This is a genomic window from Zavarzinia compransoris, assembly GCF_003173055.1.
Lineage (GTDB): Bacteria > Pseudomonadota > Alphaproteobacteria > Zavarziniales > Zavarziniaceae > Zavarzinia > Zavarzinia compransoris.
The window spans coordinates 113437-166969 of sequence record NZ_QGLF01000003.1 but is presented as its reverse complement, the minus strand read 5'-3'; the positions used below and the strand labels follow the sequence as shown (position 1 = coordinate 166969).

The window sequence follows — 53533 nt, the reverse complement described above, 5'->3', positions numbered from 1 at the left end:
GGCAGCATCAATACCGATGCCATCGACAATTCGGCCGGCGTCGATTGTTCCGATCACGAGGTCAACATCAAGATCCTGCTGAACGGCGTGATGGCGGACGGCGACCTGACCCGCAAGCAGCGCGACGCCCTGCTGCGCGAGATGACGGACGAGGTCGGCGATCTGGTGCTGCGCGACAATTACCTGCAAACCCAGGCGATCAGCATGATCCGGGCGCGCGGGCGCAGCACGGTCGAGAACCAGATCCGCCTGATGCGCATGCTGGAGGCCGAGGGTCGCCTCGACCGCGGCGTCGAATACCTGCCCGGGGACGACGAGATGCGCGCCCGCGCCCGCGACGGCCAGGGCCTGACCCGGCCGGAAGCCGCCGTCCTCCTTGCCTATGCCAAGATGCGCCTGCAGGAAGACCTGCTCGAAGGCGACGCGCCGGAGGATGCTTTCCTCGGCGCCGAGGTCGCGCGTTATTTCCCCGCCCGGCTCCAGGCCCGCTATGGCGCCGAGATCGAGCGCCACCGTCTGCGGCGCGAGATCATCGCCACCCAATTGGCCAATGCCATCGTCAACTGGACCGGGCCGACCTTCGTCTCCCGCATCGAGGAATCGACCGGCTTCGAGGCGGGCGCCGTCGCCCGTGCCTTCGTCGCGGCGCGGATCGTCTTCCGCCTCGACGATCTCGCCGCCGCCATCGATGCCCTCGACGGCCTGGTCCCCGCGGCGACCCAGACCGCCATGCTGCTGGCGACCGGCGATGCCACCCGGCAGGCGACCATGTGGCTGCTGCACAACGAGGTGCAGCCGCTCGACATCGCCGGGGCGGTCGGGCGTTTCGGGCCCGGCGTCGCCGGCCTTGCCGAAGCCCTGCCCGACCTGCTGCCCCTGCGCAGCAGCGCCCGCTTCACCGCCGCCAAGGACCGGCTGACCGCCGACGGCGTGCCCGAAGCGCTGGCCGGCGCGATCGCCGCCCTGCCCCTTCTGGCCGGCGCCCTCGACATCGTCGCCGCGGCCGGGGCGGGGGATGTGCTCGCCATCGGCGGCGCCTATTTCCGCCTGGGCGATGAGATCGGCCTCGAAGCCCTGCGCGAGGCGGCGGCGGCGATCGAGCCGGGCGACCATTGGGACCGCCTGGCCCTGACCGCGCTCGCCGACGACCTCTATGCCCAGCAGCGCCTGCTGGCGGCAGCCGCCATCAAGGCGGAGGGCGGCGTCGACGGTTGGCTGGCCGCCAATGCCCAGGCCATCCGCCGCACCCACGGCCTGCTCGGCGAATTGGGCCAGGGCGGCGCCAGCCTGGCCAAGCTCACTTTCGCCGGCCGCCACCTGCGCGGCCAATTCTCGGTGTGACCGCATTGGACGACGAACCGCCGCCGCTTGTCCCGCCCCCGGCCCCGCACGGCGGGACGGGGGCCTCCGCCTCCCGCCTCGCCCAGGCGTCCTGGACCACCTTCGACTGGGCGTTCCAGCCCTTCTTCACCCTGGTCACTACTTTCATCTTCGCGCCCTATTTCGTGGCCGCGGTCGCGCCGGATGCGGTCGCGGGCCAGGCGCTCTGGGGCTATACCCAGACCGTGGCGGGGATCGCCATCGCCCTGCTCTCGCCCGTGCTCGGCGCCGTCGCCGATGCGGCAGGGCCGCGCAAGCCCTGGATCCTGGTCCTGGCCGCCTGCACCTTTGCCGGCTGCGCCCTGCTCTGGTTCGCGGTACCTGGGGCGGGCGGCGGCATGCTGCTGCTGACGCTGGCGGCGATCACCCTGGCGACAATCGGGGCCGAATTCGCCATCGTCTTCAACAATGCCATGCTGCCGGGCCTGGTGCCGCCGCACCGGATCGGCGTGCTCTCCGCCATCGGCTGGGGGGTGGGCTATATCGGCGGGCTGATCTCGCTCGGCCTCGTGCTCGGGCTGTTCGTGCTGCCCGAAGTGCCGGCCTTCGGCCTGGACAAGGCGGCCCATGAGGCGGAACGCCTGTCCGGGCCGCTCTCCGCCCTGTGGCTGCTGGTCTTCATCCTGCCCATGTTCCTGTTCGTGCCGGATCAGCCGCGGACCACCCTGTCGCGCCGGGCGGCGGTGCGTCAGGGCCTCGCCCAATTGGGCGCCACCCTGCGCCACCTGCCCGGGCACCGGAATATCCTGCGCTTCCTGCTGGCCCATATGATCTATGGCGATGCCCTGCTCGCCATCTTCGCCTTCGGCGGCATCTATGCCCGCGCCACCTTCGGCTGGGACCTGCTGACCATCGGCATTTTCGGCATCCTGCTGAATGTCCTGGCCATGACCGGTTCCTTCCTCGGCGGCTGGCTGGAAGCGCGGGCCGGTTCCAAGGCGACCATCGCGGTCTCCCTGGTCATGCTGATCCTCGGCACCATCGGCATTCTCTCGATCAGCGGCGAGCGCATCTTCTTCGTCTTCGAGGTGACGCCGCCGGCACCCGGCCGCGCCCTGTTCGACAGTCCGGCGGAATGGGCCTTCCTGGCCTCGACCCTGGTGCTCGGCCTGCCCTTCGGCCCGGCCCAGGCGTCCAGCCGCAGCCTGCTGGCCCGGCTGGCGCCGCCCCGGCTGATGACCGAATTCTTCGGCCTCTACGCCCTCTCGGGTAAGGCGACGGCCTTCCTCGCCCCCTTCCTGATCGGGGTGATCACCGAGGTGACCCGGGACCAGCGCCTGGGCATCGCCGTGGTCCTGCCCTTCCTCGCCCTCGGCCTGTGGCTGCTGGCGGGCGTCCGGGAAGACCGGCCCGAACGCTGAAAGGGCGCCCGCAGGCGCCCTTTCCCATGTTTACCTGTTCTGTCTGTTCTCGATGAGATCGGTGACGACGCCGGGGTCGGCGAGGGTGGAGGTATCGCCGAGGGCGCCGAACTCGTTCTCGGCGATCTTGCGCAGGATGCGGCGCATGATCTTGCCGGAGCGGGTCTTGGGCAGGCCGGGGGCGAACTGGATCAGGTCGGGGCTGGCGATGGGGCCGATCTCGCGCCGGACCCAGGCGACGAGGTCCTTCTTCAGGGCATCGGTCGGGTCTTCGCCGGCATTCAGGGTGACATAGGCATAGATGCCCTGGCCCTTGAGGTCGTGGGGATAGCCGACCACGGCGGCCTCGGCCACCTTGGGGTGGGCGACCAGGGCGCTTTCGACCTCGGCCGTGCCCATGCGGTGGCCGGAGACATTGATCACGTCGTCGACCCGGCCGGTGATCCAGTAATAGCCGTCCTCGTCGCGGCGGCAGCCGTCGCCGGTGAAATACTTGCCCGGGTAGGTGGAGAAATAAGTCTGCACGAAGCGCTCGTGGTCGCCGTAGACGCTGCGCATCTGGCCGGGCCAGCTGTCGGCGATGACGAGATTGCCCTCGGTCGCCCCTTCCAGCACCTTGCCCTCGGCATCGACCACCTGGGGCGCGATGCCGAAGAAGGGCAGGGTGGCGGAACCGGGCTTGAGGGCGATGGCGCCGGGCAGCGGCGTGATCAGGATGCCGCCGGTCTCGGTCTGCCACCAGGTGTCGACGATCGGGCAGCGCTCGTCGCCGACGACCTTGTGATACCAGGCCCAGGCTTCCGGGTTGATGGGTTCGCCGACGGAGCCGAGCAGGCGGAGCGAGGCGCGGGAGGTGGTCTTGACCAGGGCCTCGCCCTCGCGCATCAGGCTGCGGATGGCGGTGGGGGCGGTGTAGAAGATGGTGACGCCGTATTTGTCGATCACCTGCCAGAAGCGCGAGGCGTCCGGATAGGTGGGCACGCCCTCGAACATCAGGGTGGTGGCGCCGTTGGCGAGCGGGCCATAGACGATATAGGAATGGCCGGTGACCCAGCCGACGTCGGCGGTGCACCAGTAGATGTCGTCGTCGCGGACGTCGAAGACATATTCATGGGTCATGGCGGCATAGACGAGATAGCCGCCGGTGGTATGCAGCACGCCCTTGGGCTTGCCGGTGGAACCCGAGGTATAGAGGATGAAGAGGGGATCCTCGGCATTCTGGGGCGCGGGCTCGTTGACGGGATCGGCCTTGGCGATCAGGTCGTGATACCAATGGTCGCGGCCGTCCTGGAAGCCGATCCTGCCGCCGGTGCGGCGGACGACGACGACGGTCTCGACCCCCGGGGCCTGGTCCAGGGCCTTGTCGGTATTGGCCTTGAGGGGGACGGTCTTGCCGGCGCGGAGGCCCTCGTCGGCGGTGATGACGATCTTCGAGCCGCAGTCGACGATGCGTCCGGCGAGGCTGTCGGGGGAGAAGCCGCCGAAGACGATGGAATGGATGGCGCCGATCCGGGCGCAGGCCAGCATGGCGACGGCGGCTTCCGGGATCATGGGCAGGTAGATGGTGACGCGGTCGCCCTTCTGGACGCCGAGGTCGAGCAGGGCATTGGCGAAGCGCGAGACCTCGGCATGAAGCTGGCGATAGGTGATGGCGCGGCTGTCAGCGGGATTGTCGCCTTCCCAGAGGATGGCGACCTTGTCGCCGCGGGGGCCGAGATGGCGGTCGAGGCAGTTGGCGGCGACGTTGAGGGTGCCGTCGTGGAACCAGCGGATGTGCACGTCGCCCGAAGCCGCGCCGGGGCCGCCGAAGGAGACGTCCTTCACGGCGCCCGGCGAATAGGGCGTGATCCAGTCGAGGCGCCTGCCGGCCTCGGCCCAGAAGCCCGCGGGGTCTTCGAGCGAGCGGCGATAGGCCGCTTCGTAACCCGAGGCGTCAATCCTGGCCCCCGCCGCGAAACCCGCCGGCACCGGGTAGATGTCCTGGCTCATGCTCGTTCCTCCCGCATTTCGCCTGATCGATTGGGGCGGATTATGGGAGGCCGGGTTTGGCGGCGCAAGCTGACCGAAAGTTGTACGCCGAAAGTCAAAGGGCAGGCATCCTGGGGTGCCCACTGGCGGGTGTCGGCAATACGGCCAATTCGGCTAAGGCCGGGCGGCCTCAATGTAGTTGTAGATTTCGGTGCGGTCCTGCTCTGCTTCTGGCGTCCAGAACAGTTCCGTCATTCGGTTGTTTCAAGCCGGCGACGTGTCGCTGCCCGCTTGGCCGCGAACCTGGCTTCCACGTCGGCGGCCGGAATCAGGTTGCCGGCATTGGCCGAATCCAGGCCGATCTGCACCTGACGGCGGAACCATGCGTCGTGCTCGGCCGCGTCCCGTTGCTGCTGGACGACCTCGCGCATGAAGTCCCGGAGCAACTGCGCGCCGCTGCGGTCGCGGGCCTTGGCGGCGCTGGCAAATTCGGCTTTCAAGGTTTCGTCGACCCGGAACGTGAAAGTGGCTTCACGCATGCCCGTTCCCTATCAGGTGATGTGTTACAAACGAAGTGCAGTATGGCACGCCCTGCAACCGGCCGCCGGACAGACTTGGCCCGGCGCGAGATGGCCATTCCCCGAAAAACGAAAGGGGCGGCCCGATGGGCCGCCCCTCCGATGTCCGGACTGATCGAGGATCAGAACGACAGGCGGGTACCGATCAGGCCGACCGTGGCATCCGCGTCCAGCGCGTTGTTGGTCGAGTCCCACTCGTGGTACTGCAGGCCGAAGTCGACGTTGATGCCGGGGGCGAGGTTGTAGCCGCCGCCGATGACGCCCGAGAACAGCTCGTCTTCACGGGCGCCCTGCTCGGCCTTGCCGTAGCCGGCCTGGATACCGAAGGACCACGGGCCGGTGGCGTACTGGATGCCGCCGATGAACTGGTTCAGCTCGCGGCCTTCCGCGCCCTGGCCGCCGATGGCGTAGCCGGGACGGCCGTAGTTGTCGGTGTACTGATAGTTCAGGCCGACGGCGAAGCCCTTGTAGGTGATGCCACCGCCGACGGCGACGCTCTGACGGTCGGCCGGCTGGCCGAGGGCGCCGGTGCTCGGCTGTTCGGCTTCGTCCTGATAGTAGGTGACCGCGGCTTCGACGCCGAGGTCACCGAACTTGTTCTTGTAGTTGATCGCGAGTTCGAGCGCATTGCCGGCGGCGCCGTCATTGTCCAGCTCGAAGCCGCCCGAGACGGCCAGATCCGCCGGATCTTCGCTCAGGTCCGGAGCGTAGGAGATACCGAACTGCAGGCCCGAGAAGCGCGGGCTGATGTAGATCAGCTTGGACGCGTCGCCCGAGAAGTGGTTCGGCGAGTCGAAGTTGCGCAGCCAGGGCGACGCGATCAGGTTGCCGTGGGGCGAGTAATCCTGATCTTCGATCTTGATCGCGCCGTCCTTCGAGGGGGTCGGCGCCTTGTAGGACAGGGTGTTGCCGACGCCGTCTTCATTGCCGGCCACGATACGGCCGAACGAGCCTTCGAGCCACAGGAAGGATTCGTCGATCGTGTCGCCGCCGCCGGCCTGGCTGGCGCCTTCGAGTTCGATGCGGAAGCCGTACTTCAGGCCGTTGGCGGCTTCGGCTTCGGCGATGAACCAGACTTCGCTGTTCCAGCTGTCGACCGACACCGAGCGCAGGCCATTGCGGGCGTTGTTGCCGCCGACGTCACCGAACAGGACGAAACCTTCGAAATAACCGCCGACCTTCATCTTCAGGCCGTCGTCGGCAGCCTGGGCGCCGGTGGAAAGCAGGATGGCAGCCAGCGCGGTGGTGCCAAGCAGGATCTTGTTGGTCATAGGTCTAAACCCCTCAAGCAGGCGATCTGTTCGTGCCCTGGGTGATTGGATAGACTGACCGCCTGTTTCACATCAACCGATAAGAAGTGACAACAAAGTGACGTCGGGTTGCTGTGATTTTTGCGCCACAGTTTATTGGATGAATCGGCTCAATTTTACATTTTTATTTCGCTACTGCGAAATTCACATGTTTGCGAGTGCCGGGGACGGATCGAGCAAAATCTTTTCGCATCGCAGCATACGTCGACGGATCGGGCGAATCAGAGATAGCCGAATCTTTTCATCACCGCGCCGTGGTCGTGCTCGATGCGGGCGACCTGTTCGGGCGTCAGCACCCCGGGCCATTGGCCGGACTTGCCGATCCTGAAGAAGCGGGCGGAATGCTGGCTTCGCTCGGCGAAGCCGTGCTGGGCCTCCTGGTTCTGCGAAACCTTGAAGGAGGAAAAGCGGATGGCCCGTTCCAGCCGTTCCCGCGGCGGCTTCAACCCGAGGAAGCCGGCAATGGCGCCGAAGGTCTTCAGCGGCTTCTGTTCCATGTCCTCGTAGCGGACGACGAGCAGGCCCCGGCCGGTCTGGCCGGTCCAGCTTTCGACGTTCGAGGACCAATCGCCGACCCGGACTTCGACCTGGTTCTGCTGGCCGCCGATCGTCGCATCCCGATCGGCCATGCGCGTAATCATGTCGTCGATACCGAGGCCATAGTGATCCGCGGCCGAGATGACCACGTCCCGCGGGTCCCGGACCACATAGATGGCCCCGGCGGTGACTTCCATGTTGATCAGGGGCACCCCCTGGTAGGTGCCGACCATCGAATGGGTCTTCACGAAGACGGAATCCGCCGAGGCGCCGGTCATCAGGACCTGGGTCTTCGGGCGCAGCTGCAGAATCTCGGCCAGGGAAAACCCGGCGGTGGAGCGGCCCGCGGCCTTGTCGAACCAGATGCGGTGGTGATCGCCGAGGGTGAAGCGGTGCAGGGAATCCGGCGGCAGCGGTGCCGGCGGATTGATCAGGAGATGGTGAAGGAACGTGCGCAGCCACGTATTGCCCGACTTCGGATAGGACGCCAACCAGATCAAAGCCGCCAATTCGCTGCCTCCCTCTCCTCAACGCCCGCAGAAGCATAGGCCGGAAAATGAAAAAGGGGGCGTTTCCGCCCCCTTTTCCCGAATGATCCAGGATCAGAACGACAGGGTCGTGCCGAACAGGAAGACATCGGCGTTGGTGTTCGAGAACGCGCCGCCGCCGCCGCCCTGGTTGTCCCAGTGCATGTAGCCGAGCGAGAGGTCGAGACCGGCCGCCACCTTGTAGCCGCCACCGACCGAGATGCCCCAGATGGTGTCGGCGAAGCTGTCCTGGTCCCACCAGATCGACTGCACGCCGACCGTGAACGGGCCCTGGGCATACTGCACGCCGGCGTCATAGGCGGACACGTCGTCGCTGTCGGCGAAGTTGAAGTTGGTGATGTTCAGGTACGAACCGCCGAGGGTGACGGTGCCGGCACCGGCGCCGAAGCCGATGTTGGCGCCGAGGCCCCAGGAGGTCTGGTCGTCCATGCCGACGGTCGGGCTCTCGACTTCGAGCCAGGCATAGGTGCCCGACAGGCCGAGGGTGACGCCCGAGAATTCCTTGCTGTAGTTCAGGCCGGCGGTGAACTGCTGGCCGGCGCCGTTGACGTTGTTGTCCGGCTCGAAGCCGCCGGAAACGGCGCCGTCGGCCGGATCCTGGGTGCCGTCCGGCGAGTAGGACAGACCGAGCTGGAAGCCGCCGATGCGCGGGGTGAAGTAGTTGATCTTGCCGGCGTCACCATCGGAATTGTAGGTGAACGCATTGATGAAGTAGTCACCCGAGTTGACGGTCAGAACGCCCGTGGCGTCCGGCGACGGGGCGACATAGCCCATCTGAGCCGCGACCGGGTCCTGGGTGCCGAGTTCGATGCGGCCGAAACCGCCCGAGAGGTACAGATAGGCTTCGTCGATCTGGTCGGCGACCGAGGCGCCTTCCAGCTGAATCTGGAAACCGTAGGTCAGGCCGTTCGCAGCGGTGGCTTCGGCGGTGAAGCTGATTTCGCTGTTCCAGGAATCGAACGAAATGCCGCGGCTGTTGTTGTTGCCGTCATCGCCGGCCAGGACGACGCCCGAGAAGAAACCGCCCAGGGTCAGCTTCAGACCGTCATCGGCGGCATGGGCGGCATTGGTCAGCAGCACGGCGGTGGCAAGAGCCGTGGTGCCCAGAAGAATCTTTTTCATCATCCCCTCATTCGGTACGAGGCAGCCGGGAAGGACACCCGGACGACCAGGCGAAACGGCCCGCCTGATCTCTACGCCTTCGATAGAATTTCCGATACCTGCCCCGGTCAAGCAAAACGGACCGTCGGGTTCCATGTTACAGGACATTGACGGACTTCTGTTGCAGTTGCGTAACACTTGCCGGCGGCGAAAAACCGCGCCGCCGCGGGCCCATGGCGGGCGCTGTGCCATTGCTTTGCCACGTTCCTTCACTTAATGAAGGGCGACGGCCCCCCAACGCGCGGGCGATAGACGTGAGGGATATTGATGTTCGGACTGCGTTCTGGTGCCAGGCTCGCCTCGGCCCTGGCCGTTCTGGCCCTGGCCGCCTGCGGTTCCGCTGAAACCGCGCAGCAATATCCGCAGCAGCGTACGAACGGTGGCTACGATCCCGCGCCGGACCCGAGCGAACAGCCGGAAGGCGGCCTGTTCGGGCCGGACGGCATCGTTCTCTTCGGCGGGAAAGACCGCAACGCGGAAGATGCCGGCTCCAGCGGCATCGGCGTCAACGCCCTGCTGTGGCGCGCCTCGCTCGACACCCTGTCGTTCATGCCCCTGGCCTCGGCCGATCCCTTCGGCGGCGTCATCATCACCGACTGGTATTCCTCGCCCGACCGCCCGTCCGAGCGCATGAAGGCGACCGTCTACATCCTCGATCGCCGGCTGCGCGCCGACGGCCTGAAGGTCGCCCTGTTCCGCCAGCAGATCGGCCCGGAACGCCAGTGGATCGACGTGCCGGTCTCGGCCGAGACGGTGGGCCAGCTCGAGAATGCGATTCTCACCCGCGCCCGCCAGCTCCGCGTGCAGAGCCTCGGGCAGTAAGGCTCCCGAGGCCCGCTCGGGGGCGGACGGCTTGCCAGGGCAGGCTTCGGAACCTTATATCTTGTGCAGCAGCCGCAAGGGACGGGACATGGATACGGTCGACAATCTGGTGCTGGAGCACCTGCGTCACATCCGGCGCACGGTCGACGTCATCCGTGACGATGTCCAAGAACAGGCGCATCGCATGACGCGCCTCGAATCCATGATCGGCGGCCTCCGCCGGGATCAAGCCCTCGATGCCGAAAATGCGGCGCATATCGCCGCCCGTCTCGACACCGTAATCGAGCGCGTCAACCGGATCGAGGGGCGCCTGAATCTTCGCGAAGAGTGACCGCGGCTTGCCGGGCCACCCGGCCAAGCCTGAAGAAAGCCAGTAGTTCTCCCATGTCGAACGAGCGTTACAACCCGCGCGCCGCCGAAGCGAAATGGCAGGCCGCCTGGGACGCGGCGGATGCCTTCAAGGCCGGGGAAGACCGGTCCCGCCCGAAATACTACGTCCTCGAGATGTTCCCCTATCCGTCGGGGCGCATCCATATGGGCCATGTGCGCAATTACGCCATGGGCGACGTCGTCGCGCGCTACAAGCGGGCGCGGGGCTTCAACGTGCTGCACCCCATGGGCTGGGACGCTTTCGGCATGCCGGCGGAAAACGCCGCGATGGAGCGCAAGGTCCATCCCGCCGACTGGACCTACAAGAATATCGCCGCCATGCGCGCCCAGTTGAAGTCCATGGGCCTGTCGCTGGACTGGAGCCGCGAGATCGCCACCTGCCACCCGGAATATTACCGCCACGAACAGAAGCTGTTCCTGGACTTCCTCGAGGCCGGCCTCGTCTACCGCAAGGAATCCTTCGTCAACTGGGACCCGGTGGACAATACGGTGCTGGCCAACGAGCAGGTGATCGACGGCCGCGGCTGGCGTTCCGGCGCCCTGGTCGAGCGGCGCAAGCTGTCGCAGTGGTTCCTGAAGATCACCCATTTCGCCGACGACCTGCTGGCCGGCCTCGACACGCTGGAGCGCTGGCCGAGCAAGGTCCGGCTGATGCAGGACAATTGGATCGGCCGCTCTGAGGGCGCGCGCCTGTCGTTCCGCTTCAAGGGCGGCGCGCCGGCCGAGACGGTCGAAGTCTATACCACGCGGCCGGACACGCTGTTCGGCGCCGCCTTCGTCGCCATCGCCGCCGACCATCCGGTGGCGGCGGCGCTGGCCAAGGCCGATCCGGTGCTCGCCGCCTTCTGCGACGAATGCCGCCGGGGCGGGACCTCGGAAGAAGAGATCGAGAAGGCGGAAAAGCTCGGCTTCGATACCGGCCTCGAAGTGCAGCACCCGTTCAAGCCGGACGAGACCCTGCCGGTCTATGTCGCCAATTTCGTGCTGATGGATTACGGCACCGGCGCCGTCTTCGGCTGCCCGGCCCACGACCAGCGCGACCTCGACTTCGCCCGCAAATACGGGCTGGAAGTCACCCCGGTGGTCCTGCCCGCGGGCGAGGACCCGGCCGCCTTCCAGGTCGGGACCGAAGCCTATACCGGCGACGGCAGGCTCTATAACTCCGAATTCCTGAACGGTCTCGACACCGCCGCCGGCAAGGCCGCGGCGATCGCCAGGATCAAGGACCTGGGCGCGGGCGAGGGCACGGTCACCTATCGCCTGCGCGACTGGGGCGTCTCGCGCCAGCGCTATTGGGGCGCGCCTATCCCGGTCATCCATTGCGAAGCCTGCGGCATCGTGCCGGTGCCCGCCGCCGACCTGCCGGTCACCCTGCCGGAAGATGTCACCTTCGATGCGCCGGGCAATCCCCTGGACCGCCATCCGACCTGGAAGCATGTCGCCTGCCCGGCCTGCGGCCGGCCCGCCCGGCGCGAGACCGACACGTTCGACACCTTCATCGATTCGTCCTGGTATTTCGCCCGCTTCTGCTCGCCCCGCAGCGACCAGCCCTTCGACCGCGAGGCGGTCGACTACTGGCTGCCGGTCGACCAGTATATCGGCGGCATCGAGCATGCGATCCTGCACCTGCTCTATTCCCGCTTCTATACCCGCGCCATGCAGGCGACCGGCCATATCGGCGTCGCCGAACCCTTTGCCGGCCTGTTCACGCAAGGCATGGTCAACCACGCCACCTATAAAGCGGCGGGCGGCGACTGGCTGAACCCGGCGGAGGTCGAGAACGGCCCCGACGGCACGCTGGTGCGCATCGAGACCGGCGAGGCGGTGACCGTCGGCCGGGTCGAGAAAATGTCCAAGTCCAAGAAGAACGTGGTGGACCCGGACGACATCATCGAACGCTACGGCGCCGACACGGCGCGCTGGTTCATGCTGTCCGACAGCCCGCCCGAGCGCGACCTGGAATGGACCGAGGGCGGCATCGAAGGGGCGTGGCGCTTCACCCAGCGCCTGTGGCGCATGGTCGCCGAGGGCCTGCCGCGCCTGGGGCCCGCGGGCGATGCCGCGTTCGGCGCGGAAGACGCGGCGCTGCGCCGGGCGACCCACAAGGCGATCGCCGGCGTCACCGCCGATATCGACGCCTTCCATTTCAACAAGGCGGTGGCGCGCCTCTACGAATATGCCAATGCGGTGCAGGACGCGGCCCTGGGCAAGACCGGGGCCAGCCCGGCGGCGACGCGCGAGGCGCTGGAAACCATCGTCCAGCTGGTCGCGCCGATGATGCCGCATCTGGCCGAGGAACTCTGGTCCCTGCTGGGCCGGACCACCCTGCTGGTCGCCACCCCCTGGCCCGCCGCCGACGAAAAGCTCCAGGCCGACGACGAGCTGACCATCGCCGTCCAGGTCCAGGGCAAGCTGCGCGGCACCCTGATCGTGCCCGCCGGCATCGACGGCAAGGCGCTGGAAGAACAGGCCCTGGCCCTTGATACGGTGCAGAAAGCGATTGACGGGCGCCCGGTGCGCAAGGTCATCGTTGTGCCCGGTCGTATCGTCAACATCGTGGTCTGATCCGATGGCAGGCTTGCCCCCGCTTCCTCGTGCCGCCCGGCGCCGTTCCGGCCTTGCCGCCGTCCTGGCCGCGGGCTTGCTGACGGCGGCCTGCGGCTTCCAGCCCATGTATGGGGCGCGCTCGACGTCGGCCGAGGCGGAGGCCCTGCTCGGCAGCGTCGCCGTCGCCCCGATCAGCAGCGACCGCAACGGCCAGATTCTCCGCAACGACCTGATCGACAAGATCTCGGCCGGGCGCACGGCGCAGAACCCGCGCTATCGCCTGGATGTCGAACTGGAAACCCTGGAACTGGGCGGCCTGATCCAGACCGACGCCTCGATCACCCGCTATACGGTGACCATGCGCGGCAAGATCCGGCTGGTCGATGTCGCCAGCGGCACCGTGGTGATGAACGAAATGGCCCGGGCCACCACCTCCTACAGCGTGCCCCTGTCGGAATATGCCTCGATCACGGCGCAGCAGGATGCCCATCGCCGCGCCTCGGGCCAATTGGCCGATGAAATCCGCTCGCGCATCGCCAGCTTCCTCGAAACCCGCCATCGCGGCTAAGGCGGGGCCGTGAAACTCACGGGCGCCGGCATCGACCGTTTCCTGCAACGGCCCGATGCCGCGGTGCGCCTCGCCCTGGTCTTCGGGCCCGACGGCGGCCTGGTGCGGGAACGGGCGGTGCGGATCGCCCGCACCGTGGTGCCGGACCTGAACGATCCCTTCCGCGTGACCGAACTGACCGGCGCCCAGATCGACGACGACCCGGCCCGCCTGGCCGACGAGGCGGCGGCGCTCTCGATGATCGGCGGGCGCCGGGTGATCCGCCTGCGCGACCTTGCCGACAAACACGCCAAGCTGATCGCCGGCTTTCTGGAAGAGCCGCCGGGCGATGCCCTGGTGGTGGCCGAGGCCGGCGACCTGCCGAACAAGCGAAGCGCGCTCCGCGCCCTGGTCGAGGAGGCGGGCAATGCCGCCGCCATCGCCTGCTATGCCGACGATGCGGCCAGCCTCGACGATCTGGTCGATCAGGTCCTGAAGGCGGCGGGCCTTGCCATCGAACCGGCGGCCCAGCACTGGCTGATCGAGCGGCTGGGCGCCGACCGGGCCCTGTCGCGCGGGGAATTGGACAAGCTCGTGCTCTATATGGGGCCGGGGGCGAAGCAGGTCGGGCTGGAGGATGTCCGCGCCGCGGTCGGCGATTCGTCCGAGATCGGCATCGACGACGTGGTCGAAGCCTGTCTCGGCGGCGACATGGCGCGCCTGGAGCGCAGCCTGGAGCGCTGCCGCCAGGCGGGCGAGAATGCCATCACCATTCTTCGCGCCGTCAGCCGCCAGACCCTGCAACTGCAGGCCGCCCGCGCCCTGATGGACGGCGGCCTGCCCCTGGACCGGGCGCTGCTGTCCATGCGCCCGCCCATCCGCTTTCCCCGCGACCGTGCCTTCAAGCAGCAATTGCCGCGCTGGTCGGCCCAGCGCCTGGCCGATGCCGTCGATCTGCTGGTCGAGGCCGAGCTCGACTGCAAGACCACGGGCAATCCCGCCGACGTGCTGATGGCCCGCGCCCTGATGCGCATCGCCGGCGTCGCCCGGGCGGCGCGGCGCTGACAAGGAAAGGGCCAGTGCCGAAGCACTGGCCCAAGGGGGGCGATGCAGGCCGGCTGCCGCCGGTCTTGAAGGCCGGTCTCAGCGCGGCGCCATGCGGATGGCGCCGTCGAGGCGGACGTCCTCGCCGTTGAAATAGCCGCAGGTGATCATGGTCAGGGCAAGCTGGGCGTATTCTTCCGGCTGGCCCAGGCGCTTGGGGAAGGGTACCGAGGCGGCGAGCGCCGCCTTCACATTCTCCGGCGCGCCCTGAAGCAGCGGGGTGTTGAAGATGCCGGGCAGGATGGTGTTCACGCGGATGCCCTCGCCCATCAGGTCGCGGGCGATCGGCAGGGTCATGCCGACGACGCCGCCCTTGGACGCCGAATAGGCCGCCTGCCCCATCTGGCCATCCTCGGCTGCGACCGAGGCGGTGTTGACGATCGCGCCGCGTTCGCCGTGTTCCAGCGCCTCGAGGGTCAGCATGCCCGCCGCCGACTTGGCGATGCAGCGGAAGGTGCCGACCAAGTTGATCTGGATGATCTTGTCGAAACTGTCGAGCGGGAAGTGCTTCACCTCGCCCGTCGCCTTGTCGCGGCTGGCGGTCTTCACCGCATTGCCGGTGCCGGCGCAGTTGACCAGGATGCGCTCCTGGCCGTGGGCGGCGCGGGCCTTGGCGAAGCCGGCGTCGACATCCGCATCCGAGGTCACGTTCACCTTGCAGAAGGTGCCGCCGATCTCGGCCGCGACCTGCTCGCCCTTCGCTTCGTTCATGTCGAAGATGGCGACCTTCACGCCCTGGGCGGCCAGCGCCCGCGCCGTCGCCTCGCCAAGACCGGAGGCGCCGCCGGTAACCACGGCCGCGACGGAAGAATCGAGCTTCATCTGGTTCTCTCCTTGATTGCGGTCTTACAGCCGCTCGATGATGGTGACATTGGCAAGGCCGCCGCCTTCGCACATGGTTTGCAGGCCGTAGCGCTTGCCCCGCGCCTGCAAGGCGTGGACCAGCGTCGTCATCAGCTTGGTGCCCGAGGCGCCCAGGGGATGGCCGAGGGCGATGGCGCCGCCGTTGACGTTCAGGCGCGCCGGATCGGCGCCCAGCGCCTTGACCCAGGCCAGCGGGATGGGCGCGAAAGCCTCGTTCACCTCGAAGAGGTCGATGTCGCCGATCGCCATGCCGGCGCGCTTCAGGGCCTTTTCGGTCGCCGGGATCGGCGCTTCCAGCATGATCACCGGATCGTGGCCGAGCACGGTCATGTGATGGACCCGGGCCAGCGGCGCCACGCCCAGCGCCTTCAGGCCCCGTTCGCTGACCACCATGACGCCCGACGCGCCGTCGCAGATCTGGCTGGAGGTGGCGGCGGTGATGCGGCCGCCCTCGCTGATCAGCTTCACGGCCCGGATGCCGTCCAGGCTGGCATCGAAGCGGATGCCCTCGTCGACCTTGTGGATATCCGTGGTGCCGTCGGGCAGGGTCACCGCGATCGGGACGATTTCGGCCTCGAAGGCGCCGGCCCTGGTCGCCTCGGCGGCCTTCCGGTGGCTGTCGAAGCCGAAGCGGTCGAGGTCTTCCTTCGACAGGTCGTATTTCTGCGCGATCCGCTCGGCGCCGGTGAACTGGCTGAACTCGACGCCGGGATAGCGCCGCTCCATGCCCGGGCTCTTGTACTGGCCGAAGCCGTTCTTCGCCGGCAGCACGGCGGCAAGCCCCATGGGCACCCGGCTCATGCTTTCGACGCCGGCGGCGATCACCATATCCATCGTGCCCGACATCACCGCCTGGGCGGCGAATTGCAGCGCCTGCTGGGACGAGCCGCACTGCCGGTCGACCGAGGTCGCGGGCACGCTTTCCGGCAGTTTCGAGGCCAGGACCGCATTCCGCGCGATGTTGAAGGATTGTTCGCCCGCCTGGCCGACGCAGCCGAGGATGACATCGTCGATCAGGGCCGGATCGGCCCCCGTGCGCTCGATCAGGGCATCGAGCACGGTGCCGGCGAGATCCGCCGGATGCCAGCCCGAGACCCGGCCGCCCTTGCGGCCGCCGGCGGTTCGCGCCGCCGCGACGATATAGGCTTCCGCCATGTTTCTCTCCCCGCCCGGACCGGGCCTCAGTTGTCTCGACCCTTATGCCGGGTCTTGTTCCGGTGCCCCAACCGGGTCAAAAACCAATCGGGGCGAAGAATTGGCGGACGAACCCTTGGAGGAGCAAGGGCCCGCCCGCCTGTCGTCCGGCGGCAGTCTTCCGCGCATCCGTCGCCGGCCGATTCCTGAAATTCCGCTTTGTTGCCAACCGCTTGGACCGCCGCCCGCTCCCCCGGGGCGTTATCGGTCCTGATTTAAATGCACGTTTAACAAAAGCAGCTGCGGGCCGCAAGCCCGGAATCATGGTCCGGTTCATGATCGGCGTCAAAACCGGTCCTGCGCGGGTGGCCAGTCGCGGGAAAACAGCAGGAGGCCGAGCAGGCTGGCGAAGGTCTGGTAGATGAAGTGGAACATGGTGTCCTCCGGTCTCTGGATGGCGCCATGGTGGGCGGGGCGGGCGTCGCGGACAAACGCCGTCCCGTTGCGTGCAGGATCACAAAAAGTTAGCCTTGGCCATGGCTCGGACCCTGCCACCCCTCAATGCGATGCGCGCCTTCGAGGCCGCCGCCCGCCACGAATCCTTCGCCCGTGCGGCGGCGGAACTGCATGTCGCGCCGGCCGCGGTCAGCCGCCACGTCCGGGATTTCGAGATCTGGCTGGGCCATGCCCTGTTCGAGCGCCATCCCCGGGGCCTGCGCCTGACCGCCGCGGGCCGGCGCCTGGGCGCCGCCCTCACCCCCCTGCTCGACGGGCTGGCGGCGGCGGTCGAGGCGGAGCGGCCCCGCGCCGGCCGGGTGACGGTGACGGTGGAGCCGGTCTTCGCCCATCGCTGGCTGCTGCGCCGCCTGGGCGATTTCCGCGCCCTGCATCCCGAGATCGACCTGGTGCTGGAGCCGACCGACCGCCTGGTCGATTTCACCGAAGGCACGGTCGATCTCGGCATCCGCTATGGTCGCGGGCCCTGGCCGGGGGTCGAGGCCGAACTGCTGGTCGCGGTCGAGATCTATCCGGTGGCGAGCCCGGCCCTGGCCGCGCGCCTGCCGCCGGAACCCACGATGGCGGACCTGCGGGCCTTCACCCTGCTGCATGAGGACGGCGAATTGTGGGCGCGCTGGCAGCGCGCGACCGAGGGCGACGGCGCGCCGCCCCCCGCCGGCCTGATGCTGCACGACACCCATCTGGCGATCGAGGCGGCGGCGCTCGGCCAGGGCATCGCGCTCGGCGATTCGATTCTCGATCTCGACGACCGGCGCAGCGGCCGGCTGGTGCGCCTGACCCGGCGCGCGGTCGGCGATCATGCCTATTGGCTGGTCAGCGCGGCTCGGCGGCGCCTGCCCGCGCCCGCCCGGCTGTTCCGCGATTGGCTGCGCGGCGTGATCGACGCGGCGGTGGCCGAGTCGGGCGGCCTGCCGATTCGTTGATCTGAATTCTTTGATCTGAAGAAGAGGGGCGCGGCGCGGCGGGCCCGCTTGACGTGGGCCCGCCCCAGTGCCGCGGCGGTGACCGGGACTCAACCGCCAGTTTCCCGGTTGGTCGGAGTGAGAGGATTCGAACCTCCGGCCCCTAGCTCCCGAAGCTAGTGCTCTACCAGGCTGAGCTACACTCCGACCGGGAGGCCGGCCTTGTAGCACCGCGCCCCGCAGGGTTCAAGCCCGACGTTGAAAAATCTCAATAGGCCCGCTCGATGCAGAAATCGATGATGCCTTCGAGGGCGCGGCGATAGTCGTTGTCGGGGAAGCGGGCGAGTGCCTTCCGCGCCTTCTCGCCATAGAGCCGGGCCCGTTCGACGGTTTCCGCCAGGGTGCCGTATTTGGCCAGAAGGGCCAGGGCGGCGGCGAGGTCGCCCTCGTGCTGGTCGCGCTGCTCCAGGCAGCGGCGCCAGAACGCCTGTTCCGCCGAATCGCCCCGGGCATAGGCCAGGATGACCGGCAGGGTGATCTTGCCCTCGCGGAAATCGTCGCCCACGGTCTTGCCCAGGGTCGCCTCGTCGGCCTGATAGTCGAGCACGTCGTCGATCAGCTGGAAGACGATGCCGAGATCGCGGCCATAGCCGTGCAGCACCGCCTCGTCCGCCGCGTCGCGGCCGGCGACCACGGCGCCGACCCGGGTGGCGGCGGCGAAGAGGGCGGCGGTCTTGGCCGCGATCACCCGGAGATAATTGTCCTCGGTGGTGCCCAGGTTGTTGGCGGTGGTCAATTGCATGACCTCGCCCTCGGCGATGATGGCCGAGGCTTCCGACAGGATCGACAGCACGGCCAGCGACCCGTCCTGGGTCATCAGCTGGAACGAGCGGCTGAACAGGAAGTCGCCGACCAGCACGCTCGCCTGGTTGCCCCAGACGATATTGGCGGTGGCCCGGCCCCGGCGCAGCGCCGATTCGTCGACCACGTCGTCATGCAGCAGGGTGGCGGTATGGATGAATTCGACGCAGGCGGCGAGGCGGATATGGCGTTCGCCCTCATAGCCGCACAATCGGGCGGCGGCGATCAGCAGCACCGGGCGCAGGCGCTTGCCGCCGGAGGCGATGATATGGCCGGCCAGTTCCGGGATCAGGGGGACATCGGAAACCATGCGGGTGCGGATTTCCGTATCGACCTTGGCGAAATCGGCCCCGACCAGCGCCAGAAGGGTGTCGAGCGCATTGGCGGCGGGAACGGCGCCGCCCTGGCCGTCCTTGTTCCGCCCGCCATCGAGTGATACGACCGCTGCCAAACCGCTGCTCCCGCCCGATAAAATGCAGGCGCAGCATAGGTGCCCGGTCCAAGCACGGTCAACCGGGCTCATCGCCGCAAGACGGGCAGGGCCGCCTGCGGCTGTCGGGAAAGGTGGGGGACAGGGTGCAGGAACTGATCCGGACCAATGATCTCGTGCTGATCTCCTATGTCGAAAGCCTGCTGCGCGCGGCCGGCTTCGCCGCCGTCGTGCTCGACGGGCACAGCAGCGCGGTGGACGGGTCGCTGGGCCTCCTGCCGCGCCGGATCATGGTCGACAGCGAGGATGCGCCCGCCGCCCGCCGCCTGCTGGCCGAGGCCGGTCTCGGCCACGAATTGCGCCCGGCCCCACGAGTGGGACCCCGATGAGCGTAACGACGACCGACGATTTCCTCGGCGGCCGCATCCGCCTGCTGCAACCGGCCGACGGCTATCGTGCCGGGCTGGACGCCGTCTTCCTGGCCGCCTTTGTCGATGCGCCCACGGGCGGCCGGGTGCTGGACCTCGGCTGCGGCACCGGGGCGGCCGCGCTGTGCCTGGCCGCGCGGCGGCCGGACCTGCATCTGACCGGCCTCGACGCCGATCCCCGCGCCCTCGGGCTTGCCCGGCAGAGTGTCGCCCTGAACGGCCTCGACGGCCGGGTGGCGCTGGTCGGGGCGCGGGTGGAGGACGGCTTGCCGCGCCAGGCCTTCGACGCGGTGATGACCAATCCGCCCTATCTGGTCCCGGGCCAGGGCACCCGCCCGGCCGACAGCCGCGCCGCCGCCCATATGGAAGGCGGCGCCGATCTCGGCCTCTGGCTGGACGAGGCGATCAAGGCGCTGCGCCCCAAGGGCCGGCTGCATATCGTGCACCGGGCCGACCGCCTGCCGGAGATCCTGCGCCTGATCGAGCCGCGCCTCGGCGCCATCGTCATCCATCCGCTATGGCCCCGGGCCGGGGAAGCGGCGCGCCGGGTGCTGGTCGCCGCCAGCCTGGACCGGCGCAGCCCGGCCGTGCTGCATCCGGGCACGGTGCTGCACGAGGCGGACGGCGGCTTCACCCCCGCCGCCCAGGCGGTGCTGCGCGACGGCGCCGGCCTCAGTTGAGGCGCTTGTAGAACAGCAGCGTATCGGTCAGCCCGCCCCGCGGCTTCAGGGCGAAATCCGGGATGCGGCCGCAGGGGATATAGCCGCATTTTTCATAAAGGCCGGCCGCACCCCCCGCCGCCGCCGTGTCGAGGGTGAGAAGCCAGCGCCCGCGGCGCCGCGCCTCCCCCTCCGCCGCCGCGATCAGGGCGGTGGCCAGGCCCTGGCCCCGGGCCGCGGGCGCCGTCATCATCTTGGCCAGTTCGGCGCGATGCGGCTGGTTCGGCCAGGGGCAGAGGTCGAGGGTCAGGGTCGCCCGCAGGCGGCCGTCGATCCGGGCGCCGAGAATCACCCGGGCAGGGCGGGCGAAGCTCTGTTCCCAGAAGGCCCGGGCATCCCCGGGCGCCAGCGGGTGCATGAAGCCGACCGAGCCGCCAGCCGCGACCGTCGCCGCCAGCAGCCCGGCCAGGGCCTCCAGCGTCTCCGGGTCGGCGGTCAGGGGCACGATCTCCATGACTTCGAGCCTAGCGGCCGCGCACCAGGGCGGCAATGTCGCGCCGGGCGATGCCGAGATCGCGCAACTGGTGATCGTCCAGCCCGCGCAGATGGCGGATCGCCCCCCGGGTCTCGAAATAGCGCCGGAGCGCACCGATCGCCCGCAGGACCAGCGCGGGATGGGCAGGGCGGGATGCAAGGCCGAGGCTCGACGACGACATGACTCCTCCTCCGGACGGAAAACCCGTCCGCCGGTTGAAACGGCGAAGATTAAAAAGACTGCCCGGCAGCGCCGGCACGGTCAGAGGACCATGGCCGGTGAAATTTAACAATTTTATTGTTTTCATTGAAATCATAGTCAAAATTTATGGATGCGGGATCTCAGCCTCGACCAGTTGCGCAGCTTCCTGACCATCGTCGATCTCGGCGGTTTTTCCGCCGCCGCGCGCCATCTGAACCTCAGCCAGCCGGCGGTGAGCGTGCAGATCCGCGAGCTTGAAAGCCGCCTCGGCCTTCGCCTGCTGGAACGCCTGGGCAAGCGCGCCTTTCCGACCGCGGCCGGGCTCGAACTGGCCGATCATGCCCGTGCCCTGCTGGCGGCGGGGGAGGCGGCGCTGGCGGCCATGCGCCGGCACCGGGACGGTTTCCTCGGCAAGGTGCGCATCGGCACCGGGCGCGCCACCCTCACCTATCTGCTGCCGCCGGTGCTGCGTGCCCTGCGCGACCAGCACCCGAATATCGACGTCTCGGTGCTGACCGGCACCACCTTGCAGATGATCGAGGATATCGCCGCCAACCGCATCGACATCGGCGTGGTCACCCTGCCCGCCCGCCATCCGGGGATCGAGGTGACGCCGATCGACGAACGGGAACTGGTGGCGATCGTGCCTGTCGAGGCCGGGGAGCCGCCGCCGCCGCACCTCGGCCCCGGGGACCTGGCGGGGCGGCCCCTGGTGCTGGAAGACCTGCATTCCAACCTGACCACCCTGGCGCTGGACTGGCTGGCGGCCGGTGGGGTGCGGCCCGACCCGGTGCTGACCTACGACAGCCTGGAGGCGGTGAAGGCGATCGTCGGTACCGGCCTTGGCTATTCCATCCTCCAGGCCGAGGCGGCGGTGGGCGGGGTCGCCGCCGACCGGCTGCATGTCCGCCCGCTGGTCCCGCGCCTGACCCGGCGGCTGGCGCTGGCACAGCGCCGGGACAAGCCGGCGGACCGCGCTTTCGCCATCGTTCGCGAGGCCCTGCTCGGTTTGGCCGCGGTTAAGCCTTGAGCGCGGGCCCCGGGCGCCCCATCTTTGCTGCCATCATGTCCGTGCTCGATCCCCTTCGCCGCTTCCTGCCGCCCGCCCTCGGCGGCCGGCGCCCGCCCATCGTCACCGTGCTGCGCCTCGACGGGGTGATCGGCGCCATGGGGGGCCTGCGCGCCGGCCTCACCATCGCCGGCACCGCCGCCCTGATCGAGAAGGCTTTCGCGGCAAAGCCCCTGAGCGCGGTCGCCCTGGTGATCAATTCGCCCGGCGGGGCGGCGGCCCAATCGGCCCTGATCCACGACCGCATCCGCGCCCTGGCGGATGAAAAGAAAGTCCCGGTCTTCGCCTTCTGCGAGGATGTGGCGGCCAGCGGCGGCTATATGCTGGCGCTGGCGGCGGACCGGATCTATGCCCACCCCATGTCCATCGTCGGTTCCATCGGCGTGATTTCCGGCGGTTTCGGCTTCGACAAGGCGATCGGCAAGCTCGGGATCGAACGCCGGGTCTATACCGCCGGGGTGAACAAGCACCGGCTCGACCCCTTCCTGCCCGAAAGCGCCGAGGACGTCACCCGCCTGAAGCAATTGCAGGCGACCATCCACGCCGATTTCAAGGCCATGGTCGCGGCCCGGCGCGGCGCCCGGCTGGCGGCGGGCGAGGACGAGCTTTTCAACGGCGACGTCTGGACCGGGCGGCAGGCGGTCGAACTGGGCCTGATCGACGGCGTCGGCGACATCCGCTCGAAGCTGCGCGCGGAATTCGGGCCCAAGGTCCGGCTGGTGCCCATCGCCCAGCGCCGCCGCCTGTTCCCCTTCGGCCCCCGGCTGGCCGGGCGGCACGGCCTGGCCGGCGCAGCCCTGGCCGGGCTCGAGGAACGCGGGCTCTGGTCCCGCTTCGGCCTGTAGGGGGCGCGCGATGCTCGGGCTTCTGGTCAAGGCCTTCGCCATCCTGCTGGCGCTCGGGCTGCTCTACGTCACGGTGAAGCGTGCCGTGCTCGGCAGCCGCAAGCCCGGCGACCGGGTAGAGCCGGCCTCGCCGCCCCCACCCCCGAAGATCGAGGCGGACGATCTCGTCCGCTGCCCGGCCTGCGGCACCTATAATCCGGCGGACGCCCCCTGTGCCACACCCGACTGCCGGGGTTAGCGGGTCAGCACCGTCACCAGTTCGACGTGGGACGACCAGGCGAACTGGTCGACCGGCTGGACCGGGCCCAGGGTAAAGCCGGCCTCCGCCAGGATGCGGGCGTCGCGGGCGAAACTGGCCGGGTTGCAGGATACCGCCACGATGCGCCGCACCTCGGAGGCCGCCAGGGTCCGGCACTGGGCTTCCGCCCCGTCGCGCGGCGGGTCGATGACGACGACATCGTCGGCAGTGAATTCCACCGCCTCGACCGGCCGGCGATAGAGATCGCGGCGCGCCGCCGTCACCGGCTTCAGGCCCCGCGCCTGGCGCAGCGCCCGTTCCAGCGCCGCGACCGCCGGGGCGTCGCCCTCGAAGGCGGCGACTGGCAGGTGCCGCGCCAGGGCCAGGGCGAAAGTGCCGCAGCCGGCGAACAGATCGACCGCGCGGCGGTGGCCCTCGCCGAGGCGGGCGAGCACGGCGCCGACCAGGGCCGCCTCGCCGCTTTCGCTGGGTTGCAGGAAGCCGCCGGGGGCGGGCGTCACCGGCACGTCGCCCAGGCGAAGGCTGGGGGCATGGCGTTCCAGCACCACTTCGCCGTCCGCGGTGATGCGGGCGATATCGGCGCTTTGCGCGAAATCCGCAAGGTCGAGACGGGCATCGAGATCGAGGCGGATCTTGCCTTCCAGCACCAGGTCGGTGCCGCCGGGCAGCACGGTGACCATCGCCGTCTCGAACGGGATGCGCGCGGCCAGGGCGCGCAGCGGCGCGATCAGCCGGTTCAGGCCGGGCAGGATCGCGGGGCAGGTCTCGACATCGACCAGCCGGTGCTGGCGCCGTTCGCGAAAGCCGAACAGGATCCGCTTGCCGAGCCGCATGACCGAGAATTTGGCCCGCCGCCGGTCGCCCGCCGCCAGGGACAGGGTCGGCTCCACCACCGCATCGGCAAAGCCGCGATGGGCCAGGGCGGTGCGCACCAGCCCGCGCTTGAAATCGGCGATGGCCGGGGCGGCGAGATGCTGCAACTGGCAGCCGCCGCAGCGCCCGAACACGGTGCAGGCCGGCGCCACCCGCTCGGGCGCCGGCGCAAGCACGGCTTCGAGGGTCGCCGCCTTGCCCTCGATCGCGAGGCGGACCGTCTCGCCCGGCAGGGCGAAGGGAATATGCAGGATGCCGTGCGGCCCCTGGGCCTCGCCGTCGCCCTGGGCGCCCAGGCGGGTGATGGTGGTCTCGAAGGCTTCAGGCATCGCGGGCGGCCCCGATCAGGAATTCGACATTGCCCTCGGGGCCCTTGATCGGGCTTTCGGCGAGCCCGAGCACGCGCCAGCCGGGCAGGCCGGCGACCCAGGCGGAAATCCGCTCGCAGACTTCCTGGTGCAATTCCGGCTCGCGCACCACGCCGCCCTTGCCGACCCGGCCCTTGCCGACCTCGAACTGGGGCTTGATCAGGGCGACCAGCCGGGCGCCGGGCCGGGTCAGGGCCAGCGCCGCGGGCAGGACGATTTCGAGGCCGATGAAACTGGCGTCGCAGACGACGAGATCGACCGCCTCCGGGATCAGGGCGGCGTCGAGGTGGCGGGCGTTGGTCCGCTCCATCACCACCACCCGGGGATCGTTGCGCAGCTTCCAGGCCAATTGGCCGTGGCCGACATCGACGGCATAGACCCGGGCGGCGCCCCGGCTCAGCAGCACGTCGGTAAAGCCCCCGGTCGAGGCGCCGACATCGACGGCGACCAGCCCCGCGGCATCGACGGCGAATTCGGCCAGGCCCTTTTCGAGCTTCAGCCCCCCGCGCGAGACCCAGGGGTGGGGCTGGCCCTTGACCTCGATCTCGATGTCGTCGGCGACCTTGTCGCCCGCCTTGTCTAGGCGGCGGGTGCCGGAAAAGACCTGGCCGGCCATGATCACGGCCTGGGCCCGGGTCCGGCTTTCGGCCAGCCCGCGGTCGACCAGCAATTGGTCGAGACGGACCTTGGTCATGCCCCGACCCCCAGCAGCTGGCGATAGGCGGCAAGATGCCGGCGGCGGGCGAAGCGATGGACCAGCAGCAGGGCGAAGGCGCCGATGGCGACGACGAAGCTCCACCACACCCCGATGCCGCCGAGGCCGAGCGGGAAGGCCAGCAGCCACGACAGGCCGACCCCGATCAGCCAATAGCAGAGCACGGCATAAAGCATGGGCACCCGGGTATCGCGCAGGCCCCGCAGCAGGTTGACGGCGACGACCTGGGCCGCGTCCACCACCTGGAACAGGCCCGCCAGCATGATGAAGCCGCCGGCGATCGCCAGGACCTCGCGGTTGGCGGGCGAGGTGACGTCGGGCAGGAACAGGCCGGCCAGATCGGCCCGCCACACCACCATGGCGATCGCGGTCAGGCCCATGAAGCCGCAGCCGAGCGCCAGCGCGGTCCAGCCGGTGCGGGCGATCGCCGCCTCGTCGCGGGCGCCGGCGGCGAGGCCGATCCGGATGCTGCCCGCCTGCCCGATGCCGAGTGCGACCATGAAGGTGGTCGAGGCGACCTGGATCGCGATCTGGTGGGCGGCCAGCACCAGCGGCCCGATCAGGCCCATGAATTGCGCCGCGACCGAGAACAGCATGACCTCGAAGGCGATGGTCAGGCCGATGGGCGCGCCGATGCGGAAGATCTGGCCGAAGCGCGGCCAGTCCGCCCGCCAGAACCGCCCCAGCAGATGGAAGCGCCGGAACCGCCGGTCGAAGCGGAGGTAGAGCGCCAAGGCCCCCAGGGCCAGCAGTCCCGACAGGCTGGAGCCGAGCCCGGCCCCGACGACGCCGAGCGCCGGCAGCCCCAGGTGGCCGAAGATCAGGACATAGATGAAGACGCCGTTGAGCGGCACCTGCAGCAGGGCGATCGTCAGCGCCGCCCGCTGCCGGCCATAGGTGGCGGTGAAATTGCGCAGCAGCGCGAACCACGTGCCGGTCACCAGCACGGGCGAGACGGCGCGGATATAATCGACGGTGGCATCGGCCAGCGCCGGCTCCTGCCCGATCAGGCGCAGCACCGGGCCGAAATTCCACAGGACGGCGAGAACCGGCACGCAGGCGAGCGCGGTTGCCCAGAAGGCCTGGCGGATGGTGCGCCGCACCTCGCGGATGTGGCGGGTCTTGGCCCCGACGGCATAGGCCATCAGCGGCACCGCGCCCTGGGCAAGGCCGATCAGGAACAGCATGGGCACCATGATCACGGAAAAGCCCAGCGCCGCCGCCGCCAGCGCCTCCGGCCCGACGCGGCCCAGCATGATCGTGTCCGTGGTCAGCATGGCGACGCCCGCCAGTTGCGACAGGGCCAGCGGCAGGCCGGTGGCAAGCAGCGCCCGCACCTCGCCGGCGATGCCCGGCGCACGGCCGGCGGCAGCGCCCGTCTTCACCCAAACCTCTGTCGCGGCCATTCCCGCCTCCCTTCGGAACAGCGGCGCACTATGACCGTGCCGGGCGATCAGGAAAAGTGCCGCGAGGGCAGCCCTGCCCTGCGCCTATTCCGCCGGGCCCGCCTATCGGCCGAGGTCACGGAACAGGCCTTGAGGATCGTGGGCGCGTCATGGCTGCTTTCCTCTTCCGGCCCTCGGCGTCACCGCCATGCCGAGGAATACGGTCATGGCCTGATTGAGCCGCGCCATGTCCTCGTCGTCGAGGCGTCCGACAGGCGCGCCCATCTTCGCCTTGGGGACGGTGGTGATCTTGTCCACCATCAGGCGGCATGTCGTGCGCAGGCCGTTGCGCTCGTTCGGCTCGACGACAAGGCGGAACAGTGGTGCGTCGGTCGGGTCGGACGTGAAGGCGCAAATGGTGATGGAGTCGGTGGCGTCGAAACTATCGTCTTGCACGATGACGGCAGGGCGCGGCTTGCCCGCGTAATCGTTCCCCCCGGAGACAGTCCAAACCTCGCCACGCCTCATTCATCGCCCCAATCAGACACGGCATCGATGAAGGCTTGATCGTCATGGGCATGGGTGCTGGCGGCGACCGCCTGTGACTGGCGGCGGGCCTGCTCCTGGAAAGAGGGCGAGCGCACGTCCGGCACCCAAATCTGGATCGGCCGCAGCCCTTGCGCCCGCAGCCGCGCGCGATGCTCCCGCACCTTCTCCCGGACCGGCTTCGACTTCGATGCCGCGACCATATTCGCACCTCCGCTTCAACGGTTACATGTAACCTATCGTGCACATATCCCGAACGCCAGATTTTTGTACGTGACGAGGAACCAAGGAACATCGTTTGGATGAGGGGGGCATGACGGTGATGCGCTGGGACTATGCGAAGCGACGTTCTCCGGGATTGGGGCTCACGGGGCCGACATCTCCCCTGCCAGCACGGCCGCGCGTTCCAGGATGCGCAGGATCCGTCCCGACTCGAATGCCTCCGACAGAAAGCCTTCGCTAAAGCGGTCCGCTTCGAAGCAGACGGTCAGCAAGTTTGCAAGCTGCTCCGGCGTGGCGCTGCGGATCGCCGTTTCGTCCTCCCACAATGACTTCGCTTCCTCCGACGCGGCCCAGGCGAACCAGTCAAAGGCTTTCACCCAGCCATGCCCGGAGGCGGCCTCATAGAAGACACCGACGACCGGGGCGTAGCGATAAGGCGGCAATGTAACCGGGCCGGGTTTGGTCTGGTTGTAGTCGGCCCATCCTCCGGCCTTGAAGTCGGCTTGCCGAAAGGTGGGCAGAAAATCCGCCAGGGCTCGAAGGTCTGTCGCCAGGTGGCGGACACCCTCGGCGCCGACACGCTCCCAGTCCGTTGCCATAGAGTCCGCTCCCTATGTTTCTCCCATAGTGGCCGGTGGCACTGCATCCTGCCCCTCATAGGTGACGCCGCCGAAGCGCGTCACCCAGAATAATTCGCCAAGGATCAGGGGGCCGGCAGGATCATGCCTCGGGTTCCTCATGCAAAGCCGGGAAATCGGCCCATGCGACTTCAGGGGATATTATAACAGATAATGCCCTCTTAGATTTATAGGACTATAGTCCGTGGTTTAATGGGCCGCAATAGGCCGCACTGTCCCCATGAGGGCAAACGCGACCGTGGCCCGGAATCTGCGCCGCTTGCGGCTGCTGAAGGGCGTTTCTCAGGAAAATCTGGCCATGGATGCCGGAATAGACCGGACTTATGTCAGCCGGCTCGAACGGGAGATGGAAAATCCCACCGTTGCCGTCCTCGAAACGCTGGCCGTCGCCTTGGAGATCGGGATCGGCGAATTCTTCGAGACCGTCGATCCCGATGCCCCGCCGCCGGCACAATTGCCGCGGGGCAGGCGAAAGGCCCGTTGAATCAATCGTCACGATCAGGCGAGGCGCCCATGACCCCTGCGATCCCGGCGGAAGACAGTTGGGCCGCGATCCTGCGGCAGCGGCATTTTCCCGCCTTCGCCTTGCTCTGCCTCGGGGTCTGGCTTCATGCGGCGGACACGATGCTGACCGCGACGGCGATTCCGGCCGTGGTCGCCGATATCGGCGGCGGCGCCTATATCGCCTGGACTTTGGCGGTCTATGTCCTCGCCTCCATCGTCGCCGGGGCGGGGGCCGGGCTGGCGGCGCGGCGCTATTCGATGCGGGCGGCGCTTTCGGCCGCGGCCGGGCTTTACGGCCTCGGCTGCGCGATCAGCGCCCTGGCGCCGGACATGGCCGTGATGCTGGCGGGCCGGGCCTGCCAGGGGTTCGGCGGCGGCGCCATCGTCGCCCTGACCTATGTCGCCCTGACCGGGCTGTTCCCGGCCGCGCAATGGCCGAAGCTCTATGCCTGTATTTCGGCGATCTGGGGCGTCGCCTCCCTGTGCGGGCCGCTGATCGGCGGCGCCTTCGTCGAGGCGGGGTCGTGGCGCGGGGCCTTCTGGGCCTTCGCCGGCCAGGGCTTGCTGCTGATGGCCGCCTTCCTGCTGCGCCTGCCCGGGCAGGCCGGAACTGGGGCCGAGGCGGCGGGGCCGCTGCCGTTCGGCCGGCTCGGCATCGTTGCCCTCGGCGTGCTCGGCATCGCCGCGGCGGGGGTGATCGCGGCGCCGCTGGCGGCGCTGGCCGCGGGCGGCGGCGGGCTTGCGCTCCTTGGGGTTGCGGTTGGGCTGGACCGGCGGGCGCCGGTCGCGGTGCTGCCCCGGGCGACCTTCCGGGCCGGGCCGGTCGGCGCCGGCTATCTGACCATCGCCATGCTGTCGCTGGCGACCATGCCCTTCACCGTCTACGGCCCGATCCTGCTCGACCTGATCCATGGCACCAGGCCGCTCGTGGTCGGCTATGTCATCGCCGCCGAATCCCTGGCCTGGACCGCGACGGCCATCGCCGTCTCGGGCTGCCGGGGCCGGGCCGAGCGGCGCGCCATCCTGGCCGGGGCCGTCGTCATCACCATCGGCATCGCCGGCCTCGGCTGGGGCGTGCCCTTCGGGGGGATCGGGGCGGCGGCGTTTTTCGCCGTGCTCCAGGGCGGGGGTGCCGGGCTTGCCTGGTCCTTCGTGACCCGGCGCATCGTCCAGGCGGCCGGGCCGGGGGAACAGGGCATCGCCGCCGCCGCGGTGCCGACCGTGCAATTGCTCGGCTATGCCCTGGGCGCGGCCGGGGCGGGGATCGTCGCCAATAGTTTCGGCCTCGGCGCGCGGCCGACGGCGGCAACCGCGCTGGCCGCCGGGCCCTTCGTATTCTGGCTGTTCCTGCCTTTGGCGCTGGTCGGGGCGGCGGCGGCGCGGCGCCTCATTCGGCAGGATCCGGCAGCGCCCGGCGCCGCCACCGCGCGCGAATGACGTCGGACGTGGCGCCGGTGCCGTCCGCGCGCCAGCCGGGCGGGCCGAACAGGGCCATGCACCGGGCGCGCCAGGTCCGCGCCGCGCGCAGGTCGCGCCAGATCCCGACCCATTCGTGAAAGCCGATCACCAGCGGATTGAAACTGCCCAGGTTCCTGACGATGCCGTAACGCGGCGGGTCGTCCGCCGCTTCCGGCTCGAAGGTGCCGAACAGCCGGTCCCAGACGATCAGGATGCCGGCGTAATTGCGGTCGAGATAGCGGGGGTTGGTGGCGTGGTGGACCCGGTGGTGCGAGGGCGTGTTGAACAGCGCCTCGAACCAGCGCGGCAGGCGCCCCACCGCCTCGGTATGGATCCAGAACTGATAGGCCAGCGAAACGCCATGGGCGAGCGCGATCGCTTCGATAGGGATGCCGAGCACGGGCATCAGGGCATAGGGCGCCCAGGACATGGCCAGGAACCCGCTCCACGGCTGGCGCAGCGCCGTGGTCAGATTATAGTGCAGCGAGGAATGATGGGTGACATGGGCCGCCCACCACAGGCGCCATTCGTGGCTCAGCCGGTGGCTCCAGTAGAAGCAGAAATCCTGCACCACGAGGACGAGGGGAAAGGCGACCAGCGTGCCCGCCGCCCAGTCGACCAGCCGGTGCTGGTAGAGAAAGCCGAACAGGGGATAGAGCAGCAGCGCGATCAGGGCGCCGTCGACCAGATTGCCCAGGCCCATGGCCAGGCTGGCCGCGCTGTCACGCCCTTCGTAGGCAACACCGCCGCGCCATTTCATCCAGGCGATCTCGGCCAGGATCAGGACGGTGAAGCCGGGCACGGCGAATTGCAGCAGATGCAGGAGTTCCATTGCCCCCTCCCCTCAGGCGCGGGCGAGGCCGGCGAGACGGTCCGCCCAGGGCCGGGTCGCGACCTCCCCGGTCGAGACCAGGGTGAAGCGGTGGCGGCCGAAATCCCGGGTCTCGATCACCAGCCGGCCGTTCTCCAGCCGGCAGGCCCGGATGTCGCCGGGGCCAAGCAGCCGGCTCGGCAATTTGTCGCCGAAGGCGAAGACGAGGCCGAGGCGCGGCCCGCGCCGGTCGGTCGCCAGCGCCGCCCGGCGGTCGGCGGCGATCCAGACCTCGGCTGCCTCGAAATCCTGCCAGTCCTCGGCCAGGCGGCGCCGGGCCAGCGCCTCGTCCAGCGCCGGCGCCCGGGCGCCCCGCGCGGCGAGAAAGATCGCGGCCATCAGGCCCACGGCCGCAAACCCGGCAATGATCAGCGGCAAGGCTGCATCCATACCTATCCCCTCCCCGTTTCCCTTGGCGGCACTGGTGGCCGCTTGTTCATGAGAATTTATCACTTTAGAGTGGGCAGGCAACGCCGCGAAGGGCGTGTCGGGATCGGGAAATGCCTGTCGTTCATGTCTGCCCCTGGGCCGAAGTGCCGCGTGTCGCCAAAAGGGTGCGGCCCAGCCATCTCGTGTCGCTGCTCGACCCCGGCGACTGGCCGGAAACCCCGCCCGAGGTGGCGCCGGACCGCCACCACCGGGTGGGCGTGCATGATTACGCCGAGCCGCAGGACGGCGCCGTGGTGCCCGAGGAACGGCACATCCGCGAATTGATCGGCTTCCTGAACGGCTGGGATCCGGCGGCGCCGATCCTGATCCATTGCTTTGCCGGCATCTCGCGCTCGACCGCCACCGCCCTGATCACGCTCGCCCTGCACAACCCGGGGCGCGAGGCGGAAGCGGCGCGGGCCATCCGCGCGCAATCGGCGATCGCGCAGCCGAACCGGCGCATCGTCGCCATCGCCGACCGCCTGCTCGGCCTCGACGGCCGGCTGAACCAGGCGCTGGCCGCCATGGGGCCGGGGCGCCCCTCCTATGTCAACCAACCCTTCGAGGTGCCGCTGACGCTCCGGGCCGACTGAAAACGACAAAAAGGGGAGAGAGAATGAGCAAGGCCGTGTTCATCACCGGGGCCGCCCGGGGCATCGGCGCCGCCATCGCACGCCGCTTCGCGGCCGAGGGTTATTATCTCGGCCTCGTCGATCTCGATGCCGAGGGGGTGGCGCGGCTGGCCGCCGACCTGGGCGCCAACCGCTGCTTCCACGCCGCCCTCGACGTCACCGATTTCGCGGCTTACGAACGGGTGCTCGGCGATTTCACCGAAGCCGCGGGCGGGCGGCTGGATGTCCTGGTCAACAATGCCGGCATCGCCAAATTCGGCGCCTTCGAGACCATCGCCCCCGCTTTTCACGGCAAGACCATCGACGTCAACCTGAAGGGCGTGGTCAACGGCTTCCATGCCGCCCTGCCCCACCTGAAGAAGACGCCGGGGGCGACCGTCGTCTCGCTCTGTTCCGCCTCCGCGCTTTACGGGACGCCGGGGCTTGCGGTCTATTCCGCGACCAAATTCGCCGTCCGCGCCCTGACCGAGGCGCTGGCCCAGGAATTCGCCCCCTTCGGCATCAAGGTGACCGATATCATGCCCGGCTTCGTCGCCACCGACATGGTGCACGGCCAGAGTGCGGCCGCCGGCGCGGCGGTGAAGAAGATGGGCGGCATCGACCATCGCCCGGAAGATATCGCCGATCTCGCCTATCGGGCGGTCACGGGCGACAAGGTCCATTGGCCGGGCAATGCCACGGTCCGCTTCGGTCTCAGGCTGGCCGGCCTGTTCCCGGGCCTGATGCGCCGGATGATGCGGCCGATGGCCCAGATGCATTGACCCGGCGCCAGCGCGCCGGCGTCTCCCCGGTCCAGCGCCGGAAGGCGCGGACGAAGACCGCCGCTTCGGCAAAGCCGAGGCGGCGGGCCACCGCCTCCACCCCCAGGCCGCCGTCCGCCAGCAGCCGGCGGGCCAGCGCCAGGCGCAGCGCATCCCGTTCCGCGGTGAAGCTGGTACCCTGGTCGGCCAGGGCCCGTTGCAGGCTGCGGCTGCTGGCGTTCAGCACGGCGGCGGCGCGTTCGATGGTCGGCGCCTCGCCCGCCGCCAGCAGGCGTTGCAGGCACAGCCGCAGGTCGGCGACCGCGCCGCTGGCGGACAGCCGCGCCGCCGCCACCCCTTCGGCATGGCGCAGCAGCAGGGCATGCAGCGCCTCGTCGGCCGAACGGGCCGGCGTTGCCAATTGGGCATGAGTCCAGGCCAGCGCATTCATCCCCGCCCCGAAGCGCAAGGGCGCCGCGAAGAATGCCGCCCAGGGGCCGGAATCGCGCGGCGCGGCGCGTTCGAAGCGGACCTCGGCCGGGGCCAGGCGCGTGCCCGTGATCAGGCGCGACAGCACCAGGGCCGCCGCCAGCGCGGCATCGACCCGCATCTCCTTCAAGGGCCAGTCCGGGCTTTGCGGCCGGTGGGTGACGAGGACGAGGCCCGGCTCATGGGCGATGCCGATCAGGCTGCCCTCGCCGATCAGGGGCGTGAAGCGCATGGCCGCGCGGAGCGCCGCGCCGAGGTCCGGCGCCGTCGCCATGACCTGGCCGGCCAGGCCGAAACTGGCGAATTCGGTGCGCCGGCCGATCTCGATGCCAAGGGCGGGATCGCCGGTCAGCGCCGCGGCGGCGGCCCAGACCCGGTCGACCTCGGCCAGGGTCAGGGCGCCGTCGCCCTGGGCCAGCCGCGCCGCGCCGATACCGGCCCGGGCCAGAATGGCCGCCGCGGTCAGGCCGGGGACAAGGCTTGCCGCCGTCTCGACCACGCTGCGGATATAGGGGATGGAGACCGTGCCGCCGCTCATGGCCGATTGTGCCGCGCGCTGGCGCGAAAAGTCAATTTCCCGGCGGCGGCGATCAATGATCCCGATCTGCACTTCGGATTAAATCCAATCCAGGCACAACCGCCGACCAGAAGCGGAACGGGGAAACACCATGGACTATGACCTGAAGATCACGGGCGGCACCATCGTGGACGGCACGGGGGCACCGGCCTATCGGGGCGATGTCGGTATCCGCGGCGGCCGTATCGTGGCCCTCGGCGCCTGTCCGGGGACGGCGGCGCGGGTGATCGATGCGGCGGGCGCCATCGTCACCCCGGGCTTCGTCGACCTGCATACCCATTACGACGGCCAGGTGAGCTGGGATGCCGATCTCCGGCCCTCGGTCAACCATGGCGTCACCACGGCCGTGCTGGGCAATTGCGGCGTCGGCTTCGCGCCGGTCCGCCCCGGCGACCATGATTGCCTGATCCGCCTGATGGAAGGGGTCGAGGATATTCCCGGCGTCGCCCTGGCCGAGGGGCTGAAATGGAATTGGGAAAGTTTCCCCGACTATCTGGCCGCGATCGATTTCCCCCATGCGATCGATTTCGCCGCCATGGTTCCCCATGATCCCTTGCGCGTCTATGTCATGGGCGAGCGCGCGGTCCGGGGCGAGGCGGCAAGGCCCGACGACATCGCCGAGATGCGCCGCCTCCTGCGCGAGGCGATGGCGGCCGGCGCGCTTGGCTTCGCCACCGGGCGCAGCGACACCCACCGCACCTCGGACGGGCTGTGCACCCCGGCCGCCGAGGCGACCATCGCCGAACTGACCGGCATCGCCGAAGCCCTGCGCGGCCTCGACCACGGCGTTCTCCAGGCGGTGTCCGATTTCGACCTGGAAAAGGGGCCGGACGAATTCGAGCGCGAATTCGACATCGTCGAAGCCTATGCCGCCACCGTGCCCGAGCGCCCGACCTCGATCAGCCTGATGGAACGGCCGCTGGAGCCCCGGCAATGGCGCCGCATCATCGAACGGGCCGAACAGGCGCGCGACAAGGGCCTGACCATCCGCCTGCAGACGGCGCCCCGCGCGGTCGGGGTCATGGTCGGCTTCCAATGCACCTTCCATCCCTTCATGGGCCATCCGTCCTATAAGGCGATCGCCCCTCTGCCGCTGGCGGACCGGGTTGCCCTGCTGCGCGATCCGGCGACCAAGGCGCGCATCCTGGCCGAAACGCCGGAGCGCCTGGCGGCGGACGGGTCCTCGGTGCCGCCCATGGTGGACAAGTTCCTGGCGGCGGTCGATTTCGTCTCGACCATGCTGTTCCGGCTCGGCGACGTGCCCGACTACGAACAGCCCTTCGAGAAATCCCTCTATGCCGAGGCGCAGGGGCGGGGCGTGCCGCCGCTCTCGGCGATCTACGACGCCATGCTCGACGACGGCGGCCGGGCGATGCTCTATTTCCCCTTCGCCAATTACGTCGAATTCTCGCTCGACAATGTGCTGACCATGATGCGCCACCCCCTGGCCCTGGCCGGCCTGTCCGACGGCGGGGCCCATGTCGGCACGGTGTGCGACGCCAGTTTCTCGACCTTCCTGCTGTCCTATTGGGCGCGCGACCGGGTGAAGGGCGAACGCCTGACGCTCGAACGGGTGGTCCATATGCTGACCGGGGCCAATGCCGCCCACGGCGGTTTCCACGATCGCGGCACGCTGGCGGTCGGCAAGCGCGCCGATCTCAACGTCATCGATTTCGATCGCCTGTCCCTGAAATCGCCCCATATGGTGCGCGACCTGCCGGCAGGCGGCCAGCGCCTGTTGCAGGATGCGGTCGGCTATCGTGCCACCGTGGTCGCCGGCATCCCGGTGGTCGAACACGATGTGCTGACCGGGGCGAAGCCGGGCCGGCTGGTGCGCCTGGGGCGTTAATTCGCCATCCCGGGCTTGCCCGGGTTCGCGACCTGCGAGAAACTTCCCCTTCGATACCAGGGGAAAGAAATGCGAAGCCGTCTTTTTGGGGGCGCCGCCGGGTTGTGGGCTGGGTTGCTGCTGATCCTGGCGGCTTGCGCCAATGAGGAGCGTGTCGTCGCGGTGCCGCCGGCGAAGGCCGAGCACCTTAGCGGTCTCGTTCCCCTTACTCAGGAACAGATACGGCCCCTCGATTCCCCCTTCATGGTGACCATGATCGTCGATGAAGCGTCGCCGACCGGATATGAAATTCCGGAAACACTCGAACGCGCCGATGAATTGCTGCGCATCGCTTTAGGAAATGTCTTTTATCGGAAATTCATCCAAGAGTTCAGGATGTTTTATTGTTTCCCGATGAATGAAAATAATATCGATGAGGATTGGAAATTCACCTACTTTGCAAGTTTCATCGCCGTTGCATGGGGACTAGACCGCGAGGATTCTAAAGCACTGAGTATACCCGTCAGCAAAATTTACTTCTTTGAGGAAACCCGCATCTATCAAAGGATCTATGCGATTTTCGCCTCGATCCAGCTAGGGCAGAATAATCTGGATAAATTCTGGTTCTGTACGCCGCGGTGCTTTTCCGATCCCGAAAACTGCGACCGGGAGGAGTTCCTGTCGGGCAGAGGCTGAAAGTCCCCGGGCGATGGCTTCGGGGACGGCGGCATTGCCGTCAGGACGCCGCCAGCCGGGCGATGTCGATCAGGTCGATCAGGCGGGCGATGTAATGGTCGCGGGGGTTGAAGGCCAGCCCCTCGCCCCGGCGCAGGGCGTGCTCGATGCCGTCGACCAGCTTGTTCAGGCGGCGCTGGTGCAGGCCCAGCGCCCGTTGCGCCGGATCGGTGACGAGGCCGGAAAAGGCGCTGAGCACGGCAACCCCCAGGAACAACCCGCCGGTGACGCCGGCGACCAGGGCCGGCCCGGCACTGGCCGGGAACCAGGAATGCCACAGGCCGCCAAGGCCGGCGCCGAGCGGAAAGGTCGAGATCGCCGCCGACTGGGCCAGCGCCCCGGCCAGCATCGGCCCGAGGGAGAGGAGGCCGGGCGTCACCTGCTTGAAGGCGACGGCGCCGATGCCGAGACTGGCCAGCGCCGTCGCCACTTCCGATGCCGCGACCCGGGTCTCGACATAGCGGGCCAGGGCCGTATCCAGGGCGGCGCGGAAATCGGGATCGTGCAGGCGCCGCTCGCGCGCCAGGGCCAGGGTGCGCAGGGCGGCATCGACCATTGGATCGGCGCCCAGCGCCCGGGCCATGCCGTCCGCCCCGTCCGCGTCGGGGGCCAGATGCAGGAGATCGCGTTCGATCAGGCCGCCCACGGCCGCCGCCACCCGGGTCCGGCGGATCAGGTCGAGGCCGGACAGGCGGGCACCCGCGGTCTTCGCCCCCAGCCGGCCGAGACCGAGGCCGGCCGCCTTGATGCCGAGGTGGGGCACCGCCAGCAGCAGGTTGGCGGGCGCCCGGGCCAGATCCCAGCCCATGGCGTTGCGGTGCAGGGCCAGCGACCCCTTCAGCGAGAAATGGCGGTCGACGAAGCCGGGGATCCGGCGCCGGCAGCCCGCGATGTAATCGTCGATCGCGGCATCGACGATGCCGGCGGCCGCCGCTTGTGATAGGGGCACCTGCGACAGGGGCAGCAGGGCGCCGGCCATGGGCTCAGGTCCCGCCGGGGCAGGGATGGCGGGCGCGCATCGCCGCGCGCATCAGGACATCCGCCGACTGGCCGTCGAATTCGGCCCGGTTGCTGCCCCAGTCCAGCACGGTGTCCGCGATCTCCTGCCATTTCAGGCTGCCGTTGATGCACATGACCTGATCGTTGGGGACCAGCGGCCGGGCCGCCTCCAGCTGGAAGAAATTCTTCATGTAGTCCTTGCAGCGCCGCGCCGCCGCCCGGCTGCCCTCGCCCGGCGGATTGGACAGCGCCTTGCCGGCGGCGCCGCAGATGTCGCGGAAATCGGCGCCGGTGACGATCTCGCGCGGCGGCGTCTCCTCCGCCCGGGCGGCGCCGGCGATCAGCAGGGCCGTGCCCAGCAGGGCCGCACCCAGGTTCGTTCTCATCCGTCTCTCCCCGTTTTTTTCCGGTATCTGGTTTTCCGTTATCTGGTCGGTCAGGGCTTGGGCATCAAGCCCGTGCCGGCGGCAGCGTCCGACAGCAGCGGATAAGTGTCCGGGTCCGGCAGATTGTAGTGCCACCATTCATATTCATTATGCACGAATCCCGCCTCGACCATCACGCCCAGCAGCAGCAGGCGGTTGCGCCGCGCCTCGGGCGGGACGGCGGCGGCGTGGTAGGACAAGACCGTCATCTCGTCGAAGCCCGTGCCCATGTCGAGGGGGGTGCCGTCCGGCAGGGCCAGGGTGAGGTCGACGGCGATGCCGCGCCCATGGGTGGAGCCGAGGCGCGGATCGGCGATGAAAGTGGGGTCCGGCAGGGCGTCCCACAGTTTCCACTGCGCCTCGGTCGGGCGGAAGGCATCGAAGACGAGAAGGTCGAGGCCGATGGCCCGCGCGGCAGCCCGGGCCCGCGAAAAAGCCGCCGCCGCCTCGGGGTGCAGATAGCAGGCGGCGCGGCCGTAGATCGGCACGCCGGTGATATTCTCCGCCGTCGCATAGGCGAGTTGGATGAAGGGCCCCTGGGGCCCGGCCGTGATTTCCGTCAGCATGATCGGGGGACTGTGCCAGATCGGCGCTTGTGATGGCAGCCGCGATCGCTACATAAGGACCACCGATTAAACGCGAGGATCGTTTCGTTGAGCGAGCAGACCCCCATCTGGCACGGCACCACCATTCTCGGCATCCGCAAGGGCGGCAAGGTGGTGGTCGCGGGCGACGGCCAGGTCAGCCTGGGCCCGACCGTGATCAAGGGCAATGCGCGGAAGGTCCGGCGCATCGGCAACGGCAAGGTGATCGCCGGTTTCGCCGGCGCCACCGCCGATGCCTTCACCCTGTTCGAACGCCTGGAAGCCAAGCTCGAACGCTTTCCCGACCAGTTGACGCGGGCCTGCGTCGAACTGGCCAAGGACTGGCGCACCGACCGTTACCTGCGCCGGCTGGAGGCCATGCTGATCGTCGCCGACGCCTCGACCATCCTGGTGCTGACCGGCAACGGCGACGTGCTGGAGCCCGAGGACGGCGTCACCGCCATCGGCTCGGGCGGGAATTTCGCCCTCTCCGCCGCCCGCGCCCTGCTGCCTTACGAAGAAGACGCCGAGGTGATCGCCCGCCGGTCGCTGGAGATCGCCGCCGATATCTGCGTCTATACCAACCGCAATCTCACCGTCGAAGTCATCTGATCATGAGCGAATTTTCCCCGCGCGAAATCGTTTCCGAACTCGACCGCCACATCGTCGGCCAGGCGGAGGCGAAGCGCGCCGTCGCCATCGCGCTGCGCAACCGCTGGCGCCGCCAGCAATTGCCCGACGACCTGCGCGACGAGGTCCTGCCGAAGAACATCCTGATGATCGGGCCGACCGGCGTCGGCAAGACCGAGATTTCCCGCCGCCTGGCGAAACTGGCCAATGCCCCCTTCCTGAAGGTCGAGGCGACCAAATTCACCGAGGTCGGCTATGTCGGCCGCGACGTCGAGCAGATCGTGCGCGACCTGCTCGAAGCCGCGATCGTCCAGACCCGGGAAAAGCTGCGCCGCGAGGTCCGCGCCAAGGCGGAACTCAACGCCGAGAACCGGGTGCTGGACGCCCTGGTCGGCGAGACCGCATCGAAGGACACGCGGGAGAAATTCCGGGCCAAGCTGCGCACCGGGGAGCTGGACGACAAGGAGATCGAGGTCCAGGTCGCCGACAATGCCAATCCCCTGGGCAATATGGATATTCCGGGCATGCCGGGCGGCGCCGGCGTGCTCAACCTCGGCGACATGTTCGGCAAGGCGTTCGGCCAGCGCACCAAGGCCAAGCGCATTTCGGTGCGCGACAGCCACGCCACCCTGCTGGCCGAGGAATCGGACAAGCTGCTGGACCAGGAAAGCGTGACCCGGGAAGCGATCAGGGTGACCGAGAACGCCGGCATCGTCTTCATCGACGAGATCGACAAGATCTGCGCCCGCTCGGAACGCCAGGGCGCCGACGTCTCGCGCGAGGGGGTGCAGCGCGACCTGCTGCCCCTGATCGAAGGGACCACGGTCTCGACCAAGCATGGCGCGGTGAAGACCGACCATATCCTGTTCATCGCCTCGGGCGCCTTCCATATCGCCAAGCCCTCGGACCTGCTGCCCGAACTGCAGGGCCGCCTGCCCATCCGGGTCGAATTGAAGGCCCTGGCCCGCGAGGATTTCGAGCGCATCCTGACCGAGCCGGAAGCGAGCCTGATCCGCCAGTATGTCGCCCTAATGGCGACGGAAGGGGTGACCCTGGACTTCACGCCCGACGGTATCGCCGAAATCGCCAAGGTCGCCGCCGAGGTCAATGCGACGGTCGAGAATATCGGGGCGCGGCGCCTGCACACGATCCTCGAACGGGTGCTGGACGAGATCAGCTTCACCGCCTCCGACCGGGCCGGCCAGACCCTGACCGTCGATGCCGCCTATGTGGCCAAGGGCGTCGGGGCGCTGGCCGCCAATACCGATCTCTCCAAATTCATCCTGTAGCCGTCCCCGGCGCGGCATGCGGCAATGAGGCGTTGCCGCATTTCCGAGATTACAATCCCCATGAGAATCGGCAATAACTCGGCAATGCCGTGTTGAGGCCGGGAGGGGTTATGGGTTTCGGGAAGACGGGAGCGCGCGGCGCCGCCGCGCTGATGGTCGCGGCGCTTTCGATCGGGGGCTGCGCCGCGATCTTCGAGGGTGTCAACCAGGACATCACGGTCAATACCAATCCCCCGGGCGCCAGCTGCGTCCTGGAGCGGGAGAATGGGGTCATCGCCAGGGTGGACTCGACCCCGGCCATCGTGACCGTGCGCAAGAGCAAGCACGACATCGTCGTCCGCTGCAACAAGGCGGGCTACCACGAGGCGACCTTCATCAACAATTCCGGCACCACGGCGGCGGTTGCCGCCAATGTCGCGGCCGATGTCATTCTCACCCTCGGCATGTCGTCGATCATCGATTCCGCCAGCGGCGCCGACAACAAGTATGACAGCGTGGTCAACATCAGCATGGTGCCCCTGCCTGCCGGAGGCGTGGCCGGTGCGGCCACCGCCGCCGTCTCCCCCGCGTCTGTTTCCCCCGCGCCTGCTGGCCCGGGGGTCGCCCGGGCGATCGCCCCGGACATCCTCCAGGATACGACCCTCTACGGCATGCAGTCGAACGAGGCGGATTTCATCGACTATTACGACCCCGGCGGCCAGGCCGTGCGGCAGGTCGGCCAGTGCCGGACCGCGGGCACCTGGGCCGTGCGCGACGGTCGGTTCTGCCTGCATTTCTCCCCGGCGGCCGAGGTCTGCTACGGCGTCGGCGGCAGCACCGGGCAGCCGGTGCTGACCGCGGGGCCCGATCAGCCCGTGCTGCGGGCCAAGCGCATCGTGGCCGGCAATGCCGAAAACCTGTCCCTGCGCGGGGGTAACTGCCCTTAGAGTTTATCGGCTTCATACTGAAGCGGACAAACTTCAAGGCCGGCAATCAGGCCGGCCGGAGCGCGCGGATGAAGAAGCGGTCGATCTGGGTGCGGACGGCCGCCGCCTCTTCCGCCCCCAGCAGGGTTTCCGACGGCAGGGCTTCGGGCGGTACCTGGAGATAGGACGTGACCACCCGCCCGAACCAGGCCAGAAGGTCGGGCAAGGTGATGTCGGGGGCGATCTGGCCCAGGCGCAGCCCCTCGACATAGGGCCCCTGGAAGAAGCCCAGCCAGGCCTCGATGATCGGCGGCGACCTGAAGTGCAGCAGGGTCGCCGCCTGTCCCGCGCTGTTGCCGACATGCATCAAGGCCAGCGGCGCCCGGGGCGATTCCCGGATCACATGGCAGCAGCAGTCGAGCAGGAAGGCCGGAAAATCCCCGGCCATGGCCACCGCCGCCCGCAGCCCGGCGAGAAAGGCCAGGGATTGCCGTTCGACCAGGGCCGCCAGCACCGCCTCCCGGGTCGGGAAATGATTGTACAGCGTGCGGCGCGACACGCCGGCGGCCTGGGCGATCTCGCCCATGGTGGCGGCAAGGCCGGCGGCGGCGAAGCACTGGGCGGCGTGCTGAAGGATGAGGTCGCGGGTGCTGAGCGTCATTTGCACAAAATCTGATTATTGTGAAGATCGAGATTTACATGTAACATTGATTTGTAAACTATAAGGGGAGGGAGCGGGATGGGAACAGCCTATCTCTATGCCTTGGGGCTTATTCTGCTCATGGGCCTTGGGACCTTGGCCACCACCTTGCGCCAGGCCGGCCCCTATGGCCGGCATATGACGGAGGCCCAGCGCGGCACCATGCCGGCCCTGCCCGCCTGGCTGCTGTTCGAAAGCCCGCAATGGTTCGCCTTCGCCCTCACCTTCTGGCTGCTGGCGCCGCCGGCGGCGGGGCCCGCGGCGCCGATGCTGTTCATCTTCTGCCTGTGGCAGGCCCATTATACCTATCGGGGCCTGATCTATCCCCTGCGCATGCGCGACCGCCACCGGCGCTTTCCGCTGATCGCCGTGGTCATGGGGTTCAGCTTCAACCTGCTGAACGGCTTCGCCAATGCCTATGACGTCGGCCATGCCGGCCATCTGATGTCGGCGGACTGGTTTGCCGATCCGCGCTTCCTGGCCGGGCTCGTCGTCGCCGTCATCGGCTGGCTGGTGAATTTCCAGGCCGATTCGATCCTGATCAAGCTCCGCGCCGACGGCTTCACCGGCTATCGGGTGCCCCGGGGCGGGGCGTTCCGCTATGTCTCCGCCGCCAATTATTTCGGCGAGATCGTGTTCTGGGCCGGGTTCGCCCTGATGTGCTGGACCTGGGCCGGGCTGGTCTTCCTGCTGTTCACCATGGCCAACCTGATGCCGCGTGCCGTCGCCCATCACCGCTGGTACCGGCGGGAATTTCCCGATTATCCGAAATCGCGCCGGGCGGTGATCCCCGGCCTTCTGTAAGGAGAGGCAAGATGACCGCCGCCGCGCGCAGCATGCTGTGGTTCTCGCTCTATATCCTGGCCGCCGGGGTGCCCATGGTGCTGGCCCCCGCCCTGATCCTCGAGGTCCTGGGCTTTCCGAACGAGGGGACGGACTGGATCCGCTTCCTCGGCGTCGTGGTGCTGATCGTCGGCTACTACTATTTCAACCTGGCGCGGACCGGGGTCACCGCCTTCTTCTGCTGGTCGGTGCAGATGCGGATCGCCATCGTGCCGGTCTTCCTTGCGCTGATCCTCGTCTTCGGCATGCGGCCGCTCTACATTCTGTTCGTGGTGCCGGATTTCCTCGGCGCGCTCTGGACCTGGGCCATGCTCCGGCGCGAGGGCATCAACCCCTTCCGCCCGGGACGCGCTGCCTGACCGCCGATTCGAAAAAAACGGGCGGCAGTTGCCGCTGCCGCCCGAAGTCGCCGGATGGGGGATGAATCGCACCCGACGGGGAGGAACCCTGCCCGGCCCCGACCGTGGGACCGGGAAGAGCGTCATGCGGCGCGGAAGCGCCGGAACGGGAGATGGGCTTTCACCAGGTTGCGGGCCGCGGCCTCGATCTGGTGCAGGCGGCGGAACTGGCTGCCGTCGAGCAGGCGGAACCGCGGATCGGAAGCGACGAAGCGATAGCCGCTGCGCTCGCGCAGGGCGATGCCCGCCGTGATGTCGTCGACTTCGATGGTGATGGCCGGCGCGGCGGTGATGTCGCCGGCAATGACGTAGGACATGGTGGTCTCCTGGCGCCCCGCGCACTTCTAGCGCGGATGCGTGACAATCTCGGGAATACGACTCGGATTCTTGTCAGCGGCGACAACAACAGGCGGCGTTGCAGGCCATGTCGCGCCAGGAGCGTTCAGGGGCGGCGGTCGTCTTGGTGACAGGCATCGGTTCACTCCTCGACTGGGGGAACCACGACCGGCGTCGTGGCGCTTTAGCAGGGATGACGCGGCGCAAGCTGCTCCCATCAAATTCCGCGGGCCCTATATCGGGGGCCGGCCGCCATCGGTTTTCCGCCGATGCGTGAGGAGACACTACCATGCTCCGGTCAGGGGTCAATCATGTTTTACATGATCGCATGTATTCCATTTTTAAATAACTTATTCCTATTGTGAAAAGAAACGATCGGCCATGCCGGCGACCTCGTCCAGCCGGTCGTGGTGCACCCAATGGCCGGCATGGTCCAGCGCCTCGACCCGGACATCCCGGAAATAGCGGGTCTTGCCGTCGGCCACGGGATCGGCAGCCCAGCTTTCCGTGCCCCGCAGCAGAAGGACCGGGCAGGTGATGCGCGACCACAGGGCGCCCAATTCCTCGGGCGTATGCCAGGTCGGGCTGACGACGCGGACATAGGGGTCGTATTTCCAGGAATAGGTGCCGTCCTCGTTCTGGCTGGCGGCATGGATGGTCAGGTGGCGGGCCTGTTCGTCGGTCAGGCGGGCATTGGCGGCTTTCATGCGGGCGATGCAATCCTCGATCCCGGCATAGCGCGGCGGGCGCTTGTGGGCGATCGCCCGCGTCGCCTCCACCCAGTTGCGCAGGCGTTCGTGGGTGGGGACGCTGGCGTGTTTCTCGACCACCGCGGGCGACGGCCCCCAGCCCTCGATGACCATCAGGCGGCGCAGCTTTTCCGGATAGACCCCGGCATAGAGCAGGGACACCGCCCCGCCCCAGGAATGGGCTAGGATATTCACCGGCGCCAGCCGGCGCTGCTCGATCAATTGGGCAAGGTCCAGGATGAAGCCATGGGTCGGGTAATGGCTGCCCGGGGCATGGTCGCTGTCGCCATGGCCGCGCAGGTCGACGGCAAGGACGTGGAAACGATCGGCCAGGCGCTGGGCCAGCCAGTCCCAGCTGCGGCAATGGTCGTTGCCGCCGTGGACCAGCAGCAGGGGCGGCGCGCCCTCGTTGCCCCAGTCGACGTAATGCAGGCGCAGGCCCTGGCTGTAATAGCGGTGCGACGTCGGCCCCAACCGGTTCATCGGTCCTCTCCCTCTTGTTCTTCTTGTCGTGCCCGTTCCTGCCGGCGGGCCCGTTCGCGTTCGGCCAGCCGCCCGGCCACCACCATGGTTCCCGGTTTAGCCGCCCCGCCGGGCCCGGGCAAGACGTCGACGGCGCCGGCCTCGACCCTGCCGCCGCAGGCGGAGCAATGGACCTCGGCCTGGAACGGCCGGCCGCAATCGTGGTGGACGAAGACCAGCGGGCTGCCCTCCGCCGGCCGGGCCCAGCGCTCGCCCCAGGCGGTCAGGGCCAGGATCGCCGGCACCAGGTCCAGGCCCGCCGGCGACAGGCTGTAGGCATAGCGCAGCGGCCGCCGGGCATAGGCCCGGCGCTCGACGATGCCGCTGTCGATCAATTGGGTCAGGCGCCGCGTCAGCAGGTTGCGGGAAATGCCGAGATCGGCCACGAGATCGTCGAAACGGTCGAGGCCGAGGAAGAGGTCGCGCAGGATCAGCAGCGTCCAGCCGTCGCCGACGACATCGAGGCCGCGGGCGAGCGAGCATTGCATGCGGGCGAAACTGGTTCTCTGCACGGCCGGATTCCCTATCGGTTGCTTTATTGAACTTACTCGGCTATCGTTAGTTCACTCATGAAACTCACTGGGCGCCGCCTTGTTCGTTCAATAAGTGAACTTAAGGGGAAGCCATGTATCACGCCATCGTGAAACGCAGGGTCCGGGCCCTGTTCGCCGCGGTTTCGCAAGGGGATGCGGAACCGGTGCTGCGCCAGTTCGCGCCCCGCTTCGAGCATCGCTGCCTCGGCGACAGCGCCCTTGGCGGGGTCCGGCGCAGCCTGGCGGCGACGCGGGCGTGGTACCGGCGGCTCTATCGCCTGATGCCGGATATCGGCTTCACCCTCGAGGATATCGCGGTGGCGGGCGGGCCCTGGCACACGATCGTCACCGCCACCTGGGAAGAGCGCAATTCAGGCACCGACGGGGTGGAGACGCGCAACCGCGGTATCCATGTCCTGACCTTGCGCTGGGGCCGGGCCACCGCCCTGCTGATCTGCCCCGATACCGCCGGCCTGACCGCGACCCTGGACCGGCTGGCCGCGGCCGGGGTGGCCGAGGCGAAGGCGGCCCCGATCCTCGACTGAGGCCGCCGCGGCGGCACCCTTTCCCCCGGCTGCGGAATGAACGTTCATTCCGCCGGCTGGCGGCGGTGCCGCTTTCAGTCCCGGGGCCGTTTCAGGACGACATAGAGCGCGCCCTCGCCGCCGTCGCGGCGCTGGGCCGGGTGCCAGCCCAGCACCCGGTGGGCATGGTCCGGCGCGTTCAGCCAGCGCGGCACCATCTGATAGAGGACGCCGGTCGGCGCCTCGTCGATCGGGCCGCGGCCGCGGCCGGTGATGATCAGGACCGAGCGCACGCCGCCGTCATGGCATTGCGCCAGGAAGCGGTCGAGGGCGCGGTGGGCCATCTCCTGGGTCAGGCCGTGCAGGTCGAGGCGGGCCTCGATCGGCAGTTCGCCCCGGACCAGGCGTTTCTGCTTGGCGCCGTCCATGGTGTGGACGCGGGCGCCGGGGGCCGGCGCCTCGCCGGAAAGCGGCAGTTCCAGGCGGGTGACGACCCGCTTCGGCCGGGCCCCGGGCAGGGGCGCCAGGGCGGGCGCCACCTTGCCGCTGGCCAGCGGCGCGACATCCTTCATGGCGGCGGTGAAGAGATCGCGTTCCGCCTCGGTCGCGGGGCGGCCCGGGAACATGCCGCGCGGGCCCTTGTCCGGCCGGGGCTTCCGCGTGCTCACGGGCGCTTGCCTGCTTCCGGGGGGCCTGCGTCGAGGGCGGCGGCGACCGGGGCGGGCAGCAGCCACCACCAGCGGCCCTGCTGCTTCATGGCGCCGGCAAGGCGTTCCGCCTCGGCGCCCGCGCCGAAGAAGACGTCGCCGCGCACCGGCCCGCGGATGGCGCCGCCCGTATCCTGCGCCACCATCAGGCGGCGGAAGGCGGGGGCGGCCTCGCCCTCGGCCGGCGGCGGCAGGCTGGCGTCCAGGAAGACCGGCACGCCCAGGGGGAAGAACTTGCGGTCGACGGCCAGCGAGCGCCCGGCGGTCAGGGCCACGCCCTGGGCGCCCAGGGGCCCCGGCCCCTCGCCCAGGTCGCGGAAGAAGACATAGGAGGGATTGCGGTTCATCAGTGCCGCCGCCTGCGCCGGATGGGCGTTCAGCCAGGCCTTGATCGACTGCATGGTGACCCGGCCCTTTTCCAGCAGGCCGTCCGCCAGCATGACCTTGCCCAGCGCCACGTAAGGATGCCCGTTCTGCCCGTCGAAGCCGACCCGCAGCAGGCGCCCGTCCGGCAGGCGTACCCGGCCCGAGCCCTGGATCTCCAGGAAGAAGGCTTCGACCGGAGAGGCGACCCAGACCAGTTCCAGGCCCTGGCCGGCCAGGGCGCCGCCGGTGATGGCCTCCCGGTCCTCGAAGGGTTTCAGGCGGCCGTCCCGTACCCGGCCGGCGATGCGCTGGCCCTTCAGCTCGTCGCGGAAGTCGCCGAGGTCGACCTGGACCAGATCGCCCGGCCGGCGATAGAGCGGGGTGCGGTTGGTCTCGTCGGCGGTCGGGCTGCCCGCCAGTTCCGGTTCGTAATAGCCGGTGAACAGCCCCTGGGCCGCCGTCCCGTTCAGGGCCTGGACCGGGCGGAAGCGGTCCTCGAAGAAATCCCGCACCGTCGCCGTGTCGGGGGCGGCCAGGGCCAGGGCCAGGGCCTCGGTGCAGGCGGGGACCCAGTCCGCCACCGTGCCGGCGAGGCCGAGGCTGGTCTCCGGCTTTCGCTTCAGCAGCCGTTCGCACGACAGGCGGAAGGCCGGCCAGGCTTCCTCCGCCCGGTCATCGGTCCAGCCCGGCAGGTCGGCGAAGCGGGCGGGGACGAGCGCCAGCACCGGCGTCTCGGTGGCGGGCGGTGCCTTGGGGGCGGTCAGCAGGACCCCGGCGACGGCGAGGCCGGCGGCCAGGGCAAGGCCGAAGCCGGCCGTCAGCAGGGGGCGGCGCGCCATGAGAAGGCCCCGGGAACGGGATCAGCGGGCGCCGGTCGCGACGAGCTGCCAGTTGGGGTCGCGGCTGCGGGTGTCGCGGGCGAAGGTCCAGACGTCGACCATCTCGCGGGCCATGGTCGGATGCCCTTCGATCACCCGGCCTTCGGCATCGCGGACGACCGAGATCGCCTCGGCGACGAAACGCACCGTCACTTCGGCGGTGCGACCGTTCATGCGGCCCTCGTCGATGGTCGCCGACTTGATGCTGACCAGCTGGTAGGAGGCGACTTCCCCCGCCGCCTGCCGCCGGGCGATGACGCCGGTGAAGCCGGCCAGGACATCGGGCGCCACCAGGGGGGCGAGCGTCGCCTCGTCGCCCTGGGCGAAGGCGCCGACGATCATTTCATAGGCAAAGCGCGCACCGGCGATGAAGCCGTCCGGCTCGAAGCCCCGGTCCGCGAGGCGGATCTCGGTGAGGTTCGGCCCCTGCGGTTCCGCGACCTCCCGCTCGGGCGGGGGGTTCCGGGTGGGCAGGGGGATCACCCTGCCGTCGTCCGGCTTGGCCTCGGCCGCGGGCGGCTGCTGGCGCGGGAAGGGGTCGCGCGGCTGTTCCTCGCCCGTGCGCTGGCCGAGCACGCTCCACAGCCGGAACGCGATGAACCCGGCGATCGCGGCCAGAAAAAGGATGTCGAGGTACTGAAATCCGCCCATGGTATGTTCAATCCCGGCATCCACCGGCCCAAGTTTTGGCCGGAATCAGCATAGACTCTGGTCCGGCCCGAATCCAGAGAACAGGGTTTCCGTCCAGATAGGAACCCGCGGCCCGCTTGCCAAGGCCTTTTCCCGCGCTTGTTCGCCGCCGGCCCCTGTGGTAGCGGATGAACCGCTTTTCCGGGGACCCATCTCTCATGACCGATACTTCCGTCGCCTCGAACGACCAGGCTTCCGCCGAACCCGTGCAGTTTTCGGTGATCGCGCAATATGTCCGCGATCTTTCGTTCGAGAATCCGGGCGCGCCCGCCAGCCTGGCCATGGCCCAGCAGCCGAAGATCGACATCGGCGTCGACGTCCAGGCCCGCCGCCTGCCGGAAGACCGTTTCGAGATCGAACTGCGCATCCGCGCCAATGCCGCGGACGCGGAAAGCCGCCCGGTCTTCGTCGTCGAACTGGTCTATTCCGGCCTGTTCCTGGTGAAGAACGTGCCGGCGGACGCGCTGCAGCCGCTGTGCCTGATCGAATGCCCGCGCGTGCTCTTCCCCTTCGCGCGCCGGATCATCGCCGATGTCACCCGCGATGGCGGCTTCCCGCCCCTGCTGCTCGATCCGATCGATTTCGTGGCGCTCTACCGCCAGCATCTGGCCCGGGCGCAGGCCCAGGCCCAGCAGCAATAATCAAACGGTATCGCCCCGCCACAGCAGGGTGGCGGGGTCGCCCGGCCCGTCCAGCGCCGCCGGCAGGTCGTGATAGAGAATGTCGCGGCCGCGATGGCGGAACAGGGCGGTGCCCGCCGCCCGGTCGCGAGAGACCAGATGCTCGCGCCGGAATTTGCCGAGCGGACTGTCGAAGGTCAGCGCCGTCGCATTGATCCAGCTCGGCGTTTCCGCCGACAGGCGGTCGTGCAGGGCGAACAGCCGGTCCAGGGTGAGGCGGAACGCCGCCGAATAGTGAATGGGATCGGGCGCGAAGATGGACAGGTTGCGCACCCCCATCTCGTCCAGCCGGCGCAGGTGCAGGGCCAGCAGCCCGGCATCGTCGTTCACCCCGCGCAGGATGGGGAACTGGTTGTACTGCCGGACCCCGAGCCCGCCCAGCCGGGCCAGCAGGTCCGCCACCGCGCCGCAAACCTCGTAAGGGTGCACGATATGATGCACGAGGCGCAGCCTCGGCCCCGCCAGCAGGCGGTATTTCTCGCCCTTCAGGAAGAACTGCGGGGCGAAGACGGCGCAGCGCGTGTGCAGCCGGATGGAGTGGAGCTGGTCCAGCCCCTGCAGGCGCGCCAGCACCCGGTGCAGCGCATCCGGCGACAGGGTGAGCGGATCGCCCCCTGAAAGGATGACCTCGCGCACCGCCGGCTGGGCCCGGACGTGATCGACCAGGGCGTCCAGCTTGTCGCTGAGATCGGCCGGATCGTCGCCATGCATCTCGCTGAGCACATCCTGGCGGAAGCAATATTGGCAATGGGCGGCGCAGAGCGGCGTGGCCAGGAACAGCACCCGGTCGGCATACTTCTGCACGATCGCCTTCGATGCCGTCTTCATATTGGCGCGGTCGTCGACGAAATCCGCCACCTCGCCCGGCGCCCGCTGGGAAAGCCGCGCCCGGCTCGGATAGACCACCCGGTGCAGCGGCCCTTCCGTATGGCCCAGCGCCGCCAGTTCCGCCGCCAGCTTTTCGGCATAGAAGGCGGTCACCTTGACCGGCAGCAGCCGCGCCTCCCCCGCCAGCCGCCCATAGTCGGCATTCAGCACCGCCTGCTCGGCGGGGCTGGTCAGGGGGGATAAGGCAAGGGCGGGCTCGGCCAAGGCATGGTTCCTGCTGCGGGACGCGGATGTTTAAGCCGAACCCGGCGCGGGGACAATGGCCGCGGCCGCGCGCACGGGGTTCGCCCCGCTCATATCTCCCGAACCTTGTCTTCCCCGGCGGCCTGGGCCGATTTGGCGGATTGTTTCAGGTGATCGCCGGTCGGGTAGCGAACGACGGCACTGGTATCAAGGCCGATCGTGGCGGCGCTTCGCCTCGGCTGGAACGGCGGCCGCCATCTCGTCGAGGGTTTTCGGCGGGCCCTTCACCGCCAGGGCGGCGAAGACCTCCGCCGGTGCGGTTGCCGGAAAATGGGGGGCCGCGGGGGGCTGTTGGCGAATCGCCTTGGGCAGGACCACCTGCCCCTGGCTGGAAACGATCGTCGTCGGCTTGTCGGCCATGGCGGTTTCCCCTTGTCAGGCAAAGGTAAGACTGCGCCTCGGACGGCGCCCGTGCAAGGCCGGGGCTTGACGCTTGCGGAAAGCGATTCCCTCTCCCCAAGGGTGAGGAAGCCTGTCTAGACTTCGCCATGCACGGGCGGAAACACGCCCGGCTCAGGGAGAACTCAGGGGAGAGGCATGAGCTATTTCATTACCGGGGGCACGGGGTTTCTAGGTCGGAATCTGATCGACAACCTGCTGAAGCGTGACGGCACCATCTATGTCCTGGTGCGTTCGGGTTCGAAGAAGAAGCTGGAAGCCCTGAAGGATGAGCGCTGGTCGCGCGATGCCGATCGCATCGTCGGGGTGACCGGCGATCTCTCGAAGAAGCGCCTCGGCGTTTCCGCCACCGAGCTTGAGAAGCTGAAGGGCAAGGTCGCCCAGGTCTTTCACCTCGCCGCCATCTACGACCTGACCAACGAGGACCAGGACGGCCAGATCAAGGCCAATGTCGACGGCACCCGCCATGCCGTGCAATTCGCGGAAGCCGTGGGGGCCAAGGGCTTTCACCACACCTCGTCGATCGCCGCCGCCGGGCTTTACGAAGGCTATTGGCGCGAGGACATGTTCGAGGAATGGGCGGCCGACGACCATCCCTATTATCAGACCAAGCACGACAGCGAGAAAGTGGTGCGCGAGGAATGCACGGTGCCCTGGCGCATCTACCGCCCCGGCATCGTGATCGGCCATTCCGAGACCGGCGAGATCGACAAGATCGACGGCCCCTATTTCTTCTTCAACCTGATCCTGCAATTGCGCCGCGCCATCCCGCAGTGGATTTCCCTGCTCGGCATCGAGGGCGGGTTGCTGAACATCGTGCCGGTCGATTACGTCACCCGGGCGATGGATCACATCGCCCATAAGCCCGGCCTCGACGGCCGCGCCTTCCACCTGACCAACCCCAAGCACAACCGGGTGGGCGAGGTGGTGAACATCTTCGCCAAGGCGGCGGGCGCGCCCCAATTCTCGATCCGGGTCGACAGCCGGGTGTTCGGCTTCATCCCCGCCGGCATCCGCGGCATGCTGGCCAGCCTGCCGCCCATCCGCTCGATCATCGATACGGTGCTCGGCGGCTACGGCATTCCGCGCCAGGCCCTGAAATTCTTCAACTACCCGACCAAGTTCGACAATCGGGACACGGCCAAGGCGCTGAAGGGCAGCGGCATCGACTGCCCGCCGCTGGCGGATTATGCCGGCTTCGTCTGGGATTACTGGGAACGCAACCTCAACCCGGAACTGCACCGCGACCGGTCGCTGGCGGGGTCGGTCGCCGGCAAGGTGGTGGTGATCACCGGCGCCACCTCGGGCATCGGGCTGGAGACGGCGAAGAAAGTCGCTGCCGCCGGCGCCCGCACCATCATCTGCGCCCGCAAGCAGGAGGAACTGGACGCGGTCCAGGCCGAGCTGCGCGCCGCGGGCGGCGATGTCCATGCCTATTCGGTCGATGTCGCCGAGATGGACAGCTGCGACCGCTTCATCGCCGCCGTGCTCAAGGACCACGGCCATGTCGACGTGCTGGTGAACAATGCCGGCCGCTCGATCCGGCGCTCGGTCAATCTCTCCTACGACCGCTTCCACGACTTCGAGCGCACCATGGCGGTGAATTACTTCGGAGCGCTGCGCCTGATCATGGGTTTCCTGCCCGTGATGTCGTCACGGAAATCGGGCCATATCGTCAATATCCTGTCGATCGGCGTGCAGGTGAACCAGCCCCGCTTCTCGGCCTATGTCGCGTCCAAGGCGGCGCTGGGCGCCTTCTCGCGCTGCGCGGCGCCGGAATTCCACCACCGCAACGTCACCTTCACCAATATCTATATGCCGCTGGTCAGGACGCCGATGATCGCGCCGACCAAGATGTACGACAATATCCCGACGCTTTCGCCCGACGACGCGGCCAACCTGATCATCAAGGGCATCGTCGAAAAGCCGAAGCGGATCGCCACCCGCCTCGGCACCATGGGCGAACTGCTGTGGGCGGCGGCGCCGGATGTCACCAACATCCTGTTCAACACCACCTATCGCCTGTTCCCGGACAGCGCCGCCGCCCGGGGCGAGAAAGTGGCGGACGACAGCGCCCCCTCGACCGAGGCGGTGGCCCTGGCGGCGCTGACCAAGGGCCTGCACTGGTAGGCGGAAATTTGCGCGCGGGGGAAACCTCGCGCGCAAATCCATTGCGTCCTATATATCAGGCGGTAGGCAAAGGAATACCGCCATGACCGACCAGCCGCGGCTTTCGCTGCATCTCGACGACCAGCTCTGTTTCGCGCTCTATTCCGCCTCGCACCTGATGACCCGGGCCTATCGCCCGATGCTGACGGCGCTCGGCCTCACCTATCCGCAATATCTCGCCCTTCTGGTGCTGTGGGAGGCGGACGACCTCACCGTCGGCGCCTTGGGCGAGCGGCTGTTCCTCGATTCCGGCACCCTCACCCCCCTGCTGAAGCGGCTCGAAGCCCAGGGCCTGATCGAACGCCGCCGCGATCCCGCCGACGAACGCCAGGTCCGCATCCGCCTGACCGAGGCCGGCCGCGCCTTGGAAGCCGAAGCCCGGCGCCATTACGAAGCCATGGTCTGCGGCTTGGGCGTGTCCGGCGACGAGGTGAAAGCCCTGCGCGCCGCCGTCGCCGCCTTTCGGACCCGGCTGGCGGCGGGTTGAGCCGGCATTTCCGCATGGCTCCCCGAATGGCTTCTCGATGGAATTTATATTGCATACAATTTAATTGTCCATTATATAAATCCCATCGCAACCGGAGTTCACGACCATGCCCGACAAGATCCTCTATACCGCCCATGCCTCTGCCACCGGCGGCCGCGAAGGCTCCGGCGCCACCGACGACGGCCGCCTGGCGGTCAAACTGTCGACGCCGAAGGAATTGGGCGGCGACAACGGTCCGGGCACCAACCCGGAACAATTGTTCGCCATCGGCTATTCGGCCTGTTTCCTCGGCGCGCTGAAATTCGTCGCCCGCACGGCCAAGGTGGCGCTGCCGGCCGAGACCACGGTATCGGGCGCGGTCGGCATCGGCCCGATCCCGACCGGCTTCGGCATCGAAGTGGCGCTGACCATCCAGGTGCCCGGCGTCGACAAGGCGGTGGTCGAGGATCTGGTGCAGAAGGCCCATGTCGTCTGCCCCTATTCCAACGCCACCCGCGGCAACATCAAGGTCGACCTGATCGTCGCCTGAGCGATCGGGTTCTCCCCGCCCGGCCCGCTTTCCCCCTCGGCGCCGGGCGGGGGCTTGACCTCTGGCCCCCGGCGGTCACCATGGTCGCAAG

General features: G+C 68.5%; 60 protein-coding genes and 1 tRNA gene (1 of these 61 cut by a window edge). 29 read left to right on the top strand and 32 right to left on the bottom strand.

What is annotated here, in order from left to right; genetic code table 11:
- Both DKG75_RS11420 and DKG75_RS11415 read left to right on the top strand, forming a co-directional pair.
- Positions 1-1341, top strand: partial view of an NAD-glutamate dehydrogenase gene (locus DKG75_RS11420; protein ID WP_109921253.1) — the final stretch only. Its footprint begins 3414 nt before the window's first position; only the last 1341 of its 4755 coding nucleotides appear in the window; the start codon falls outside the window, past its left edge; the stop codon is at positions 1339-1341.
- A 5-nt stretch (positions 1342-1346) separates the two neighbouring features.
- Entirely contained in the window at positions 1347-2741 is a 1395-nt protein-coding gene (locus DKG75_RS11415) for an MFS transporter (RefSeq protein ID WP_109921252.1), read from the top strand.
- A gap of 30 nt (positions 2742-2771) precedes the next feature.
- On the opposite strand, the gene acs is transcribed toward DKG75_RS11415, so the two are convergent.
- The 5 genes from acs to DKG75_RS11385 all read right to left on the bottom strand — a co-directional run bounded on the left by acs (position 2772) and on the right by DKG75_RS11385 (position 8804).
- Entirely contained in the window at positions 2772-4730 is a 1959-nt protein-coding gene (gene acs / locus DKG75_RS11410) for an acetate--CoA ligase (protein ID WP_109921251.1), read from the bottom strand.
- Between the two features lie 230 nt (positions 4731-4960).
- On the bottom strand, positions 4961-5248 hold the full coding sequence (locus DKG75_RS11400; protein ID WP_109921250.1) for a CopG family ribbon-helix-helix protein: 288 nt from the start codon (positions 5246-5248) through the stop codon (positions 4961-4963).
- A 161-nt stretch (positions 5249-5409) separates the two neighbouring features.
- Positions 5410-6558, bottom strand: coding sequence for a porin (locus DKG75_RS11395; protein WP_109921249.1), 1149 nt, complete (start codon positions 6556-6558; stop codon positions 5410-5412).
- Between the two features lie 260 nt (positions 6559-6818).
- A complete protein-coding gene (locus DKG75_RS11390; RefSeq protein ID WP_109921248.1) occupies positions 6819-7643 on the bottom strand; it encodes a sulfotransferase domain-containing protein in 825 nt (274 codons plus the stop codon).
- 93 nt (positions 7644-7736) lie between these two features.
- Positions 7737-8804 carry a porin gene (locus DKG75_RS11385; RefSeq protein WP_166646552.1) on the bottom strand — a complete coding sequence of 356 codons (1068 nt, stop codon included), beginning with the start codon at positions 8802-8804 and terminating at the stop codon, positions 7737-7739.
- A gap of 306 nt (positions 8805-9110) precedes the next feature.
- On the opposite strand from DKG75_RS11385, the gene DKG75_RS11380 reads away from it, so the two are divergent.
- The 5 genes from DKG75_RS11380 to holA all read left to right on the top strand — a co-directional run bounded on the left by DKG75_RS11380 (position 9111) and on the right by holA (position 14214).
- Positions 9111-9665, top strand: coding sequence for a DUF3576 domain-containing protein (locus tag DKG75_RS11380; protein WP_109921246.1), 555 nt, complete (start codon positions 9111-9113; stop codon positions 9663-9665).
- A gap of 88 nt (positions 9666-9753) precedes the next feature.
- A complete protein-coding gene (locus tag DKG75_RS11375; RefSeq protein WP_109921245.1) occupies positions 9754-9996 on the top strand; it encodes a hypothetical protein in 243 nt (80 codons plus the stop codon).
- Positions 9997-10049: 53 nt separating this feature from the next.
- Positions 10050-12620, top strand: coding sequence for a leucine--tRNA ligase (gene leuS, locus DKG75_RS11370; protein WP_109921244.1), 2571 nt, complete (start codon positions 10050-10052; stop codon positions 12618-12620).
- Between the two features lie 13 nt (positions 12621-12633).
- Entirely contained in the window at positions 12634-13170 is a 537-nt protein-coding gene (gene lptE, locus DKG75_RS11365; protein WP_166646553.1) for an LPS assembly lipoprotein LptE, read from the top strand.
- 9 nt (positions 13171-13179) lie between these two features.
- The gene (holA, locus tag DKG75_RS11360) at positions 13180-14214 is read left to right on the top strand and encodes a DNA polymerase III subunit delta (RefSeq protein ID WP_109921242.1); all 1035 of its coding nucleotides are present in this window, start codon (positions 13180-13182) and stop codon (positions 14212-14214) included.
- 78 nt (positions 14215-14292) lie between these two features.
- Here the strand turns inward: holA and DKG75_RS11355 are convergent, their stop codons facing one another.
- Both DKG75_RS11355 and DKG75_RS11350 read right to left on the bottom strand, forming a co-directional pair.
- Positions 14293-15075 (bottom strand): SDR family NAD(P)-dependent oxidoreductase, encoded by a 783-nt coding sequence (locus DKG75_RS11355; RefSeq protein ID WP_109921241.1) that lies wholly within the window; start codon positions 15073-15075, stop codon positions 14293-14295.
- Between the two features lie 24 nt (positions 15076-15099).
- Complete coding sequence (locus DKG75_RS11350; RefSeq protein WP_109921240.1) at positions 15100-16272, bottom strand: acetyl-CoA C-acetyltransferase; 1173 nt, start codon at positions 16270-16272, stop codon at positions 15100-15102.
- A 515-nt stretch (positions 16273-16787) separates the two neighbouring features.
- On the opposite strand from DKG75_RS11350, the gene DKG75_RS11345 reads away from it, so the two are divergent.
- A complete protein-coding gene (locus DKG75_RS11345; protein ID WP_109921239.1) occupies positions 16788-17693 on the top strand; it encodes a LysR substrate-binding domain-containing protein in 906 nt (301 codons plus the stop codon).
- 109 nt (positions 17694-17802) lie between these two features.
- Here the strand turns inward: DKG75_RS11345 and DKG75_RS11340 are convergent.
- Positions 17803-17879, bottom strand: a tRNA-Pro gene (locus tag DKG75_RS11340).
- A gap of 61 nt (positions 17880-17940) precedes the next feature.
- A complete protein-coding gene (locus tag DKG75_RS11335; RefSeq protein WP_425086496.1) occupies positions 17941-18984 on the bottom strand; it encodes a polyprenyl synthetase family protein in 1044 nt (347 codons plus the stop codon).
- Positions 18985-19109: 125 nt separating this feature from the next.
- On the opposite strand from DKG75_RS11335, the gene DKG75_RS11330 reads away from it, so the two are divergent.
- Together DKG75_RS11330 and DKG75_RS11325 are read left to right on the top strand one after the other, a co-directional pair.
- Entirely contained in the window at positions 19110-19352 is a 243-nt protein-coding gene (locus DKG75_RS11330; RefSeq protein WP_109921237.1) for a putative signal transducing protein, read from the top strand.
- Positions 19349-20071 carry a tRNA1(Val) (adenine(37)-N6)-methyltransferase gene (locus DKG75_RS11325; RefSeq protein ID WP_109921236.1) on the top strand — a complete coding sequence of 241 codons (723 nt, stop codon included), beginning with the start codon at positions 19349-19351 and terminating at the stop codon, positions 20069-20071. Before DKG75_RS11330 ends, DKG75_RS11325 begins: the two co-directional genes overlap by 4 nt.
- Here the strand turns inward: DKG75_RS11325 and DKG75_RS11320 are convergent.
- Positions 20064-20564, bottom strand: coding sequence for a GNAT family N-acetyltransferase (locus tag DKG75_RS11320; RefSeq protein WP_109921235.1), 501 nt, complete (start codon positions 20562-20564; stop codon positions 20064-20066). The genes DKG75_RS11325 and DKG75_RS11320 overlap by 8 nt on opposite strands.
- Before the next feature lie 10 nt (positions 20565-20574).
- Positions 20575-20766 (bottom strand): DUF1127 domain-containing protein, encoded by a 192-nt coding sequence (locus tag DKG75_RS11315; protein WP_109921234.1) that lies wholly within the window; start codon positions 20764-20766, stop codon positions 20575-20577.
- Positions 20767-20916: 150 nt separating this feature from the next.
- Here DKG75_RS11315 and DKG75_RS11310 point away from each other — a divergent pair, with 150 nt between their 5' ends.
- The 3 genes from DKG75_RS11310 to DKG75_RS11300 are packed head-to-tail and all read left to right on the top strand — an operon-like array spanning position 20917 to position 22938.
- Complete coding sequence (locus DKG75_RS11310; RefSeq protein ID WP_109921233.1) at positions 20917-21816, top strand: LysR family transcriptional regulator; 900 nt, start codon at positions 20917-20919, stop codon at positions 21814-21816.
- 35 nt (positions 21817-21851) lie between these two features.
- The gene (locus DKG75_RS11305) at positions 21852-22700 is read left to right on the top strand and encodes a S49 family peptidase (protein ID WP_109921232.1); all 849 of its coding nucleotides are present in this window, start codon (positions 21852-21854) and stop codon (positions 22698-22700) included.
- Between the two features lie 10 nt (positions 22701-22710).
- Positions 22711-22938, top strand: coding sequence for a hypothetical protein (locus tag DKG75_RS11300; RefSeq protein WP_109921231.1), 228 nt, complete (start codon positions 22711-22713; stop codon positions 22936-22938).
- Here the strand turns inward: DKG75_RS11300 and DKG75_RS11295 are convergent.
- From DKG75_RS11295 to DKG75_RS11270, 6 genes are all read right to left on the bottom strand, one after another.
- Positions 22935-24161, bottom strand: a complete 1227-nt coding sequence (locus DKG75_RS11295) for a class I SAM-dependent RNA methyltransferase (RefSeq protein ID WP_109921230.1) — start codon at positions 24159-24161, stop codon at positions 22935-22937. The two genes, DKG75_RS11300 and DKG75_RS11295, sit on opposite strands and share 4 nt — an antisense overlap.
- Entirely contained in the window at positions 24154-24894 is a 741-nt protein-coding gene (locus DKG75_RS11290) for a TlyA family RNA methyltransferase (RefSeq protein WP_109921229.1), read from the bottom strand. The genes DKG75_RS11295 and DKG75_RS11290 overlap by 8 nt, the downstream gene beginning before the upstream one ends.
- Entirely contained in the window at positions 24891-26321 is a 1431-nt protein-coding gene (locus DKG75_RS11285; protein ID WP_109921228.1) for an MATE family efflux transporter, read from the bottom strand. Before DKG75_RS11285 ends, DKG75_RS11290 begins: the two co-directional genes overlap by 4 nt.
- Positions 26322-26468: 147 nt before the next feature.
- Positions 26469-26828, bottom strand: a complete 360-nt coding sequence (locus DKG75_RS11280; protein WP_109921227.1) for a type II toxin-antitoxin system PemK/MazF family toxin — start codon at positions 26826-26828, stop codon at positions 26469-26471.
- The gene (locus DKG75_RS11275) at positions 26825-27049 is read right to left on the bottom strand and encodes an antitoxin MazE family protein (RefSeq protein ID WP_109921226.1); all 225 of its coding nucleotides are present in this window, start codon (positions 27047-27049) and stop codon (positions 26825-26827) included. Before DKG75_RS11275 ends, DKG75_RS11280 begins: the two co-directional genes overlap by 4 nt.
- 162 nt (positions 27050-27211) lie before the next feature.
- Positions 27212-27667: a DUF6508 domain-containing protein gene (locus DKG75_RS11270; protein WP_109921225.1), complete on the bottom strand. Its 456-nt coding sequence runs from the start codon at positions 27665-27667 to the stop codon at positions 27212-27214.
- Between the two features lie 277 nt (positions 27668-27944).
- On the opposite strand from DKG75_RS11270, the gene DKG75_RS11265 reads away from it, so the two are divergent.
- The gene (locus DKG75_RS11265; RefSeq protein ID WP_243746574.1) at positions 27945-28190 is read left to right on the top strand and encodes a helix-turn-helix domain-containing protein; all 246 of its coding nucleotides are present in this window, start codon (positions 27945-27947) and stop codon (positions 28188-28190) included.
- Between the two features lie 29 nt (positions 28191-28219).
- Complete coding sequence (locus DKG75_RS11260; RefSeq protein WP_109921223.1) at positions 28220-29647, top strand: MFS transporter; 1428 nt, start codon at positions 28220-28222, stop codon at positions 29645-29647.
- Here DKG75_RS11260 and DKG75_RS11255 read toward each other — a convergent pair.
- Together DKG75_RS11255 and DKG75_RS11250 are read right to left on the bottom strand one after the other, a co-directional pair.
- Positions 29598-30500, bottom strand: a complete 903-nt coding sequence (locus DKG75_RS11255; RefSeq protein ID WP_109921222.1) for a sterol desaturase family protein — start codon at positions 30498-30500, stop codon at positions 29598-29600. The genes DKG75_RS11260 and DKG75_RS11255 overlap by 50 nt on opposite strands.
- 12 nt (positions 30501-30512) lie before the next feature.
- Positions 30513-30929 carry a hypothetical protein gene (locus DKG75_RS11250; RefSeq protein WP_109921221.1) on the bottom strand — a complete coding sequence of 139 codons (417 nt, stop codon included), beginning with the start codon at positions 30927-30929 and terminating at the stop codon, positions 30513-30515.
- 110 nt (positions 30930-31039) lie between these two features.
- Between DKG75_RS11250 and DKG75_RS11245 the strand changes: the two genes are divergently transcribed.
- Both DKG75_RS11245 and DKG75_RS11240 read left to right on the top strand, forming a co-directional pair.
- Positions 31040-31561 carry a tyrosine phosphatase family protein gene (locus DKG75_RS11245; protein ID WP_109921220.1) on the top strand — a complete coding sequence of 174 codons (522 nt, stop codon included), beginning with the start codon at positions 31040-31042 and terminating at the stop codon, positions 31559-31561.
- Positions 31562-31584: 23 nt separating this feature from the next.
- Positions 31585-32361, top strand: a complete 777-nt coding sequence (locus DKG75_RS11240; protein ID WP_109921219.1) for an SDR family oxidoreductase — start codon at positions 31585-31587, stop codon at positions 32359-32361.
- Here DKG75_RS11240 and DKG75_RS11235 read toward each other — a convergent pair.
- Positions 32294-33367, bottom strand: a complete 1074-nt coding sequence (locus DKG75_RS11235; protein WP_109921218.1) for an AraC family transcriptional regulator — start codon at positions 33365-33367, stop codon at positions 32294-32296. The genes DKG75_RS11240 and DKG75_RS11235 overlap by 68 nt on opposite strands.
- A 130-nt stretch (positions 33368-33497) precedes the next feature.
- On the opposite strand from DKG75_RS11235, the gene DKG75_RS11230 reads away from it, so the two are divergent.
- Together DKG75_RS11230 and DKG75_RS11225 are read left to right on the top strand one after the other, a co-directional pair.
- Positions 33498-35255: an N-acyl-D-amino-acid deacylase family protein gene (locus DKG75_RS11230; protein WP_109921217.1), complete on the top strand. Its 1758-nt coding sequence runs from the start codon at positions 33498-33500 to the stop codon at positions 35253-35255.
- 69 nt (positions 35256-35324) lie between these two features.
- Positions 35325-35930, top strand: a complete 606-nt coding sequence (locus DKG75_RS11225) for a hypothetical protein (RefSeq protein ID WP_109921216.1) — start codon at positions 35325-35327, stop codon at positions 35928-35930.
- Between the two features lie 40 nt (positions 35931-35970).
- Here DKG75_RS11225 and DKG75_RS11220 read toward each other — a convergent pair whose 3' ends face one another.
- Genes DKG75_RS11220 through ddpX form a run of 3 tightly spaced genes read right to left on the bottom strand, consistent with a single transcriptional unit; the run spans position 35971 to position 37959 of the window.
- Positions 35971-36948, bottom strand: a complete 978-nt coding sequence (locus DKG75_RS11220) for a DUF6635 family protein (protein ID WP_109921215.1) — start codon at positions 36946-36948, stop codon at positions 35971-35973.
- Positions 36949-36952: 4 nt separating this feature from the next.
- Positions 36953-37354, bottom strand: a complete 402-nt coding sequence (locus tag DKG75_RS11215; protein ID WP_109921214.1) for a Rap1a/Tai family immunity protein — start codon at positions 37352-37354, stop codon at positions 36953-36955.
- A gap of 50 nt (positions 37355-37404) precedes the next feature.
- Positions 37405-37959 carry a D-alanyl-D-alanine dipeptidase gene (gene ddpX / locus DKG75_RS11210; protein ID WP_109921213.1) on the bottom strand — a complete coding sequence of 185 codons (555 nt, stop codon included), beginning with the start codon at positions 37957-37959 and terminating at the stop codon, positions 37405-37407.
- 87 nt (positions 37960-38046) lie between these two features.
- Here ddpX and hslV point away from each other — a divergent pair, with 87 nt between their 5' ends.
- The 3 genes from hslV to DKG75_RS11195 all read left to right on the top strand — a co-directional run bounded on the left by hslV (position 38047) and on the right by DKG75_RS11195 (position 40822).
- Positions 38047-38589 (top strand): ATP-dependent protease subunit HslV, encoded by a 543-nt coding sequence (gene hslV / locus DKG75_RS11205; RefSeq protein WP_208112156.1) that lies wholly within the window; start codon positions 38047-38049, stop codon positions 38587-38589.
- A gap of 2 nt (positions 38590-38591) precedes the next feature.
- A complete protein-coding gene (hslU, locus tag DKG75_RS11200; protein WP_109921211.1) occupies positions 38592-39896 on the top strand; it encodes an ATP-dependent protease ATPase subunit HslU in 1305 nt (434 codons plus the stop codon).
- A 110-nt stretch (positions 39897-40006) separates the two neighbouring features.
- Complete coding sequence (locus DKG75_RS11195; protein WP_109921210.1) at positions 40007-40822, top strand: hypothetical protein; 816 nt, start codon at positions 40007-40009, stop codon at positions 40820-40822.
- Between the two features lie 46 nt (positions 40823-40868).
- On the opposite strand, the gene DKG75_RS11190 is transcribed toward DKG75_RS11195, so the two are convergent.
- Positions 40869-41462, bottom strand: coding sequence for a TetR/AcrR family transcriptional regulator (locus DKG75_RS11190; protein ID WP_109921209.1), 594 nt, complete (start codon positions 41460-41462; stop codon positions 40869-40871).
- A gap of 78 nt (positions 41463-41540) precedes the next feature.
- Here DKG75_RS11190 and DKG75_RS11185 point away from each other — a divergent pair, with 78 nt between their 5' ends.
- Positions 41541-42305: a DUF1295 domain-containing protein gene (locus tag DKG75_RS11185; protein WP_109921208.1), complete on the top strand. Its 765-nt coding sequence runs from the start codon at positions 41541-41543 to the stop codon at positions 42303-42305.
- An 11-nt stretch (positions 42306-42316) separates the two neighbouring features.
- Positions 42317-42703: a hypothetical protein gene (locus DKG75_RS11180; protein ID WP_109921207.1), complete on the top strand. Its 387-nt coding sequence runs from the start codon at positions 42317-42319 to the stop codon at positions 42701-42703.
- A gap of 122 nt (positions 42704-42825) precedes the next feature.
- On the opposite strand, the gene DKG75_RS11175 is transcribed toward DKG75_RS11180, so the two are convergent.
- From DKG75_RS11175 to DKG75_RS11165, 3 genes are all read right to left on the bottom strand, one after another.
- Positions 42826-43059: a hypothetical protein gene (locus DKG75_RS11175; RefSeq protein ID WP_109921206.1), complete on the bottom strand. Its 234-nt coding sequence runs from the start codon at positions 43057-43059 to the stop codon at positions 42826-42828.
- A 375-nt stretch (positions 43060-43434) separates the two neighbouring features.
- On the bottom strand, positions 43435-44310 hold the full coding sequence (locus DKG75_RS11170; protein ID WP_109921205.1) for an alpha/beta fold hydrolase: 876 nt from the start codon (positions 44308-44310) through the stop codon (positions 43435-43437).
- Positions 44307-44861 carry a winged helix-turn-helix transcriptional regulator gene (locus DKG75_RS11165; RefSeq protein ID WP_109921204.1) on the bottom strand — a complete coding sequence of 185 codons (555 nt, stop codon included), beginning with the start codon at positions 44859-44861 and terminating at the stop codon, positions 44307-44309. Before DKG75_RS11165 ends, DKG75_RS11170 begins: the two co-directional genes overlap by 4 nt.
- Positions 44862-44974: 113 nt before the next feature.
- On the opposite strand from DKG75_RS11165, the gene DKG75_RS11160 reads away from it, so the two are divergent.
- Positions 44975-45427, top strand: a complete 453-nt coding sequence (locus DKG75_RS11160) for a nuclear transport factor 2 family protein (RefSeq protein WP_109921203.1) — start codon at positions 44975-44977, stop codon at positions 45425-45427.
- A 74-nt stretch (positions 45428-45501) separates the two neighbouring features.
- Here the strand turns inward: DKG75_RS11160 and DKG75_RS11155 are convergent, their stop codons facing one another.
- Genes DKG75_RS11155 through DKG75_RS11145 form a run of 3 tightly spaced genes read right to left on the bottom strand, consistent with a single transcriptional unit; the run spans position 45502 to position 48008 of the window.
- Positions 45502-46074, bottom strand: coding sequence for a Smr/MutS family protein (locus DKG75_RS11155; RefSeq protein WP_109921202.1), 573 nt, complete (start codon positions 46072-46074; stop codon positions 45502-45504).
- The gene (gene mltA / locus DKG75_RS11150) at positions 46071-47318 is read right to left on the bottom strand and encodes a murein transglycosylase A (protein ID WP_109921201.1); all 1248 of its coding nucleotides are present in this window, start codon (positions 47316-47318) and stop codon (positions 46071-46073) included. The genes DKG75_RS11155 and mltA overlap by 4 nt, the downstream gene beginning before the upstream one ends.
- 21 nt (positions 47319-47339) lie before the next feature.
- On the bottom strand, positions 47340-48008 hold the full coding sequence (locus DKG75_RS11145; RefSeq protein WP_109921200.1) for a Tim44/TimA family putative adaptor protein: 669 nt from the start codon (positions 48006-48008) through the stop codon (positions 47340-47342).
- 197 nt (positions 48009-48205) lie between these two features.
- On the opposite strand from DKG75_RS11145, the gene secB reads away from it, so the two are divergent.
- Positions 48206-48688, top strand: coding sequence for a protein-export chaperone SecB (secB, locus tag DKG75_RS11140; RefSeq protein ID WP_109921199.1), 483 nt, complete (start codon positions 48206-48208; stop codon positions 48686-48688).
- On the opposite strand, the gene DKG75_RS11135 is transcribed toward secB, so the two are convergent.
- Positions 48689-49819: a 4Fe-4S cluster-binding domain-containing protein gene (locus DKG75_RS11135; protein WP_109921198.1), complete on the bottom strand. Its 1131-nt coding sequence runs from the start codon at positions 49817-49819 to the stop codon at positions 48689-48691. It abuts the gene before it with no gap.
- A gap of 186 nt (positions 49820-50005) precedes the next feature.
- On the bottom strand, positions 50006-50218 hold the full coding sequence (locus tag DKG75_RS11130) for an AbrB family transcriptional regulator (RefSeq protein WP_109921197.1): 213 nt from the start codon (positions 50216-50218) through the stop codon (positions 50006-50008).
- A gap of 177 nt (positions 50219-50395) precedes the next feature.
- Here DKG75_RS11130 and DKG75_RS11125 point away from each other — a divergent pair, with 177 nt between their 5' ends.
- From DKG75_RS11125 to DKG75_RS11115, 3 genes are all read left to right on the top strand, one after another.
- On the top strand, positions 50396-52387 hold the full coding sequence (locus tag DKG75_RS11125) for an SDR family oxidoreductase (protein WP_109921196.1): 1992 nt from the start codon (positions 50396-50398) through the stop codon (positions 52385-52387).
- 82 nt (positions 52388-52469) lie between these two features.
- Positions 52470-52913, top strand: coding sequence for a MarR family winged helix-turn-helix transcriptional regulator (locus tag DKG75_RS23770; protein ID WP_109921195.1), 444 nt, complete (start codon positions 52470-52472; stop codon positions 52911-52913).
- A 106-nt stretch (positions 52914-53019) separates the two neighbouring features.
- Entirely contained in the window at positions 53020-53442 is a 423-nt protein-coding gene (locus tag DKG75_RS11115; RefSeq protein WP_109921194.1) for an organic hydroperoxide resistance protein, read from the top strand.
- Positions 53443-53533 lie beyond the last annotated feature (91 nt).

Excerpts from the sequence above, each read along its gene's own strand:
- leuS (WP_109921244.1), top strand. The coding sequence starts at position 10,050 with ATGTCGAACGAGCGTTACAACCCGCGCGCCGCCGAAGCGAAATGGCAG.
- hslU (WP_109921211.1), top strand. The coding sequence starts at position 38,592 with ATGAGCGAATTTTCCCCGCGCGAAATCGTTTCCGAACTCGACCGCCAC.
- DKG75_RS11325 (WP_109921236.1), top strand. The coding sequence starts at position 19,349 with ATGAGCGTAACGACGACCGACGATTTCCTCGGCGGCCGCATCCGCCTG.
- DKG75_RS11315 (WP_109921234.1), bottom strand. The coding sequence starts at position 20,766 with ATGTCGTCGTCGAGCCTCGGCCTTGCATCCCGCCCTGCCCATCCCGCG.
- DKG75_RS11395 (WP_109921249.1), bottom strand. The coding sequence starts at position 6,558 with ATGACCAACAAGATCCTGCTTGGCACCACCGCGCTGGCTGCCATCCTG.
- DKG75_RS11300 (WP_109921231.1), top strand. The coding sequence starts at position 22,711 with ATGCTCGGGCTTCTGGTCAAGGCCTTCGCCATCCTGCTGGCGCTCGGG.
- DKG75_RS11180 (WP_109921207.1), top strand. The coding sequence starts at position 42,317 with ATGACCGCCGCCGCGCGCAGCATGCTGTGGTTCTCGCTCTATATCCTG.
- DKG75_RS11285 (WP_109921228.1), bottom strand. The coding sequence starts at position 26,321 with ATGGCCGCGACAGAGGTTTGGGTGAAGACGGGCGCTGCCGCCGGCCGT.
- DKG75_RS11320 (WP_109921235.1), bottom strand. The coding sequence starts at position 20,564 with ATGGAGATCGTGCCCCTGACCGCCGACCCGGAGACGCTGGAGGCCCTG.
- DKG75_RS11185 (WP_109921208.1), top strand. The coding sequence starts at position 41,541 with ATGGGAACAGCCTATCTCTATGCCTTGGGGCTTATTCTGCTCATGGGC.
- DKG75_RS11230 (WP_109921217.1), top strand. The coding sequence starts at position 33,498 with ATGGACTATGACCTGAAGATCACGGGCGGCACCATCGTGGACGGCACG.
- DKG75_RS11255 (WP_109921222.1), bottom strand. The coding sequence starts at position 30,500 with ATGGAACTCCTGCATCTGCTGCAATTCGCCGTGCCCGGCTTCACCGTC.
- DKG75_RS11220 (WP_109921215.1), bottom strand. The coding sequence starts at position 36,948 with ATGGCCGGCGCCCTGCTGCCCCTGTCGCAGGTGCCCCTATCACAAGCG.
- DKG75_RS11225 (WP_109921216.1), top strand. The coding sequence starts at position 35,325 with ATGCGAAGCCGTCTTTTTGGGGGCGCCGCCGGGTTGTGGGCTGGGTTG.
- DKG75_RS11310 (WP_109921233.1), top strand. The coding sequence starts at position 20,917 with ATGCGGGATCTCAGCCTCGACCAGTTGCGCAGCTTCCTGACCATCGTC.
- ddpX (WP_109921213.1), bottom strand. The coding sequence starts at position 37,959 with ATGCTGACGGAAATCACGGCCGGGCCCCAGGGGCCCTTCATCCAACTC.
- DKG75_RS23770 (WP_109921195.1), top strand. The coding sequence starts at position 52,470 with ATGACCGACCAGCCGCGGCTTTCGCTGCATCTCGACGACCAGCTCTGT.
- DKG75_RS11305 (WP_109921232.1), top strand. The coding sequence starts at position 21,852 with ATGTCCGTGCTCGATCCCCTTCGCCGCTTCCTGCCGCCCGCCCTCGGC.
- DKG75_RS11270 (WP_109921225.1), bottom strand. The coding sequence starts at position 27,667 with ATGGCAACGGACTGGGAGCGTGTCGGCGCCGAGGGTGTCCGCCACCTG.
- DKG75_RS11290 (WP_109921229.1), bottom strand. The coding sequence starts at position 24,894 with ATGACCAAGGTCCGTCTCGACCAATTGCTGGTCGACCGCGGGCTGGCC.
- DKG75_RS11250 (WP_109921221.1), bottom strand. The coding sequence starts at position 30,929 with ATGGATGCAGCCTTGCCGCTGATCATTGCCGGGTTTGCGGCCGTGGGC.
- DKG75_RS11275 (WP_109921226.1), bottom strand. The coding sequence starts at position 27,049 with ATGGTCGCGGCATCGAAGTCGAAGCCGGTCCGGGAGAAGGTGCGGGAG.
- DKG75_RS11245 (WP_109921220.1), top strand. The coding sequence starts at position 31,040 with ATGCCTGTCGTTCATGTCTGCCCCTGGGCCGAAGTGCCGCGTGTCGCC.
- acs (WP_109921251.1), bottom strand. The coding sequence starts at position 4,730 with ATGAGCCAGGACATCTACCCGGTGCCGGCGGGTTTCGCGGCGGGGGCC.
- DKG75_RS11350 (WP_109921240.1), bottom strand. The coding sequence starts at position 16,272 with ATGGCGGAAGCCTATATCGTCGCGGCGGCGCGAACCGCCGGCGGCCGC.
- DKG75_RS11235 (WP_109921218.1), bottom strand. The coding sequence starts at position 33,367 with ATGAGCGGCGGCACGGTCTCCATCCCCTATATCCGCAGCGTGGTCGAG.
- DKG75_RS11280 (WP_109921227.1), bottom strand. The coding sequence starts at position 26,828 with ATGAGGCGTGGCGAGGTTTGGACTGTCTCCGGGGGGAACGATTACGCG.
- DKG75_RS11295 (WP_109921230.1), bottom strand. The coding sequence starts at position 24,161 with ATGCCTGAAGCCTTCGAGACCACCATCACCCGCCTGGGCGCCCAGGGC.
- DKG75_RS11375 (WP_109921245.1), top strand. The coding sequence starts at position 9,754 with ATGGATACGGTCGACAATCTGGTGCTGGAGCACCTGCGTCACATCCGG.
- DKG75_RS11260 (WP_109921223.1), top strand. The coding sequence starts at position 28,220 with ATGACCCCTGCGATCCCGGCGGAAGACAGTTGGGCCGCGATCCTGCGG.
- DKG75_RS11175 (WP_109921206.1), bottom strand. The coding sequence starts at position 43,059 with ATGTCCTACGTCATTGCCGGCGACATCACCGCCGCGCCGGCCATCACC.
- DKG75_RS11400 (WP_109921250.1), bottom strand. The coding sequence starts at position 5,248 with ATGCGTGAAGCCACTTTCACGTTCCGGGTCGACGAAACCTTGAAAGCC.
- DKG75_RS11385 (WP_166646552.1), bottom strand. The coding sequence starts at position 8,804 with ATGAAAAAGATTCTTCTGGGCACCACGGCTCTTGCCACCGCCGTGCTG.
- DKG75_RS11240 (WP_109921219.1), top strand. The coding sequence starts at position 31,585 with ATGAGCAAGGCCGTGTTCATCACCGGGGCCGCCCGGGGCATCGGCGCC.
- DKG75_RS11190 (WP_109921209.1), bottom strand. The coding sequence starts at position 41,462 with ATGACGCTCAGCACCCGCGACCTCATCCTTCAGCACGCCGCCCAGTGC.
- DKG75_RS11195 (WP_109921210.1), top strand. The coding sequence starts at position 40,007 with ATGGGTTTCGGGAAGACGGGAGCGCGCGGCGCCGCCGCGCTGATGGTC.
- DKG75_RS11170 (WP_109921205.1), bottom strand. The coding sequence starts at position 44,310 with ATGAACCGGTTGGGGCCGACGTCGCACCGCTATTACAGCCAGGGCCTG.
- DKG75_RS11355 (WP_109921241.1), bottom strand. The coding sequence starts at position 15,075 with ATGAAGCTCGATTCTTCCGTCGCGGCCGTGGTTACCGGCGGCGCCTCC.
- mltA (WP_109921201.1), bottom strand. The coding sequence starts at position 47,318 with ATGGCGCGCCGCCCCCTGCTGACGGCCGGCTTCGGCCTTGCCCTGGCC.
- DKG75_RS11145 (WP_109921200.1), bottom strand. The coding sequence starts at position 48,008 with ATGGGCGGATTTCAGTACCTCGACATCCTTTTTCTGGCCGCGATCGCC.
- secB (WP_109921199.1), top strand. The coding sequence starts at position 48,206 with ATGACCGATACTTCCGTCGCCTCGAACGACCAGGCTTCCGCCGAACCC.
- DKG75_RS11130 (WP_109921197.1), bottom strand. The coding sequence starts at position 50,218 with ATGGCCGACAAGCCGACGACGATCGTTTCCAGCCAGGGGCAGGTGGTC.
- DKG75_RS11345 (WP_109921239.1), top strand. The coding sequence starts at position 16,788 with ATGGCTCGGACCCTGCCACCCCTCAATGCGATGCGCGCCTTCGAGGCC.
- DKG75_RS11115 (WP_109921194.1), top strand. The coding sequence starts at position 53,020 with ATGCCCGACAAGATCCTCTATACCGCCCATGCCTCTGCCACCGGCGGC.
- DKG75_RS11215 (WP_109921214.1), bottom strand. The coding sequence starts at position 37,354 with ATGAGAACGAACCTGGGTGCGGCCCTGCTGGGCACGGCCCTGCTGATC.
- DKG75_RS11380 (WP_109921246.1), top strand. The coding sequence starts at position 9,111 with ATGTTCGGACTGCGTTCTGGTGCCAGGCTCGCCTCGGCCCTGGCCGTT.
- DKG75_RS11125 (WP_109921196.1), top strand. The coding sequence starts at position 50,396 with ATGAGCTATTTCATTACCGGGGGCACGGGGTTTCTAGGTCGGAATCTG.
- DKG75_RS11160 (WP_109921203.1), top strand. The coding sequence starts at position 44,975 with ATGTATCACGCCATCGTGAAACGCAGGGTCCGGGCCCTGTTCGCCGCG.